Annotated in this window: 60 protein-coding genes and 1 rRNA gene (1 of these 61 only partly in view); 42 read left to right on the top strand and 19 right to left on the bottom strand. The window is 42.6% G+C overall.

The window, feature by feature from the left end; translation table 11 throughout:
* On the bottom strand, positions 1-261 hold the 5' portion of the coding sequence (gene greB / locus AOG26_RS12870) for a transcription elongation factor GreB (protein WP_054562853.1). The gene continues 222 nt to the left of window position 1, outside the view; the window shows 261 of its 483 coding nt (coding positions 1-261); the start codon lies at positions 259-261; the stop codon falls past the left edge of the window.
* A gap of 166 nt (positions 262-427) precedes the next feature.
* On the opposite strand from greB, the gene ompR reads away from it, so the two are divergent.
* Both ompR and envZ read left to right on the top strand, forming a co-directional pair.
* Entirely contained in the window at positions 428-1,147 is a 720-nt protein-coding gene (ompR, locus tag AOG26_RS12865) for an osmolarity response regulator transcription factor OmpR (protein ID WP_054554428.1), read from the top strand.
* A 5-nt stretch (positions 1,148-1,152) separates the two neighbouring features.
* On the top strand, positions 1,153-2,448 hold the full coding sequence (gene envZ, locus AOG26_RS12860; RefSeq protein ID WP_054562852.1) for a two-component system sensor histidine kinase EnvZ: 1,296 nt from the start codon (positions 1,153-1,155) through the stop codon (positions 2,446-2,448).
* Between the two features lie 113 nt (positions 2,449-2,561).
* On the opposite strand, the gene AOG26_RS12855 is transcribed toward envZ, so the two are convergent.
* Both AOG26_RS12855 and AOG26_RS12850 read right to left on the bottom strand, forming a co-directional pair.
* Positions 2,562-3,143 carry a hypothetical protein gene (locus AOG26_RS12855; RefSeq protein WP_054562851.1) on the bottom strand — a complete coding sequence of 194 codons (582 nt, stop codon included), beginning with the start codon at positions 3,141-3,143 and terminating at the stop codon, positions 2,562-2,564.
* Positions 3,144-3,307: 164 nt separating this feature from the next.
* On the bottom strand, positions 3,308-5,350 hold the full coding sequence (locus AOG26_RS12850; RefSeq protein ID WP_054562850.1) for a glycoside hydrolase family 97 protein: 2,043 nt from the start codon (positions 5,348-5,350) through the stop codon (positions 3,308-3,310).
* 160 nt (positions 5,351-5,510) lie between these two features.
* Here AOG26_RS12850 and AOG26_RS12845 point away from each other — a divergent pair, with 160 nt between their 5' ends.
* The 3 genes from AOG26_RS12845 to AOG26_RS12835 all read left to right on the top strand — a co-directional run bounded on the left by AOG26_RS12845 (position 5,511) and on the right by AOG26_RS12835 (position 9,020).
* Positions 5,511-6,128, top strand: coding sequence for a methylamine utilization protein (locus AOG26_RS12845; RefSeq protein ID WP_054562849.1), 618 nt, complete (start codon positions 5,511-5,513; stop codon positions 6,126-6,128).
* The gene (locus AOG26_RS12840) at positions 6,115-7,344 is read left to right on the top strand and encodes a hypothetical protein (RefSeq protein WP_054562848.1); all 1,230 of its coding nucleotides are present in this window, start codon (positions 6,115-6,117) and stop codon (positions 7,342-7,344) included. Before AOG26_RS12845 ends, AOG26_RS12840 begins: the two co-directional genes overlap by 14 nt.
* Positions 7,345-7,418: 74 nt before the next feature.
* Positions 7,419-9,020 (top strand): methyl-accepting chemotaxis protein, encoded by a 1,602-nt coding sequence (locus AOG26_RS12835; RefSeq protein ID WP_054562847.1) that lies wholly within the window; start codon positions 7,419-7,421, stop codon positions 9,018-9,020.
* A gap of 57 nt (positions 9,021-9,077) precedes the next feature.
* On the opposite strand, the gene speE is transcribed toward AOG26_RS12835, so the two are convergent.
* Entirely contained in the window at positions 9,078-9,941 is an 864-nt protein-coding gene (speE, locus tag AOG26_RS12830; RefSeq protein ID WP_054562846.1) for a polyamine aminopropyltransferase, read from the bottom strand.
* Between the two features lie 198 nt (positions 9,942-10,139).
* Between speE and speA the strand changes: the two genes are divergently transcribed.
* From speA to AOG26_RS12810, 4 genes are read left to right on the top strand one after another with little or no spacing between them, the layout of a single operon-like run.
* Positions 10,140-12,020 carry a biosynthetic arginine decarboxylase gene (gene speA / locus AOG26_RS12825; protein WP_054563033.1) on the top strand — a complete coding sequence of 627 codons (1,881 nt, stop codon included), beginning with the start codon at positions 10,140-10,142 and terminating at the stop codon, positions 12,018-12,020.
* Between the two features lie 21 nt (positions 12,021-12,041).
* Positions 12,042-12,920 carry an acyltransferase gene (locus tag AOG26_RS12820; protein WP_054562845.1) on the top strand — a complete coding sequence of 293 codons (879 nt, stop codon included), beginning with the start codon at positions 12,042-12,044 and terminating at the stop codon, positions 12,918-12,920.
* 28 nt (positions 12,921-12,948) lie between these two features.
* Complete coding sequence (locus tag AOG26_RS12815; protein ID WP_054562844.1) at positions 12,949-13,872, top strand: acyltransferase; 924 nt, start codon at positions 12,949-12,951, stop codon at positions 13,870-13,872.
* On the top strand, positions 13,869-15,119 hold the full coding sequence (locus AOG26_RS12810) for a mechanosensitive ion channel family protein (RefSeq protein ID WP_054562843.1): 1,251 nt from the start codon (positions 13,869-13,871) through the stop codon (positions 15,117-15,119). Before AOG26_RS12815 ends, AOG26_RS12810 begins: the two co-directional genes overlap by 4 nt.
* A 6-nt stretch (positions 15,120-15,125) precedes the next feature.
* Here AOG26_RS12810 and chrA read toward each other — a convergent pair whose 3' ends face one another.
* Entirely contained in the window at positions 15,126-16,256 is a 1,131-nt protein-coding gene (gene chrA / locus AOG26_RS12805; protein ID WP_054562842.1) for a chromate efflux transporter, read from the bottom strand.
* A gap of 123 nt (positions 16,257-16,379) precedes the next feature.
* Here chrA and AOG26_RS12800 point away from each other — a divergent pair, with 123 nt between their 5' ends.
* Complete coding sequence (locus AOG26_RS12800; protein WP_082401673.1) at positions 16,380-17,159, top strand: substrate-binding periplasmic protein; 780 nt, start codon at positions 16,380-16,382, stop codon at positions 17,157-17,159.
* 80 nt (positions 17,160-17,239) lie between these two features.
* Positions 17,240-17,872, top strand: coding sequence for an OmpA family protein (locus AOG26_RS12795; protein ID WP_054562840.1), 633 nt, complete (start codon positions 17,240-17,242; stop codon positions 17,870-17,872).
* Between the two features lie 61 nt (positions 17,873-17,933).
* On the opposite strand, the gene AOG26_RS12790 is transcribed toward AOG26_RS12795, so the two are convergent.
* Positions 17,934-19,706 carry an ABC transporter transmembrane domain-containing protein gene (locus AOG26_RS12790; RefSeq protein ID WP_054562839.1) on the bottom strand — a complete coding sequence of 591 codons (1,773 nt, stop codon included), beginning with the start codon at positions 19,704-19,706 and terminating at the stop codon, positions 17,934-17,936.
* A 77-nt stretch (positions 19,707-19,783) separates the two neighbouring features.
* Between AOG26_RS12790 and AOG26_RS12785 the strand changes: the two genes are divergently transcribed.
* The 6 genes from AOG26_RS12785 (at position 19,784) to AOG26_RS12760 (ending at position 29,049) form a co-directional block, all read left to right on the top strand.
* Complete coding sequence (locus tag AOG26_RS12785; RefSeq protein WP_054562838.1) at positions 19,784-20,188, top strand: DUF3224 domain-containing protein; 405 nt, start codon at positions 19,784-19,786, stop codon at positions 20,186-20,188.
* A gap of 1 nt (position 20,189) precedes the next feature.
* A complete protein-coding gene (locus tag AOG26_RS12780; RefSeq protein ID WP_054554414.1) occupies positions 20,190-20,369 on the top strand; it encodes a DUF4177 domain-containing protein in 180 nt (59 codons plus the stop codon).
* The gene (locus AOG26_RS12775) at positions 20,369-20,986 is read left to right on the top strand and encodes a LysE family translocator (protein ID WP_054562837.1); all 618 of its coding nucleotides are present in this window, start codon (positions 20,369-20,371) and stop codon (positions 20,984-20,986) included. The genes AOG26_RS12780 and AOG26_RS12775 overlap by 1 nt, the downstream gene beginning before the upstream one ends.
* A gap of 187 nt (positions 20,987-21,173) precedes the next feature.
* Complete coding sequence (locus AOG26_RS12770; protein WP_054562836.1) at positions 21,174-24,068, top strand: TonB-dependent receptor; 2,895 nt, start codon at positions 21,174-21,176, stop codon at positions 24,066-24,068.
* A gap of 22 nt (positions 24,069-24,090) precedes the next feature.
* A complete protein-coding gene (locus AOG26_RS12765; RefSeq protein WP_054562835.1) occupies positions 24,091-28,407 on the top strand; it encodes an alpha-1,6-glucosidase domain-containing protein in 4,317 nt (1,438 codons plus the stop codon).
* 99 nt (positions 28,408-28,506) lie between these two features.
* Positions 28,507-29,049: a PH domain-containing protein gene (locus tag AOG26_RS12760; RefSeq protein WP_054562834.1), complete on the top strand. Its 543-nt coding sequence runs from the start codon at positions 28,507-28,509 to the stop codon at positions 29,047-29,049.
* Here AOG26_RS12760 and AOG26_RS12755 read toward each other — a convergent pair.
* Together AOG26_RS12755 and AOG26_RS12750 are read right to left on the bottom strand one after the other, a co-directional pair.
* Entirely contained in the window at positions 29,046-29,390 is a 345-nt protein-coding gene (locus AOG26_RS12755; protein WP_054562833.1) for a rhodanese-like domain-containing protein, read from the bottom strand. The genes AOG26_RS12760 and AOG26_RS12755 overlap by 4 nt on opposite strands.
* Before the next feature lies 1 nt (position 29,391).
* Positions 29,392-29,580, bottom strand: coding sequence for a YgaP family membrane protein (locus tag AOG26_RS12750; protein WP_054562832.1), 189 nt, complete (start codon positions 29,578-29,580; stop codon positions 29,392-29,394).
* 133 nt (positions 29,581-29,713) lie between these two features.
* Between AOG26_RS12750 and AOG26_RS12745 the strand changes: the two genes are divergently transcribed.
* Genes AOG26_RS12745 through AOG26_RS12735 form a run of 3 tightly spaced genes read left to right on the top strand, consistent with a single transcriptional unit; the run spans position 29,714 to position 34,361 of the window.
* The gene (locus tag AOG26_RS12745; protein ID WP_054562831.1) at positions 29,714-30,019 is read left to right on the top strand and encodes an ArsR/SmtB family transcription factor; all 306 of its coding nucleotides are present in this window, start codon (positions 29,714-29,716) and stop codon (positions 30,017-30,019) included.
* Positions 30,020-30,022: 3 nt separating this feature from the next.
* Positions 30,023-33,310, top strand: a complete 3,288-nt coding sequence (locus AOG26_RS12740) for an efflux RND transporter permease subunit (protein WP_054562830.1) — start codon at positions 30,023-30,025, stop codon at positions 33,308-33,310.
* Positions 33,300-34,361 carry an efflux RND transporter periplasmic adaptor subunit gene (locus AOG26_RS12735; RefSeq protein ID WP_054562829.1) on the top strand — a complete coding sequence of 354 codons (1,062 nt, stop codon included), beginning with the start codon at positions 33,300-33,302 and terminating at the stop codon, positions 34,359-34,361. Before AOG26_RS12740 ends, AOG26_RS12735 begins: the two co-directional genes overlap by 11 nt.
* Here the strand turns inward: AOG26_RS12735 and AOG26_RS12730 are convergent.
* The 3 genes from AOG26_RS12730 to AOG26_RS12720 are packed head-to-tail and all read right to left on the bottom strand — an operon-like array spanning position 34,354 to position 36,286.
* Entirely contained in the window at positions 34,354-35,031 is a 678-nt protein-coding gene (locus tag AOG26_RS12730) for a nitroreductase family protein (protein WP_054562828.1), read from the bottom strand. The two genes, AOG26_RS12735 and AOG26_RS12730, sit on opposite strands and share 8 nt — an antisense overlap.
* A 29-nt stretch (positions 35,032-35,060) precedes the next feature.
* On the bottom strand, positions 35,061-35,423 hold the full coding sequence (locus tag AOG26_RS12725; protein ID WP_235575493.1) for a DUF5329 domain-containing protein: 363 nt from the start codon (positions 35,421-35,423) through the stop codon (positions 35,061-35,063).
* A gap of 8 nt (positions 35,424-35,431) precedes the next feature.
* The gene (locus AOG26_RS12720; protein ID WP_054562826.1) at positions 35,432-36,286 is read right to left on the bottom strand and encodes an endonuclease/exonuclease/phosphatase family protein; all 855 of its coding nucleotides are present in this window, start codon (positions 36,284-36,286) and stop codon (positions 35,432-35,434) included.
* Positions 36,287-36,461: 175 nt separating this feature from the next.
* Between AOG26_RS12720 and AOG26_RS12715 the strand changes: the two genes are divergently transcribed.
* Both AOG26_RS12715 and AOG26_RS12710 read left to right on the top strand, forming a co-directional pair.
* Positions 36,462-36,776 carry a Bor family protein gene (locus AOG26_RS12715; protein ID WP_054554401.1) on the top strand — a complete coding sequence of 105 codons (315 nt, stop codon included), beginning with the start codon at positions 36,462-36,464 and terminating at the stop codon, positions 36,774-36,776.
* Positions 36,773-37,096, top strand: a complete 324-nt coding sequence (locus tag AOG26_RS12710) for a Bor/Iss family lipoprotein (RefSeq protein ID WP_054562825.1) — start codon at positions 36,773-36,775, stop codon at positions 37,094-37,096. The genes AOG26_RS12715 and AOG26_RS12710 overlap by 4 nt, the downstream gene beginning before the upstream one ends.
* On the opposite strand, the gene AOG26_RS12705 is transcribed toward AOG26_RS12710, so the two are convergent.
* Genes AOG26_RS12705 through AOG26_RS12690 form a run of 4 tightly spaced genes read right to left on the bottom strand, consistent with a single transcriptional unit; the run spans position 37,097 to position 40,960 of the window.
* Complete coding sequence (locus AOG26_RS12705; RefSeq protein ID WP_054562824.1) at positions 37,097-38,335, bottom strand: ABC transporter permease; 1,239 nt, start codon at positions 38,333-38,335, stop codon at positions 37,097-37,099. It abuts the gene before it with no gap.
* Positions 38,328-39,035, bottom strand: a complete 708-nt coding sequence (locus tag AOG26_RS12700) for an ABC transporter ATP-binding protein (protein WP_054562823.1) — start codon at positions 39,033-39,035, stop codon at positions 38,328-38,330. The genes AOG26_RS12705 and AOG26_RS12700 overlap by 8 nt, the downstream gene beginning before the upstream one ends.
* Positions 39,035-40,201: an efflux RND transporter periplasmic adaptor subunit gene (locus AOG26_RS12695; protein ID WP_054562822.1), complete on the bottom strand. Its 1,167-nt coding sequence runs from the start codon at positions 40,199-40,201 to the stop codon at positions 39,035-39,037. The genes AOG26_RS12700 and AOG26_RS12695 overlap by 1 nt, the downstream gene beginning before the upstream one ends.
* 48 nt (positions 40,202-40,249) lie before the next feature.
* Positions 40,250-40,960, bottom strand: a complete 711-nt coding sequence (locus tag AOG26_RS12690) for a YIP1 family protein (protein ID WP_054554396.1) — start codon at positions 40,958-40,960, stop codon at positions 40,250-40,252.
* A gap of 170 nt (positions 40,961-41,130) precedes the next feature.
* On the opposite strand from AOG26_RS12690, the gene AOG26_RS12685 reads away from it, so the two are divergent.
* The gene (locus AOG26_RS12685; protein WP_054563032.1) at positions 41,131-42,024 is read left to right on the top strand and encodes an aldo/keto reductase; all 894 of its coding nucleotides are present in this window, start codon (positions 41,131-41,133) and stop codon (positions 42,022-42,024) included.
* A 64-nt stretch (positions 42,025-42,088) separates the two neighbouring features.
* Here AOG26_RS12685 and AOG26_RS12680 read toward each other — a convergent pair whose 3' ends face one another.
* The 4 genes from AOG26_RS12680 to AOG26_RS12665 form a co-directional block, all read right to left on the bottom strand.
* On the bottom strand, positions 42,089-42,766 hold the full coding sequence (locus tag AOG26_RS12680) for a TorF family putative porin (RefSeq protein WP_054562821.1): 678 nt from the start codon (positions 42,764-42,766) through the stop codon (positions 42,089-42,091).
* 288 nt (positions 42,767-43,054) lie between these two features.
* On the bottom strand, positions 43,055-44,221 hold the full coding sequence (locus tag AOG26_RS12675; protein ID WP_054563031.1) for a hypothetical protein: 1,167 nt from the start codon (positions 44,219-44,221) through the stop codon (positions 43,055-43,057).
* A 151-nt stretch (positions 44,222-44,372) separates the two neighbouring features.
* Complete coding sequence (locus AOG26_RS12670; RefSeq protein ID WP_054562820.1) at positions 44,373-44,573, bottom strand: helix-turn-helix transcriptional regulator; 201 nt, start codon at positions 44,571-44,573, stop codon at positions 44,373-44,375.
* An 8-nt stretch (positions 44,574-44,581) separates the two neighbouring features.
* A complete protein-coding gene (locus tag AOG26_RS12665; protein ID WP_054562819.1) occupies positions 44,582-45,001 on the bottom strand; it encodes a hypothetical protein in 420 nt (139 codons plus the stop codon).
* A gap of 230 nt (positions 45,002-45,231) precedes the next feature.
* Between AOG26_RS12665 and AOG26_RS12660 the strand changes: the two genes are divergently transcribed.
* From AOG26_RS12660 to AOG26_RS12575, 19 genes are all read left to right on the top strand, one after another.
* Complete coding sequence (locus AOG26_RS12660; protein WP_054563030.1) at positions 45,232-47,175, top strand: AsmA family protein; 1,944 nt, start codon at positions 45,232-45,234, stop codon at positions 47,173-47,175.
* Between the two features lie 275 nt (positions 47,176-47,450).
* Entirely contained in the window at positions 47,451-47,819 is a 369-nt protein-coding gene (gene rplN / locus AOG26_RS12655; protein ID WP_010378257.1) for a 50S ribosomal protein L14, read from the top strand.
* Between the two features lie 10 nt (positions 47,820-47,829).
* A complete protein-coding gene (gene rplX, locus AOG26_RS12650; RefSeq protein WP_054554391.1) occupies positions 47,830-48,144 on the top strand; it encodes a 50S ribosomal protein L24 in 315 nt (104 codons plus the stop codon).
* Between the two features lie 16 nt (positions 48,145-48,160).
* The gene (rplE, locus tag AOG26_RS12645) at positions 48,161-48,700 is read left to right on the top strand and encodes a 50S ribosomal protein L5 (RefSeq protein ID WP_054554390.1); all 540 of its coding nucleotides are present in this window, start codon (positions 48,161-48,163) and stop codon (positions 48,698-48,700) included.
* A 10-nt stretch (positions 48,701-48,710) separates the two neighbouring features.
* On the top strand, positions 48,711-49,016 hold the full coding sequence (gene rpsN, locus AOG26_RS12640; RefSeq protein WP_054554389.1) for a 30S ribosomal protein S14: 306 nt from the start codon (positions 48,711-48,713) through the stop codon (positions 49,014-49,016).
* Positions 49,017-49,037: 21 nt separating this feature from the next.
* Positions 49,038-49,430, top strand: coding sequence for a 30S ribosomal protein S8 (rpsH, locus tag AOG26_RS12635; RefSeq protein WP_054554388.1), 393 nt, complete (start codon positions 49,038-49,040; stop codon positions 49,428-49,430).
* A 13-nt stretch (positions 49,431-49,443) separates the two neighbouring features.
* Complete coding sequence (gene rplF, locus AOG26_RS12630) at positions 49,444-49,977, top strand: 50S ribosomal protein L6 (RefSeq protein ID WP_054554387.1); 534 nt, start codon at positions 49,444-49,446, stop codon at positions 49,975-49,977.
* Positions 49,978-49,986: 9 nt separating this feature from the next.
* On the top strand, positions 49,987-50,337 hold the full coding sequence (rplR, locus tag AOG26_RS12625) for a 50S ribosomal protein L18 (RefSeq protein ID WP_036974021.1): 351 nt from the start codon (positions 49,987-49,989) through the stop codon (positions 50,335-50,337).
* Positions 50,338-50,346: 9 nt separating this feature from the next.
* Positions 50,347-50,853 (top strand): 30S ribosomal protein S5, encoded by a 507-nt coding sequence (gene rpsE, locus AOG26_RS12620; protein WP_036974018.1) that lies wholly within the window; start codon positions 50,347-50,349, stop codon positions 50,851-50,853.
* Positions 50,854-50,856: 3 nt separating this feature from the next.
* Positions 50,857-51,039 carry a 50S ribosomal protein L30 gene (gene rpmD / locus AOG26_RS12615; protein ID WP_016710201.1) on the top strand — a complete coding sequence of 61 codons (183 nt, stop codon included), beginning with the start codon at positions 50,857-50,859 and terminating at the stop codon, positions 51,037-51,039.
* Positions 51,040-51,043: 4 nt separating this feature from the next.
* Positions 51,044-51,478: a 50S ribosomal protein L15 gene (rplO, locus tag AOG26_RS12610; RefSeq protein WP_054554386.1), complete on the top strand. Its 435-nt coding sequence runs from the start codon at positions 51,044-51,046 to the stop codon at positions 51,476-51,478.
* A gap of 10 nt (positions 51,479-51,488) precedes the next feature.
* The gene (secY, locus tag AOG26_RS12605; protein WP_036974013.1) at positions 51,489-52,817 is read left to right on the top strand and encodes a preprotein translocase subunit SecY; all 1,329 of its coding nucleotides are present in this window, start codon (positions 51,489-51,491) and stop codon (positions 52,815-52,817) included.
* 22 nt (positions 52,818-52,839) lie between these two features.
* Positions 52,840-52,953 carry a 50S ribosomal protein L36 gene (gene rpmJ, locus AOG26_RS20555; RefSeq protein ID WP_002959476.1) on the top strand — a complete coding sequence of 38 codons (114 nt, stop codon included), beginning with the start codon at positions 52,840-52,842 and terminating at the stop codon, positions 52,951-52,953.
* Between the two features lie 128 nt (positions 52,954-53,081).
* Positions 53,082-53,438: a 30S ribosomal protein S13 gene (gene rpsM / locus AOG26_RS12600; RefSeq protein WP_054562818.1), complete on the top strand. Its 357-nt coding sequence runs from the start codon at positions 53,082-53,084 to the stop codon at positions 53,436-53,438.
* Positions 53,439-53,451: 13 nt separating this feature from the next.
* Positions 53,452-53,838: a 30S ribosomal protein S11 gene (rpsK, locus tag AOG26_RS12595; protein ID WP_036974009.1), complete on the top strand. Its 387-nt coding sequence runs from the start codon at positions 53,452-53,454 to the stop codon at positions 53,836-53,838.
* A 21-nt stretch (positions 53,839-53,859) separates the two neighbouring features.
* Complete coding sequence (rpsD, locus tag AOG26_RS12590; protein WP_036974007.1) at positions 53,860-54,480, top strand: 30S ribosomal protein S4; 621 nt, start codon at positions 53,860-53,862, stop codon at positions 54,478-54,480.
* Positions 54,481-54,504: 24 nt separating this feature from the next.
* Entirely contained in the window at positions 54,505-55,491 is a 987-nt protein-coding gene (locus tag AOG26_RS12585; protein ID WP_004589198.1) for a DNA-directed RNA polymerase subunit alpha, read from the top strand.
* Positions 55,492-55,530: 39 nt separating this feature from the next.
* Positions 55,531-55,932, top strand: coding sequence for a 50S ribosomal protein L17 (gene rplQ, locus AOG26_RS12580; RefSeq protein ID WP_004589197.1), 402 nt, complete (start codon positions 55,531-55,533; stop codon positions 55,930-55,932).
* Between the two features lie 762 nt (positions 55,933-56,694).
* Positions 56,695-56,868, top strand: a 16S ribosomal RNA gene (locus tag AOG26_RS12575); the annotation flags it as partial.

The raw sequence follows: 56,868 nt of genomic DNA, 5'->3' as shown, positions 1-56,868 counted from the left end.
AAACACTTTTCCCGCTTGCTGTGGGTTGTAGTCAACAATTTTAAGATCTGGCATGCGTTTACGAAGATAGCGTACACGGCGATCTATCTGTCGTAAAACACGCTTATTAAATTGATAATCTGCGTTTTCAGAACGGTCGCCTAAGCTTGCTGCCCAAGTAACAATTTTGGTAATTTCAGGGCGCTTTTCATGCCATAAGTAGTCATGTTCTTGTTGTAATTGCTGATACCCTTCTCGGGTTATTAAATTTGTCTTTGCCATTTTATTCAGCCTAAAAAGAAAACCAGCCGCAAGGTATAAAAGTCTTTTACCTTTGTCGAGTCGGATTTTGAAATGTTCAGTAACAATCTAAGCGCGTAATTCGTTTTTTATTCTTAACTTTTTCATTTATATTAATAAGTAACATATTACAAAAAGAATGAAAGTTATGGGACACGAAACGACAAAAGTATTGGTTGTTGATGACGATATGCGCTTACGTAGTTTGCTAGAGCGTTACCTTGTAGAACAAGGCTTTATTGTTCGCTCAGCAGCAAATTCAGAGCAGATGGATCGCTTATTAGAGCGCGAGAACTTCCACTTGATTGTATTAGATTTAATGTTACCAGGTGAAGATGGGTTATCAATTTGCCGTCGTTTACGTCAAAAAGAAAATGACATTCCAATTGTAATGCTTACAGCCAAAGGCGATGAGGTTGACCGTATAATCGGTTTAGAGCTTGGTGCTGATGATTACATTCCTAAACCATTCAACCCACGTGAACTGTTAGCGCGTATTAAAGCAATTTTACGTCGTCGTGCTAAAGAAGTGCCAGGTGCGCCGGCTGCCGAAGAAAACGAAATTAGCTTTGGTGACTTCACACTAAACCTTGCGACCCGCGAAATGAGCCATGGTGATAAAACAATGTCGTTAACCAGTGGTGAGTTTGCGGTATTAAAAGCGTTAGTGACTCATCCTCGTGAACCGCTTAGTCGCGATAAATTGATGAACTTAGCACGTGGCCGAGATTACAGTGCGCTTGAGCGCAGTATCGATGTTCAGGTTTCACGCTTACGCCGTATGATTGAAGTGGATGCCGCTAATCCTCGTTATATTCAAACAGTATGGGGCTTAGGCTACGTATTTGTGCCAGACGGTGAAAAATAACAGTAATGGGCATGTTTCCACGTAGTGCGTTTGGACAAACGGTATTTTTGGTTGCGGCCCTGCTGTTAATCAATCAAATTGTCTCTTATATCACGGTTAGTTTTTATGTTGTTAAGCCAACTATAGAACAAGTAAACCTGATCCTTTCGAAACAGGTGAAAACTGTGTTTATCGAATGGGAAGAAGGGGTTGAGGTAAGCAAAGAAGCCTCTGACAAGTTTTTTGAGATCACCGGCATCGAAGTGATGACCCAGCGTCAAGCGATGAGTGAGGGGTTGGCTGAAACTCGTGAGTATTCAATGCTATCGCGCAGTATGTCGAAAGAGCTCAATGGCTCTGCTCGGGTACGAATAAGCCAAACCGATCCACTTGTTTATTGGGTTGAAGCCCCGCAAGCACCGGGTTATTGGGTGCGCGTGCCGCTCACCGGCCTGCAAGAAAACAACCTGAAGTTCTTAACCTTTTATTTATCGAGTATTGGCTTTTTAAGTGTACTCGGTGGGTGGTTGTTTGCCCGCCATCTAAATAGACCTTTAAAGGCACTGCAACAAGCCGCTGTTAAAGTAGGGGTGGGTGACTTTTCTACCAAGCTAGAAGAGCAAGGCTCTACTGAAGTTATTGAAGTAACCCGTGCGTTTAACCAAATGTCGCGTGGAATTGCTGCCCTTGAGAATGACCGTCGGTTATTAATGGCAGGTGTTTCTCATGACTTGCGCACGCCGCTTACACGTATTCGCCTTGCCACCGAAATGATGTCGGACGATGAAGATTACCTGCGTGAAGGGATCATTCATGATATTGAAGACATGAATGCCATTATCGACCAATTCATTGAATATTTACGCCATCACAAACGTGAAGAACTTGAGCTAGAAGACTTAAACGCGATTGTTTCTGAAGTTGTCGAAGCTGAACAAAAACATCACCGCACTATTACCTTTAAAGAGAATCCGAGCTTAAGCGAAGTACCAGTGAGTATGGTAGCAATAAAGCGTGTTGTTACTAATATGATTGAAAACGCAATTCGCTATTCAGATGGTGATATAGAGGTTGAAACCCGCGTGAGCAGTAATAAAAAGTTTGCCATGGTCGTGGTTAACGATCACGGCCCGGGGATCCCAGAAAGCGAACTTGAAACTGTATTTGAACCGTTTAAACAAGGTGATGCCGCTCGCGGTAGCGAAGGCAGTGGCTTAGGCCTTGCGATAATTAAACGTATTGTCGATATGCACGGCGGCCGAGTACAACTACTTAATCGTCCAGAAGGTGGCCTAAGCGCGCAAATCTATTTGCCTTTTTAAAAGTATTTAGCTTTAAGCCTTAAGCTATAAGTTTCAAGCAGCCCGAGTGGGCTGCTTTTTTATGGGTGGAGATTTACAGAGCAGTTAGTTACTTATAATTTAAGTTGCCTCAGTTATGAGTTATCAATAAAACTAGTTTTAAAGTGCTTTCTTGCTTTGAAAGGTGCTGAAGCAATGATGAAATTTAAAGAAAGTAACAAGATAACTATTAAGATAGTTAGCCAGTTTAAAGCCATCTGAATGAGAGTTGGTGGTTTATAAAAGCCAAAATGCATGAAGTCGGCAATTAAAATTTTATTCTTATAAATTAAGCTGTTACAAAAATTGCCAAGTGCAAAAAAAGATACACTAACCAGAAATAGCATAGCAGTTATAGTTGCCACTTTGAGCTTTAAAATATTTACCTTTATATATTTCGTTAAAAAATATAGAAATACTAAAAACGCAATACTGCTTACAAAGAGCGTGGCACCTAGCCCTAGAGTTAGTAGATTTGAAACCACCCATACTGGCTTTACAGTTATTGGCAAATCATTCGGATTTATGTCGTCAGTCACTAAAAAGATGTAAATAGACATATAAGTCAAAATACTGATTACAGTGATCGGAATATGCCAAAGTAATTCACGCTTTTCTTTTTTTCGAGCTGTTTTATGTGCGGTATTTCTCTGTGCAAGTCTTTCTAAAGGGTCCATTCTTTACTTACCTGAGTAATCATTCAAAAAATTTACCTTTGAGAAAGGTGATTTGCAAGTAACCATAGCCAATACTCGTCCTCCTATTTCTCAAAACAATAAAAAAGCGCGACATCAAATGCCGCGCTCTTTTTTCTTGAAGCTTAAAACTTACAGCTTTTAGCTTAGATTGCTTTAAATCGAATCGCTGTGCCGCCGCTGGTGGCAAGCTTTAATGTTAGCTTATCATCAGCAGTAACAACGCGTTTTTCTACTTTTAAGTCGTAAGGGTTATTTACCCATTCGGCTTTGTCACCGTCACGGTAGATTTGCGCTTCAAACTTTTTACCTTTATCTAAGAAGTCTAACTTCACTTCTAAAGTGCGAGCTTTTTCGTCTGTAACAGCACCTAGATACCAGTCGTTACCTGAGTATTGATCACGCTTGCGTTCTTTACGTGCAAACACAACGTAATCGCCAACCTCACCTTGTAGTGCAATACTTTGTTGCCAATCAGTTGGTACATCCTGAATAAACTGGAATGCATCTGGCTTCGCTAAGTAGTTACGTGGTAAATCTGCCGCCATTTGAATTGGGCTGTACATTACAACGTATAGCGCTAATTGCTTCGCTAGGGTTGTTTGTGGGCGGTTGGTATCAGCACCTAAACCGTTAAAGCCCATATCAAAAATACCTGGCGTAAAATCCATTGGGCCTGCAAGCATACGGGTGAAAGCTAGCATAGGAATATGCTCTGGTGGGTTCGGTGGTGTACCCCATGCGTTAAACTCTTGACCACGGGCACCTTCACGAGCAATCCAGTTCGGGTATGTACGACGTAGGCCGGTATCTTTCACAGGCTCATGTGTGTTGATACTAATTTTATGCTTTGCAGCTAGTTTTACGTTGTGTAGGTATTCATTAACCATGAACTGACCATCGTGCCATTCTTTGCGTACAATGCCGTTTTCATCGATACGCTTGATGTTACCACCGTCGGCGACATAACCTGTTTTAACTTGGCTTACATTTGATTTTTCGTATAACGCAAATGCATCTTCCATTTGGTTACGGTAGTTGGTCACGTTGCCCGAAGTTTCGTGGTGACCAATTAATTGTACGCCTTTTTCTTTGCCGTAACGTGTCAGCTCTTCAATATCAAAGTCGTCGTAAGGTTGTGTGAAGCTAAATACGTCACCGTTAAAAAACCAGTCGCCATCCCAGCCAATATTCCAGCCTTCAACTAACACGCCATCGAAGCCATATTTAGCAGCGAAGTCCATGTAATACTTAGTGTTTGCAGTGGTTGCTCCATGAATCTTACCGCTACCCCAAGTATTTTCATTGATGTGCATACCCCACCAAATACCTACGTATTTACCGGGTTTTACCCAAGATACATCACCCAGTTTATTTGGTTCGTTTAAGTTTAAGATGATATCTGAGTTGATTAAATCAACGGCTTCATCACCAATTTGAATTGTACGCCAAGGAGTATTAAATGCGCCTTGTTTTTTGACCGCTACACCGTCTGACCAAGGTGTTAGATCGGCTTGGAAGGTACCATCACGACGTTGATTTAAAACCATGCCTGCATAATCAACAAGGACAGCTTCGTGAATACTGATATGCACACCCTCTTTATTTTTTATAGTAAATGGTGTGTGCACAAGTGCTGCTTTATGAAGTGGGGTGGTGTTATAAACATATTCATAACGGTTCCAACCACGAGCGGGGATCCACCAAGCTGTTGCATCTGATGAATCTGTAATAGCAAACTCTGTAAGCTCTTTAGTGATTTCTACATCATCATAGCCAGCTTGTTTTGGTAATTCGTATCGAAAGCCTACACCATCATTAAAAGCACGAAAACGTACCGTAAATGTGCCACCTTGTGGTTGTGGTTTTTTAAAGGTAACAGCGACTTCGTTATGGTTATCAACCACAGTTTGGCGTTCACCCCAAGGTTGCTCCCAGCTGCTTTTTACCGAATCAGTGGTTTGGCTGCTAATTTTATAACCTTCACTCATTGCTGGTTGTTGTTTAAAAACAAGGCCTAACGAAGAGTTAGCAATGACTTGTTTACCGGCAAAGCTGATTTCGTAGCTAGGTGTGTGTTGCTCATCTGAGATAGTTACTTTGATCTGCCCATCAGGTGAACTGACGGTTGTGGTTTGTGCTAGGCAAGTACCTGAAAAGGCTGCTAACATTAAGGCAGTTAATCGCATTGTTGTTCCTTGGCGGCTTATGGTTATGGATTGTTGTCATGTATTCACATATATCCTTAAAGCATAAAGTGACTTGCTGGTTAATACGAGAGATCTGCATACGTATTCAACAAAGTGAACGCGGCGATATCCAGCCCAGCACCTAAAAAGGTTTAGCAAAATGACAAGAATAACCCTCTTGCTACTACTATTGTTTAGTCAATGTTTATTGGCACAGCAAATACAGATAGTTGATAAGCAGAATCAACCTGTCAAAAATGCAGTGGTTTGGCTTAAAGGCTCAAAACAACTCACATCTCTTGATAGTCATTACACGATGAGCCAAAAAAAACGTGCCTTTGTGCCTCATGTGTTGGCAGTGCCACAAGGGGCTAATGTTGAGTTTCCTAACCTTGATTCAATCATGCACCACGTTTATTCATTTTCTAAAGCAAAGCAATTTGAGTTAAAGCTTTACCACGATAAACCAGAAAAACCGATTAACTTTGCACAATCGGGGGTTGTTGAGCTTGGCTGTAACATTCATGACTGGATGCTGGGTTACATTGTGGTTGTAGATGGGGGTATTTATGGGCAAACAGATGAGCAAGGTATGGTTGAGTTAAGCTTACCAGAAGGTAAGTTTACTTTGGCTGTTTGGCATGACCGCTTTAATGATATCAGCACACCAGAAACCATCGATATGACTAACAATGCAAAGTCATTGAGCTACCAGCTAAAACAAGCCTTATTACCAAAACTAGAATTAAGCAGTGACGAGTTTGATGATTATGAATAAATGGCAAGCTTTAGCACTGGCGAGTGTTTTTGGGTTGCCTGCAGTGGCATTTGCTGAGCATGATGGGCTGGTAACTGTTTCGGCTGTGCGTGGTGACCAACTAGCGAGCTATCAGCGCAAAGGAATTGGCTTATACCGTTATGACCAAGAGCATGATGGTGTTGTGATATCCCAAGCTATGCTGAGTAGTCGTTTTGAGTTAACGAGTGATTGGTCTGCGCATACAGTGCTTAACGCCCTTCCTGATCCTGAACTAACAGTCGGTTTTACTCAGGCTTACTTACAATATCAACCGCTCACTGCAAGTCGTTACAAATGGGCTGTTAAAGCGGGTGGCTTTTATCCAAAAATGTCACTTGAAAACCCACAAAGTGGTTGGATGTCACCTTATAACTATACTAATTCTGCGATTAATAGCTGGATTGGCGAAGAGTTGCGGGCCTTTGGTTTAGAGGCAAACATCAAGCGCCCAGGTAGAAAATTTAGAAGTAACCATAGCTTTGAAGGCTTTGCTGCGGTTTTTAAAGGTAACGATCCAGCTGGAACACTACTGTCATGGCGAGGGTTCGCTATGCATGACCGGCAAACCACGTTCAACGAACAAATCGACTTTGCTATTCCACATTCTTTTGAGTGGATGCAGTTAGAAAAGCAAGCTGAGTATGTTGAGCCTTTCGAAGAAGTCGATGGGCGCTTTGGTTATTACGTCGGTGCACATTGGGATTATCAAAAAAAATCGCAATTACGTGTTTATTATTATGACAACAATGGCGATCCAGGTGCGTTGAATACCCGTACTGGTCAGTATGCGTGGGATACACGTTTTTTAAGCGCGGCATGGTTATATAAGTTTAATAAGCAAACCCGCATTATTGTTCAGATCCTTGATGGTAAAACTGCGATGGGTACAAATCGTGGGGTAGACAATGATTTTTATAGTCATTTTGTTCTATTAAGTCACAAGTTGGACCAGCATCGTCTCACAATTAGGTATGATTATTTTAAGGTTAGCGATCATGATGATTGGCAATTTGATCCTAATCAAAGTCGTGGAGAAGCTTTAACCGCAAGTTGGCGTTATCAACTGTCGACCAAGTGGCAAGTAGGTGCTGAATATTCAGTGCTGAGCAGTGACGCTCAAAATAGACCCAGTATGGGATTTAATGAGCATAACTCGCAGCAGCAATTACAACTTTCAGCGAGCTGGCACTTTTAATTTCATACACTTTTTCAGTTTTTCTACTAACATTCTAATGAACGTGCTGATTAGAATTTGAATTAGGATAATGTATGAAGTTACAAAGCATTCGCGTCAAAAGTTCTTTGCCTATTGTGCTACTCGGCATTGCTATCGTCATTTTAATTGCTGGCTATACCTATCTAATTAACCTTCAAAAAGAAGCGATTGATGCACAGTCAGAACGCTTCTTAAATGCGGTCTCTGTGGTTGTTAATGCTGACCGAGACCTATACCAAGCTAAAGTGGCAGAGCTGCAACTCGTTACCCTAATGAAAGGGGATAAAGGCCAACTTACTGACCATCAAGAAAATGCCGAACAGGTTAAAGACCGTTTCAAGCAATATTTATCTTATATGTCGCCATATTCTGAGGTGACTGGTCAGTTTCGTAACTTTGATAGCGCATTTGACGCTTGGTATGCAGCATCAACAGCTCATATTAATAACCCAGCAAATGCTTCACAAAAACAAGCGTCTGAGCAAAGCTTTTCAGCACTACGTGATATTTTAGATAAAGCCGGAGAAGCGGCAGACAAAACCTCTCAAGCAGAGACAGAAAAGCTGATGGATAAAGTAATAGGCTTTAAAGTGATGCTTATGGTGATGATTGCTGTGGTTTTAGCTGTTGCTGGTTGGTTTAGTTATTTTGTGCCGCGCCAGCTTACAAAACAAATTAACTTTGTCACAGAGCGGATTAACGAGATAGCCTCTGGAGATGGTGATTTAACAGGTCGTATCAATGTTAAAACGCAAGATGAATTTGCCGAGTTAGCAACTGCATTTAATCGCTTTTTAGATAATCTGCAGCAGTTAATCAAAGATATTTTAGAGCAAGCGAAAGAGCTACATAATCTAGGCAACGATTTAGATAACTTTGCAAATCAAAACCATCAAGTTAACCAAAAGCTTAGCCAAGCATCTGAGTCTATAGTCAGTGCTGTACATGAAATGAGTGTAGCAAGTCGCGAAGTAGCTAATGTGGCGCAAAACTCATCTCACGAAGCCGATAATTCGCAGCAGCTAGCTAAACAAGGTTTAGCTGCGGTTGATAATTCAAGCCGTAAAATTATTGCGCTATCAGACAACATGGAGCATGCCAGCCAGCGTTCAACTGAGTTACAACAAAGCTCAGACAACATTGCTAAAGTGCTTGAAGTTATTCGTGCTATTGCTGAGCAAACTAATCTACTTGCACTGAATGCAGCAATTGAAGCGGCCCGCGCCGGAGAGCAAGGGCGAGGTTTTGCGGTAGTAGCTGATGAGGTTCGTACCCTTGCGACTCGCACGCAAGATAGCACTAATGATATTCAAACTATGGTCGAGCAGTTTGCTACAAGCGTAGAACAGTCGCTGCAAGCTATTAACAGTGGTAAGCAATATGCCGATGAAGCGGTTGAGTCATTCACACAAACCAATGATGTGCTTAACTCAATGCAAGAGTCATCAGTTAAGGTAAATGATATGGCGATGCAGACAGCGCAAGCGACTGAAGAGCAAACTGCTGTGGCAGATGAAATTAGCCAAAATTTATCAGACTTAAATGACCAAACCCAACAAGGGGGCGGCTTAGCAAGTTCAACACAAGAAGTGGCTAATCGTATGAACCAACTCACTGATGAGCTCAATCATTTAGTGAATCGATTTAAAGTCTAATTATAAACCAACAAAAAAGGGCTCAATGAGCCCTTTTTTACATCTAGCTAAAAACGCTTACTTTTTCTCAAAAGCACGTTTCATATAATTTGGTGTCGCTAATGCGCCGTGGTGAATACCTGCATTATAGTACTCTGTGCTTTGCGCCAGTGTATTTGCATCATCTTCACGAAACCCTGCGAATGCTTCTGACTTACGAGCAAGGGTTACTGACCATAAACCGCTTGGGTAAATTGGCTGTGGGAAAGGCAGCGTTTGTAGGTCAACAAAACCCACTTCTGTCATTGCATCACGCATTTCTACTAATAGTGGCATATGCATAAGTGGTGATTCACTTTGCTGAATTAAGATGCCACCCGGGCGAAGTGCAGTTAAACAGCTAGTATAGAAAGCGTGGTTGAATAAACCTTCGCCCGGACCAACTGGATCTGTACCATCAACAATTACTACATCGATTGATTCTGGCGCTGCTTCACGCATGTACTTGATGCCGTCGTCAAACATCACTGTTGCGCGAGGATCTTGGTTTGATTCACACAGCTCAGGGAAGTATTTAAGTGACATTTGTGTCACGACTTCGTCGATATCAATTTGCGTTACGCTCTCAACACCTGGGTGTTTTAAAACTTCGCGTAAAGTACCGCAGTCACCACCACCAATGATCACAACATTTTTTGGATTTGGGTGTGCAAGCAATGCCGGATGGCTGATCATCTCGTGATAAAAAAAGTTTTCACGGCTACTTACCATAGTACAACCGTCAATAATCATCAGATTACCGAAGTCAGTTGTTTCGTACATTTCTACTTTTTGAAATGGCGATTGCTGTTCATCAAGCTTTTTAGTAATGCGTAACGAAAAGGCACTACCATCACGGTCACTAATTTCAGTGAACCAGTTGTTTTGATCTAAATTAGCCATCTTGCTTATACACTTTTGGTTAATGGTAAAAAAGGGGGGCAATTTTGCCAGTGCTTGACCAATTGCTCAATCAAATTTTAATCAGTATAGCGAATATTTTTTATCACTTTGGCATATAGCGCAATTTTTGTTAGCGTGGTCAGCCCTAGCGTATTAAAATGTGCGTTTATATTTAATGAAATTACAGAAGATATTGCCATGACTTGGGGTTTAGACAAAGCACGCGATACATACAATGTTGCTCATTGGAGTGACGGTTACTTTGACATTAACGCACAAGGTGAGCTGGTGGCTTACCCTGATGGCGATCAAACAAAAGCTGCGGTGTCTTTATCTGAACTAACCGAGCAATTCAAAAAGCAAGGTCTTACTTTACCTGTACTAGTACGCTTTACCGACATTTTACAAAATCGTGTTGATACCCTAACGAGTGCTTTTACCAAAGCCTGTAATGCCCGTGAATATCAAGGTAGTTATACCTGTGTTTACCCAATCAAGGTTAATCAGCAGCGCTCTGTGGTTAGTAAACTACTTGCTCACCCAAGTGGTTTAGTCGGCCTTGAAGCCGGCTCAAAGCCCGAGCTTATGGCGATTTTAGGTGTAGCACAAGAGCCAATTACCATTGTTTGTAATGGCTACAAAGACAGTGAGTTTTTACGTTTAGCCTGTATCGGTCAAGGCATGGGCCATAAGGTTCATATTGTTGTAGAAAAACTGTCTGAACTAACCACCTTATTGGCTGAAATTGATGACTTAGGTATTGAGCCATCAATCGGTATTCGCATTCGCTTAAACTCGGTTGGTAAGGGCAAATGGCAGAATACCGGTGGCGAAAAAGGCAAGTTTGGTTTAACTGCAGGCCAAGTGCTTTCTGCTGTTGAGCTACTTAAGTCACGTAATAAACTCCATTTAATGCAATTGGTGCATTTCCATATAGGTTCTCAAATTGCCAATATCCGTGATATTCATCGAGCACTGCGTGAATGTGCCCGCCATTTTGCAGAGTTAACACAGTTAGGCGTGCCACTTAATACAGTTGATGTTGGTGGCGGTTTAGGTGTTGACTATGAAGGGTCTGGTTCACGTAGTTCGTGTTCGATGAACTACAGTGTTGAAGAGTATGCACGTAATGTAGTGAATGCATTTGCTGAAGTATGCCAACAACATGATCTTAACCACCCAGCCATTATTACTGAATCTGGCCGTGCGTTAACTGCGCACCACGCAGTATTAATTACAGATGTTATTGATGTTGAGCGTGCACCTAACCATGCGAATCCAACGGCGCCTGAGGCTGACAGCGTATTAGTGTTAGATGAAATGTGGCAGTGCTTACAGCGTTTAACGCCGCGAATGGCACTAGAAATTTATCATGATGCAATGCATCTATTTAGTGAAGCCCATGACCAATATGTGCATGGCCTACTCACTATGCTTGAATGGGCAAAGCTCGAGCAGCTGTATTTCACCATTTTACACCGTGTTCGAGCATCTCTCAGCGAGAATGCCCGTGCCCACCGTGAAGTGTTAGATGATTTAAACGAAAAGCTGGCCGATAAGCTATTTGTTAATTTCTCATTATTCCAATCACTGCCAGATGTTTGGGGTATTCAGCAGTTATTCCCAGTAATGCCAGTAGAAAACCTTCATCAGCCATTAACGCAACGCGCTATTATTCAAGACATTACCTGTGACTCTGATGGACAAATTCGTAACTATGTTGAAGGTACAGGTATTGAGAGCAGCTTACCTATTCCTGAGTACAAGCAAGGTCAGCAATACCACATTGCGATGTTCTTAGTGGGTGCGTATCAAGAAATTTTAGGTGATTTACATAACCTGTTCGGTGACACAGATTCAGTGCATGTTGAGCTTACTGAAGCGGGTTATCAGCTGACTAACGCAATTAAAGGTGACAGCGTTAAGGACGTATTAAAGTTTGTTGATTATGATAGCGACATTCTTGCTGAAAACTTTGCAAAACGGGTTAACTCACTGGCAATTGATGAGCAATCTAAGGCACAATATTTGTCAGAACTAAATGCAGGCCTTGCTGGCTATACGTATTTTGAAGATTAAGCATTAAAGGAATAAGTAGTAATGTCCATGATCCGTTGTGTGTTCAGTTTTATATTTTACACCCTCAATACACTTTTTTGGTTTGTGCCCATCTTTATTTGTGGCGTGATTAAACTGATCCCAATTAAGCCATTGCAAAAAGTAATGAGTTGGATTGCTAAGCAATGCGCTACTATGTGGGTGAGTTGCAACAGCATCAACCAAAACATATTTGCTTCATATAAGCTAAACGTGACAGGTCTTGAGCAACTAAAAGCGAAAGACTGGTACTTGGTGATCGCAAATCATCAAAGCTGGGTAGATATCGTTGTAATGCAACGCGTGTTTAATCGCCGCATACCGTTTTTAAACTTTTTCTTGAAAAAAGAACTGATCTACGTTCCTTTTTTAGGTCTTGCTTGGTGGGCATTGGATTTCCCATTTATGACTCGCACGAGTAAAGCTCAGTTAAAGAAAAACCCTAAATTGCGTGGTAAAGACTTAGAAACCACGCGCAAAGCCTGTGAAAAATTCAAAGAAATGCCAGTAAGTATCGTTAACTTTGTTGAAGGTACGCGTTTTACACCGCAAAAGCACTCGCGCCAAAATAGTCCTTTTGAGCACTTATTAAAGCCAAAAGCGGGTGGTGTTGCGTTTGTTATGCAAGCAATGGGTGAGCAAATTTCCAAAGTGGTCAATGTCACTATTCATTACCCTGGTGGTATTCCTAGCTTTGTAGATTTTGCCAGTGGTCGTGTAAAAGAAGTCGAAGTGCGAGTAGAAGTGATGGAAGTAAGCCCTAATTTAATCGGTGATTACACCGGTGATGCTGAGTTTAGAGTTAACTTTCAAGCTGAATTAAACCGCATTTGGAATGAAAAAAACCAGCAGCTAGCCGAGTTAGAAGCAAAAACACAGTAGTATTGCTAACGCAGTCGAGAGCACACTTATGTTAAAGAAATTTTTACCAAATTGGTTAACAGGCGTTCTAGTTAGCATTGTCTTGTTTGCTAATGTAATCATTTGGGGCACGCTTGTGCTGCTGTTTGGTGTGCTTAAATTAATACTGCCATTTAAAGTGGTTAGCGACATTCTTCATGCGGCCTATCGCGGTTGGTGTAAAGGTAACCGCTTGGCTTTGTGGTTAGGTTGCCCCACAATCGATATTGATATTAAAGGCAAAGTCAGTACAGATGGTTGGTACTTACTTATCTCTAATCACATGAGTTGGTTAGACATTGTTGTTCTAAGTGCGATTGATGTTTTACCCGCGCCAAAGTTCTTTTTAAAAGATGAGCTGAAGTATGTGCCATTCATTGGCACCGGCGCGTGGGCCATGGGTATGCCTTTCATGAAACGTGTTAGCAAAGCACAGCTGGCAAAAAACCCTAAGCTGAAAGGTCTCGATGTTGAGCGCACTAAGCGCAGTTGCCGCGACTTCCGTAATCACCCGACAACCATTATCAACTTTGTTGAAGGTACGCGCTTTACATGCCAAAAACACAAAAAACAAAATAGTCCGTTTACTTATCTTTTAAAACCTAAAGCGGGCGGTATTGCATTTGCCCTTGAGGTGTTAGGCGAACAGTTTGATGCATTATTAAATACCTCGATTATTTACCAAGGCGAGGGCGATCATATTTGCCGTAACCTGATGCGTGGCCGCCTTAATGTGATCAAAGTTGAAATGCACGTACAAGCAATTAGCGCAGAGATGATTGGTGATTATCAGCATGACCGTGCATTTAGAACGGCTTTTCAACAACATATTAATGAGTTATGGTTGCAAAAAGACGCTCAGCTACTAACTTATCATCAAGCCCAACAAGCTGAGTACATTGCCAACATCAATAAAGAGGTTGAAACCCCATGAAGCAAACTCACCTGCAAGAGCTGGTGATGCCTTGGTTTGAATCAATGCCAGATGCGGCGCTGTTAAGTGCATTAACTGCTACAGCGATTGGCGTTGGCTCATTACTATTAATTTATATGTTTACCCGTCGACTGCTGCTGCCGGGTATTCAAAAGGTTGTTACACGCCTGTCTCCAGAGCGCATAGGTGCGCTTACTCCAATGCTCAATAAACTGAATCGGCGTTTTGCGGGGATATTGTGCTGCGTACTGTATTTGGCAACCTTTGATTATGTGTATCCAGTTCATGATGTCGCTGCGTTGGTTTTGAAAACCGTAGGCCAAGTGGCATTGATCATTTATGGTGGCTTCATTTTAAGTAGTGTGGTGAGCATTGCTGGTGGCATTTATAACCAACTTGATTTTGCCCGCGATATTCCGATTCAGGGCTTGATACAGGTTGTTAAACTTATCACATTTATGGTTTGCGCCATTCTCATTGTGAGTATTTTGCTCGAAAAGTCACCAACTTATATTCTCTCTGGCTTTGGTGCGATAGCGGCGGTGACCTTACTCGTATTTAAAGACACCATTTTGGGCTTTGTCGCCAGTATTCAAATTGCAGCTAACCGATTAGTGACTTATGGCGATTGGATCCAAGTGGATAGCTATGGCGCGGATGGCGAGGTTATCGACCTTGGTTTAAATACGGTAAAAGTACGTAACTGGGATAACACCATTACAACCATTCCGACTTATATGCTGGTTGCTGGGTCATTTAAAAACTGGCGTGGCATGCAAGAGTCGGGTGGTCGTCGTATCAAGCGTTCTTTAAACATTGATATGAATAGTATTCGTTTGGTTGATGATGCGTTTCGAGAGCAAATTGATGCTGCTATTCCACTTAACGACTATATTCGTGTTTCAAGCTTGCCCGATCCGGTGACAAACCTTGGCTTGTTCCGTCGTTATGCTGAAGGTTACTTAAAGCAACATGAGAAAATTAATCGTGATTTGACCTTAATGGTGCGTGAGCTACAGCCGATGAATCACGGCTTACCTATTGAGTTTTACTGCTTTAGTGAAGATAAGCGTTGGATTTCATACGAGCACTTGCAAGCAGAGATCATGGATCACCTGCTTGCTGTGTTGCCAATCTTTGGACTTAGACCATATCAAAGTGTTACTGGGCAGTTAAATACAAGCGAAGCTCAAACAGGGCTAAAACCAAGTATCAAGGTTGCTAACCCTGTGCGCGAAAAAACTTAAAACTGACTAACTAGCTAGCACGCTCAGTGCAATAAAGCCTAACAATAGCCACCAAATAGGTGGCTTTGCCATTCTTAGCCACGTAAATGCTGCAATGACTAAAGCTACTTGCCACAAATTTTGCACTGCCGATTGCCAAATAGGTGAATAAAGGGCGGCAGCTAAAAAACCCACAACAGCCGCATTTAGCGCTGCAATACTGCCCGCAAAGCGAGGCTTATCAGCCAGTTGTAGCCAGCTTTTCATAAAGGCTAGCATCAATAAAAAGCCCGGTAAGAAAATCATGATGGTCGCGACAATGGCACCTAAAAGTGGTGTATTCGGCGACACTTGTGCGCCTAAGTATGTAGCTATTGTGAACATCGGTCCAGGTATGGCCTGAGCACTGGCATAAGCAGATAAAAACTGCTCGGTTTCAAGGCTCGGCACGCCAGCTTGTAAAATGGGTAACACAACGTGGCCGCCACCAAAGACCATAGCGCCAGTTTGGTAAAATGGGGCAAACAAAGAAAACCCTTCGCCTAAAGGTAAAAAGCTGATCAGTAACAAGACTGTAAATAAAAAAAGCGGTAACCAAGCAATTTTCACAGGTTTATGTTCTTGGTTCTCTGGCAGTTTAAGCTGAGGATAAAACCAACCTATGGCTGCAGCTGCAATCAGCACGAGAATCTGGCTTGATAGCTGTGAGAACACAATCAGTGCAATCGTGCTCAATACCGCGATTAGCTTATGTAAGTGGTTTTTGCAAAAGCTCATTGCCATACTGTAGGTCGCATCCGCAACAATCACCACAGCAAAGAGCTTAAGCCCGGCAATCACTGCAAAGTAAATATCACCAAATTGATGAGCACTAAGAGCCAAAAAAAACATAATCAAAAATGAGGGCAGGGTAAAACCAATAAAAGCACATAGGCCGCCTAATATGCCCCCTTTTTCAACCCCCATAGCAAAGCTAACTTGGCTTGAACCAGGGCCTGGTAATGCTTGGCTTAGGCTTATCAATTGCGCATAGCGCTCAGCAGTGAGCCATTTTAAGTTATCAACAAAGTGGCGCTTAAAATAACCAAGGTGTGCCGCAGGACCGCCAAAGCTCATACAGCCTAATAAAAAGAATTGTTTAAAGATGAAAAATAACATTACTGTTGCCGTTACAGGATGATTGTTTCTATTATGACAAAATTGTATGACATTTTTGTGGTTTTTATGACACAAGGCCGTCTACAATATAGAGAACGAGTGAACGTAGTTATGAGTATCACTATGAAACGCTATATTACCAGTTTATTGTTATTACTTTGCAGCAGCTTTGCACTTGCAACCTCTTTTGAGAAAGTTGTGGTGGCTGTTGATCATGCGCCTCCTTATGGCATGGTCTCTGAAGATGGTAGAGTCAGTGGCGCAATAGTGGATATTATGCGTGAAATGCAGCGTACCTTGCCTATCAAGCTTGAGTATGTCGCTTGCCCGTTTTCTCGTTGTTTAAAAATGCTCGAGCAAAATGAGCTAGATGTAATGGGCGGGCTTATTCGCACAGAAGCGCGTGAGCAAAAAATGCAGTTTCTTACTCCACCATACATGATGCTGTCATCTTCTTTTGTGTTTTATGCCAGAGCCGATAGCGAGCTTAAAATAAACAATTATCAAGACCTAGTCGGTAAGCGTATTGCGGTAATGCGAGGCGCTGCGCACTTTCCTCGTTTTGATAGCGATAAAACACTCACCAAAGTCGAAGCGTTAAGCGAACATAATGCTTTTGATATGTTATTAAAGGGCCGCGTTGAGTTGGTAATTGCTGTTGAAACCACAGCTGATCATGCCTCAGTGTTTTTGCAGCGACCTTCGCAAGATATCGTAAAAATGCCTTATCGCTATAAAGATGTTATTTATGGTCACATTGCCCTTAGTAAGCAGTTTGCAAGCTCGGGTTTAGCCGAAAAAATTCAAGAACGCCTCAATACGTTAGTCCTCAATGGCCGTTTAACAGAATTGGTCAAAAGTTATAACTTACCTCCGGTTACTGCTGTAGCAATCGATAAGTAACCCATTCTTCATAGTTTGTTCATAGACGCTCATTCATAATTGTTAACAATTCAATTTGAATAATTGCCATGGAGAGATACATGACTTTTACAAAATCAGTTTTAACAGTGGGCGTATTAGCCGTTCTATTAACAGGTTGTGAGACTACGAATACAGGTAAAGGCGCTGCGATTGGTGCTGCTACAGGTGCAGTACTAGGTAAAGCAACTGGTGACCATGACGATAAACGTATTTTCATTGGTGCGGCTATTGGTGCATTAGCAGGTGCAGCCGTTGGCGATTATATGGATAAGCAAGAAGAAGCATTTCGCGATGAGCTAGCAGGTTCAGGTGTTGAAGTGGTTCGTGAAGGCGACAATATTCGTCTAGTGATGCCATCAAATATTACCTTTGCAACTGATCAATCTTATATTTCTTCTGGCTTTCATAGCACCCTAGACGCAATTGCTAAAGTAATGAATAAATACGAAAAAACCTACTTAAGCGTTGAAGGTCATACCGACAGCACAGGTAAAGATAGCTACAATATGACGTTATCTCAACAACGTGCGCAAAGCGTAAAAGATTACTTAGTTAATCATCAGATTATGTCTGCACGTATCAGCACGCGAGGCTATGGTGAAACACGTCCTGTGGCGAGCAATGACTCAGCAAATGGCCGAGCTTTAAACCGCCGCGTAGAAATTCAGATCGTACCGAATACACAAGGTTAGATTTTATATCTAGATTTGTGGTCAGGTTTGATATGCCCTTTCAAACCTGACATTTCCCTTCTTAATCTCGATTAAACTGTAATTCGCACAATTGTTTATACAATGGGTTAGTCTCAAATAATTGCTGATGCGTACCCGTTGCAATAATTTCTCCTTTATCCATCACGACAATCACATCGGCGTGTTTAACTGTGGCTAAACGATGGGCAATAATCAGTGTTGTTCTGTCTTTCATTAAATGCTCAAGGGCAGCTTGTACATGAAACTCACTTTGTGCGTCGAGTGCACTGGTTGCTTCATCAAGCAATAAAATGGCAGGGTCTTTTAATATTGCGCGCGCTAGTACTATACGTTGTTTTTGCCCACCTGAGAGCCTAACACCTTGCTCCCCTAAAAAGCTGTGGTAACCATCTGGTAGTTGCTTAATAAACTCATCGGCATGGGCATATTTAGCCGCAGCATATACTTGCTCGTCGCTGGCGCTTGGGTTGCCATAACGTATGTTATGCATTACGTCTGAGCTAAATAAAATTGGGTTTTGTGCCACCATCCCCATTTGCTGGCGTAAGCAATCAAGAGAAAGTGCTTTTATGTTTATTCCTGCCAGCGAAATACTCCCAGAACTTGGGTCATAAAAGCGCTGTAGTAATTCAAACAACGTTGTTTTACCAGCGCCTGATGGGCCAACGATTGCAACAGTTTGCCCCTGTTTTACTTGTAAATTCAGCGCATTTAAAGCGGCTTTATCTGGCCTTGAAGGGTAATGAAAAGACACATCATTAAACTGGATAGCAGGGTGATTAAGCTTGTTTTCCTCAAGTTGTGCATCATGATTTGTATCTGGACTTTTTATCATGCTTTCAACGGCGAGTAGCTCTAATAATCGTGCAGCTGCACCTGCTGCTCTTTGCAACTCACCGTACACTTCGGCAACGGTTGCTACAGACATCGCCACCATAATCGCATAAAACACGAAAGCACCTAGCTCACCACCAGTCATGGTGCCAGCTAATACGTCGCTGCCACCGACCCACAGCATCACGCTAATGGCACTAAAGGTCAGAAATATTACCGCTGCAATCAAAAACGAGCGCTGTTTGATACGGCTCTTCGCTACTTGAAACGCCTTGTTGGTTTCTTCGCTAAATGCGGCTTTTTCACGCTCTTCGTGACTATAACTTTGCACGACTTTAATATTTTGTATGATCTCACCAGCATAGGTGCTGATATCGGCAATGGCATCTTGGCTTGAGCTTGCCAGCTTTCTCACTTTTCGGCCAAAAATCATCATCGGCAGTAGTACCACGGGTACGCAGGCAACAACCACAAGAGTTAGCTTTAGGTTGGTGATAAGTAGCATAGCCAAGCCACCAATCAGCATTAAGCTACTGCGTAATGCCATCGAAAAAGAGGAGCCAATGATAGATTGCAACAAGGTGGTATCGGTGGTTAGTCGCGACATCAGTTCGCCGCTGCGGTTTTCTTCAAAGTAGCTTGGGTGTAATGTAACGATGCAATCAAACACGGCTTTACGGATATCGTTACTGACTCGCTCACCAATCCACGACATTAAATAAAAGCGACAAAAAGTACCTACAGCCAATAAGCTTATTAAACCAATCAATACCATCACCGCTTGTTGAAGCTGAGCTTGTGAGCCTGCAATAAAGCCATGGTCGATAACAAATTTAACGCCTTGTCCGAGTGACAAGTTAACACCGGCCGTAAGCAGCAAGGCGCCAAGGGCTGCAAACACCATCCATTTATAGGGTTTTATAAAAGCTAAAATCGGTAACAGGCTACTAAATGCGGCCTTTTCTTTATTGTTAGACATGCTAGATTCTTGTTGGTGAATAGGGTATAGATATGGTTATCAATGCTCTAAAAATCAACAGTTATTAAGGGATTAGTATGGAATCTACAACGATCAGTGGTCAATTCACCGTAAAGTTAAACCCAATTGGCGGCTATGCCACAGGGCAAGATGGCGTAAATTTGGGACGCATGTCGATTGATAAACAGTTTTCAGGTCCGTTAGAGGCAACAAGCCAAGGCGAAATGCTCAGTGCCATGACTGCAACTCAGGGCAGTGCAGGTTATGTAGCGATTGAACAGGTCGTAGGTAGCTTAGAGGGTAAGCAAGGCAGTTTTGTACTACAACATTTTGGCACTATGGATAAAGGGGCTGACCGATTGATTTTAGAAGTGGTGCCTGACTCTGGCGCAGGAGAGCTTGAAGGTCTCTGTGGTAAAATGGCAATTCGAATTGAATCGGGTATTCATCATTATGACTTTGAATACCAACTGATGGACTAACATGCAAAAAGTAGTTGAGTTTAAAAAGAAGCGCTTTTTCGGCGGTATCGATATTGATGCATTAAATCAACGGGTGTTCGAATTAGGTCAAGCTGGCTGGCAAGTGAAAACAATCACCACTGCCACTGGGGTTTATGGTCAGATAACATCCGTTTTATTACTAATTGAGAATAACGAATAATGACACTAACTGAGTGGTTGAGTTTAGTTTTAATTTGCGTGATGGGGGCAATGTCGCCGGGGCCGAGTTTAGCTGTGGTTTTAAAACACAGCTTACATGGCGGTATGAAGAACGGCATGTTAGCGGCGTTGAGCCACGGTATTGGGGTTGGCTTTTATGCATGTGCCTCGTTACTAGGTTTAGGTGCGCTGATGACTCAGTTACCAACGCTTTATCAAGTGCTGGTCTATGGTGGTGCAGCCTATCTCGCATATTTGGGTATTCGTATTCTGTTAGCTAAATCCAGCTCGCAAACACTGAATGTTGAGCAGACTAAGCCTAGCCCTCGCAGCGCGCTGCAAGATGGCTTTGCTATTGCCTTTTTAAACCCAAAACTTGCGGTATTCTTTTTAGCACTGTTTTCGCAATTTATTGACCCTGAGAACCTGACTTTGCAAGTTGGTTTAATCATGTGTTTAACGGTATTTGTGCTTGATACAGGCTGGTATCTACTTGTTGCACTGTTAACCGAAATATCAAAAAAGCGTTTTGGTTTCACCAAGACAAATCCATGGCTCGAAAAATTGCTAGGGGTGATCTTTATTGCCTTAGCTGTTCGTGTTGTTATTACCCTATAAATCCCTCTATATTGCGATTACATCACTAATAAAAAAGGGTTGTGATCGCTGCTCTCCCCAGCAACCTCCTATTGCATACGTATTCATCACACAATATTTACCTTTTGGTTACACTTTATTGGTTGTTTTTTGACAACAACAATAACCACAAATACAACACCTCCAACGACAACAGGGTGGAAATCCAATGGGGAAATTCAAGCTAAGTGCGCTTATGCTGGCTTTAGTGGCAGCAAATAGTGCAATAGCGGCGACGGAAGAAGAACGCACATCAGCAAAGGAAATCGATCCTGAGCTAGAAGTAATCGAAGTGCGCGGCTTTAGTCGCAGCTTAATTCAATCATTAAATCAAAAACGCTTTAGCGACACTGTCTCTGAGCAACTATCAGCTGATGACTTAGGGGCATTACCTGATGTGTCTATGGCTGATGCATTAACACGTCTACCGGGGATCTCGGCGGTACGTACCGGTGGCCAAGCTGCCGAAATCAACATACGCGGTTTATCTGGTGGATTTGTTTTTTCGACATTAAATGGTCGAGAGCAAGTATCTACTAGTGGTAGTCGCAGTATTGAGTTTGACCAATACCCGTCAGAGTTAATCAGTTCCGCGGCGGTCTACAAGTCGCCTAAGGCCTCACTTATTGAAGGGGGCGTAGCAGGTACGGTAGAGCTACAAACAGCCAGCCCATTGGATAATGACCAGCAACACAAATTTACTGCGAATGTGCGTGGTATGTATAACGACCGTGCTTCAGAGGTATTTGATGCCACGGAGTATGGCGACCGTATTAGCTTTTCTTACCAAGGCAAGTTTCTTGACGATACGCTAGGTGTCGCAGTGGGTTACGCGCGCTTATTCCAACCAAGTGTGGCGACTCAGTTTATCGGTTTAGCATATAACGGTAATAAAGATGTTGATGGGCTAGCAAATGATACCGATGGCCCTGCAGATAACCCTGCTAATGAATACATCAGTGAAGGGTTTGAGCTTCAGCACTTAGGTGGTGAAGAAACCCGTAATGGTTATTTAACCTCAATTGAATGGGTGCCAACCGATAACTTTAAACTAAAAGGTGATGCGTTTTTATCACGTTTTGATAGCGAATCATTTGCCCGTGGTTTTCGGGTTAAGTTTGGTGGTCCGTCTGCGGTGTATGCTAACCCTGTGCTTGACGGTAATGCGGTGATTGGTGGTGCAATTAACCGCACATCAAATAGCTTTACCCGTGTTGAAATCGTTAATGATGATAACCAAGACTTTGATGAAGTAGACAGCTATGGCATTAATGCCGATTGGCAAGTTACTGAGCGTTTAAACGTCAATGCTGACGTGTCGCTATCACGTGCGAAAAGTAATTTCCGCAATGGTTTACTGTGGGCATTGGTAGCAGAAGATGCCACCGTTGAGAACCCTGTGTTCGATACCAATGTATCGCTTAACTATCAATTGAACGGCTTAAACTTGCCTGATGTAGGTTTTAACCAAGCCGACGCATTTAGCGATATTGACCGAGTTATGGTCAGTAAATACGGTATTTACCCGTATGAAAATGAAGATGAAGTAAAAGCATTTCGACTCGATTTTAAGTATGAGTTAGAGAATAACTGGTTTAGCTCAATTGAATTTGGCGCTCGTTATTCAGACCGTGAGTACAGCAATAATCGCTCTGTATTTGAATACGGTAACGATGGTGCATTCTCCTCGACTCAACCACCGCTTCGTCTTACTGATGACATGACTACAGTAGTCGATTGGCAAGGTGAGTTTAGTTATTTCCCATCATATTTAGCGATCGATTTAGATAAAGCACTCAACGCATGGTTTCCTGATGGAACTCCGCAGCCAGTACAGACCTGGGGTAACGCCGATGGTGTTGTGGATTTAGATGGTGATGGTGAGCCAAATGCGCAAGGCTATACCACTAACTACTCATGGACCATGTTACAAAGTGGCTCAGTGTATGAAGAAGTAGTGTCAGCCTATCTTATGCTTAACATTGATACTGAAATTGGCACTCTACCCGTTACAGGTAATATTGGTATTCGCCGAGTAGATACCGATCAGTCAGCGACGGTACTCGAAAACGTCGGTGGCGATCCGCAGCTAGGAGCGCAATATATTGTTGATGACAATGGCATTGTTAACGACCTTTATGCGCCAAGCGTGTTAGGCATTAAATACACAGACTACCTGCCTTCATTAAATCTGAACTTTAAAGTGAGTGACGCGACACAAATTCGTTTTGCTGCGGCAAAAGTGATGGCGCGCGCTCCGATTAACCGTTTAGCGGGTGATGCCAGTGCATCGGTTAACAATGACGGCGAAATTAACGGTTCAAGTACTAATAACCCATTCTTAAAACCTTTCTATGCTGATCAATACGATATCTCGTACGAGCAATACTTTGAAGACACCGATGGTGCACTGGTTGTTGCTGCGTTTTATAAGAATATCGACTCATTCATAGATACGGTAGCCATAGAGAACTTTGACTTTAAAGGTAATGGTTTTAACGTACCAGAATACATTGTTGACCCTGTCAGCGGTGAGCAAATCGAAACCACGAATGGGGTGTACACAACTGCGGTTAACAATGCCAAAGGCGGTTATATTCGTGGTATTGAGCTTGCCTATACGCAAGTTTTCTCTTTCTTACCCTCGCCGTTTGAAGGTTTAGGTATTAACGCCAGTTACTCGTATACCGAGAGTGAGGTGCAATCTATTACCGATTTAGGTGGTGATTCTGTGTCGCAAGACTTGCCTGGCCTTTCAAACAATGTCTTTAACGGCACACTTTTTTACAGCTATGAAAACTTTGAAACACGTTTGAATGTGCGTTATCGCGATGATTTCGTTTCAGAGCAAGTTGCTGTCAATGAGCAAGTGGTGAATTTTGATGCAGAAACGGTTGTCGATTTCCAAACGTCGTATCAGTTCACAGATTCATTCGGCATGTTATTACAAGTGAATAACTTAACCGATGAACCAACACAAAGCTACTTTGGAACAACCAGTAAAACAGGCACCACGCAATTTTTTGGTCGTCAGTTTTATCTAGGTTTTACCTATAACCATTGATCAGTAAGTTGGAGATAATAATATGAAAATAATAGCTAATTTTAGCCGCTTACTGATTGCATGTAGCATGGTATTGCTAACTGCATGTGGTGGTGGCGCTAGTAACGATATAGATTCTGGGCAAGTTTTATTGACCTGTAGTGTCCCGCAAGTTCCCAATGAAGCGGGGACTGAGTGTGTTGATCCACCACCGATTAGTTGTCCGGCACCAACGGTACCCGATGAGAATAATGAAAGCTGCGTGGTAGGCGCTGATCCCACTTTGCCTGATCCTGTGGTTTTCCCTGCAGATGACGAAGCCATCTTATTCTATAACCGCACCAGTGATGATGCCTACGAAGGTTATCGATTACACTCATGGAATAACGATGACTGTGATGCGTACGCAGCGCCGTTTGATGCCACTGATTGGGCCAATGGGCATGAATACGATGGTATTGATCCTAACTATGGCGCGTACTGGATTGTAAAACTAAAAGAAGGTTACAACGAGTGTGCTAACTTCATCGTGCATATTGGTACCGAAGGGTCTGGCAAAGCGTTTGGTGATGTTGATTTAAAAATGCCATTGATGCAGGACGATGAAAAGTTCCAACGAATGAACTTTACTATTCATGGTGAACCATCAGTATTTGAATATCCAATAGTTAGCTTAGGTGAGCGCCCGGTGAGTATTTCTGGTGCTTCAGCGCATTGGATTGATTTGTCTACTGTGATTTACCAGCCAAGTAATGAGCTGACAAGCATTATTAAATTACACTCATCAAACAGTGCTGATTTAGCTGTCGATGAAGATACCGGTGAGTTAAATGGTCAAGTGGTTGAGCTTACATCGACATCTTTAAGCGATGAACAAATCGCTAAAGTGCCGCACCTTGCTGGATGGAATGCATACCAAGGTAACTGGGATGCAGCCGCTGCAAAAGAGCTTATTAAACAACAACTGGTTGTGGCAGGCTATGATGCTGATGGCAAGCTAACAGAAGCCACTTATGTGCAAGCCGCTAAAGCCCTCGATGACTTATACACTAGTGGCGAAAGTGATGCTAATGAAGCACAACTAGGTGTGCATTACGCCAATAATGGCATTGATGTGTCGGTATGGGCGCCGACTGCAAGCAATATGAAATTAGCGCTGTATGATGCTGATAAAACAGAGCTTGAACAACTTGCTATGACCTTTGATAGCACAACGGGTATTTGGTCTAGCAATGTCGATATAAGTCACGATCGCCATTACTACCGCTTTATATTTGATGTTTATCATCCTGCGACTAAGCAAATTGAAAGCTTATGGAGCACAGATCCTTATTCATTAAACGTTTCAACCAATGGTCTATATAGCCAACTGATCAACCTTGATGATGAAGATACTAAACCAACTGGCTGGGATGAGCGTATGGTGCCAACGGTTGATTACCCTGAGCAAGCGGTCATTTACGAAGGTCATGTGCGTGATTTTAGTGTACGGGATGAAACCGTCAGTGAAGCAAACCGTGGTAAGTATCTTGCGTTTACTGAGCTTGATAGCGCACCAATGCAACACCTCAAAAAGCTGGCAGATAATGGCTTAACTCATTTCCATTTACTACCACTGACAGATATTGGCACCATTGATGAAGATGCCAGTCAGCGTGTTGATATTACTGCAACCTTAGGTGATTTATGTAGCCGCATTGACGATGATGCCGATGCATGTAAAACCGAAGATAAGAGTGCATTGATAGTTGATTTAATGGCGTCATATCTACCAGGCTCTGATGATGCTCAAGCACTTGCTAATGCAATGCGTGGTGTTGATAGCTTTAACTGGGGTTATGATCCGCATCATTTTATTGCACCTGAAGGCTCTTACGCTTCATCGCCTGAAGGTATTGCACGAGTCAAAGAGACGCGTGCGATGATCCAGTCTTTACAAGAAATAGGTTTACGTGTCGTGCTTGATGTTGTTTACAACCATACGACCTCATCAGGTGTTTGGGATAAATCAGTGTTCGATAAACTCGTTCCGGGTTATTACCACAGATACAACGAAACCTCTGGTGATATCGAGCGTTCAACCTGCTGTGAAAATACCGCTACTGAACATGTCATGATGGATAAGTTCGTTACTGACTCTATGATGATATTAGCCCGCGACTTTGGTTACGATAGCTTCCGCTTTGATGTGATGGGGCATATGCCAAAAGCCTCAATTATGGCAGCGCTTAATGCAGTGCAAGCAGTTGATCCTGATACCTACTTCTACGGTGAAGGATGGAACTTTGATGAAGTCGCAGATAACCGTTTATTTGTGCAAGCTAAACAAATGGATATGGCTGGCACAGAAGTAGGTACCTTTAATGACCGTATTCGTGAAGCAATTCGTGGTGGTGCATTCTTTAGCAATAATGCCACAGATGGCAATTTATCTGAGCAAGATACGTTGCGTTTATCACTGGCAGGTAACTTACAAAACTACATTCTTAAAGACTTCAAAGGTAATTCAGCAAAAGGCAGCAGCTTTAGTTGGGGTGGTCAGCCAGCAGCTTATGCCCTTGACCCAGCTGATAGCATTAACTATGTCTCTAAGCATGATAACGAAACACTATGGGATCAGCTGCAATATAAGCATGGTACTAACTTAAGTATTGAAGAGCGTGTGCGTGTTCACAATATGGCTTTAGCTATGCCGCTGATGAGCCAAGGTATTCCATTTATGCAAATGGGTGCTGATATGCTGCGTTCTAAATCAATGGATCGTAACAGCTATGATTCTGGTGATTGGTTCAACTTTGTTGATTTCAGTATGGATACCAATAACTGGAATGTAGGCCTACCTCCTGCGCAAGATAACCAAGCGAAGTGGGGCGAAATTGCACCTATTTCAGCAAATCCTAACGCACAAGCGATGGCAAGCGATATTGAGTACGCAAGTAATGTATTTACTGAATTCTTAGCAATTCGTAGTGCCAGCCCACTATTTAGTTTAACCACAGAGCAAGACATTTTAGACCGCGTTGGCTTCCACAATATTGGTAAGCGTCAACAGCAAGGCTTAGTCGTGATGAGTATCGATGATGGTATTGGTTTGACTGACCTAGATAGCCAATACGATGCCATTGTCGTGGTGATGAACGGTACGGAGCAAAGCTTATCGCATACAGTATCAACGGCTGCGGGTTTTGAGCTTCACCCTGTTTTAAAAGCGAGTGTTGACTCAAGTATGTCAGCAGCAAGTTTTATGGCTGGTGAAGGCGAAGGTACCTTTAATGTTCCGCCTTATACTGTAGCTGTGTTTGTGAAACCACAAGGTGATGCACAAGGTGAAGGCTTAAGTGCCGATGCGACTGTGGGTGCGCCAGATATTGTGCCATTTGGTAGCACAACAGTTTATGTTCGTGGCTCGTTAAATGACTGGGGTACGGCAAATAGCTTTGAATATGTGGGTAATGGCGAGTACAAAATTGCGATTCCTCTAACAGCAGGTAGCTATGAATTTAAAGTGGCTTCTGAAGATTGGTCTACTGTTGATTTTGGTGCGCTTTCTGCCGATGTTGCTGAGGTGATCGAAGGTGAAGATGAGCCATTGACACGCAGTGGTGCCAATATGACCTTTACGGCGGCAATGGATGCTGTTTATGTGTTCTCATTCGATGCCACAGACACCGATAACCCAGTGCTTAACGTCTACAACGAAGAGCCATTTGTTGGCACGCCAATTTATGTGCGCGGTGACTTCAATAGTTGGGATACCAGTGATGAATTAATGTACCAAGGCAAAGGTGTTTATACTTTCACTAAACAATTAACTACAGGTAGTTATAGCTTTAAGTTTGCTTCAAGTGATTGGAATACCGTCGATTATGGCTCAGGTGAAAGTAGCGCAGCAGTAACTGTAGGTACAGAAAAATTACTCGCAGTAAAAGGTTCAAACATGACCATTGATATTGCCAGCGATGGTCAATATCAGTTTGTGTTTGATGCTAGTAACCTTGAAGAGCCACTCATGACCGTATTTAATGCAGAAATGTTTGGTGACACTCAAGTCTATTTGCGAGGCAGCATGAATAATTGGGATCCAGTGGATCCGTTAATTTATACTGGCGATGCTTTATATAGTACGACACTGGCACTTGAAGTGGGAGAATATGGATTCAAAGTCGCTTCAAGTGACTGGAACACCATAAATTATGGCGGTAGTGGTGATTCACCCATCGCTATTATTGGTGAAGCGACCTTATTAGAAGCCGTTGGGGGTGATATCACCTTGAGTATTGCAGCTGCTGGCGATTATCGTTTTACAGTGCAAGGACCTGATCTGAGTAAACTAACAGTGACGGTTGAAGCAGTGGAATAGCTTTCCCTGCAGTACCCTTAAGCCGGGCTTTTGCTCGGCTTTTTTTGTATTTAATGAAAAGTTTGTATATTGTCATAACTCTCTATCAAGGAGCCTATGATGACAGAAACCAGTTTAACGAGTGCTAGCTTTGATCCAAAAGTAAAACAATATTGGTTATTACTGGGTATTTTTACCTGTGTGATTAGTATGGTAGGGATCCCTTTCATTCCCATAGTTGCGTTAATAATCTGGCTGGTGGCAGGGCGTATTTTAGCGGCGATGTCAGCCACGTTGTTAACGCGTAAGTTAGTGGTAAAACGCGGTGTCTTCTTTAAAGAAGAAAAATCGATCCCACTTGAAAAAATAACCGATGTGGCACTTAGCCAAGGTCCTTTAATGCGTCAATTTGGCCTTTATCGACTGAGTTTTGAAACGGCAGGTCAATCAGGACAAGGTGCATTGGTATCATTGCTCGGAGTGGTTGATGCTGAGAAGTTTCGCGAAGCAATCTTGAAACAAAAAGATGAAATGACTCAAAGCAGCAGTGCTAAGGTTGAACATCAACCTGAAGATACTCAGTTAGAACTGCTGCGCTCACTTACTTATAGCGTAAAAAACATTGAACAAATGTTAGTTACGCTATTAGATGAAAAGCGTTAAAAAACCTGACAGATTTGCTCTGCATTACAGGTGATTACAGTGACATTTTCGTAGCCAACACGAGTCAGTGCTTCGGCACTTAGTGTGGCGCGGGCACTACTTGCACAGTGTAAGTAAATGGGTCTTGCAGGATCTTTTTCAATTTCCATTAATTTCATTTCAAGTACACCACGCGGGATATTAATTGCACCTGTTGCTGCTTTAGTTGCGTGCTCAGCAGGTTCTCGTACGTCTATTAATAAACCGTGGTTTTCGCTTAATTCTTGTTTTGCTTGGTCAGCGCTAATGCGGCGCTGGTTTGGGGCAATAATTTTCATTAAGTCAGGAATTGGGGTCAGCATACTAATCCTCCATGCCAAGTTTGCGTAAAATGGTGATCATTGGGCACCACTTAGTGAATGCCGATTGAATTAAGTTTAGAGCAATAAATACCGTAAACCAAATCCACAGCGGACTGTGAAACTGTTGTAGCAACAATGAAATACAGATCATTACACCAGCAATTAGGCGAAGCGCGTCATTTAGTTTCATAATAAGACCTCGATAACAGAGTGATGTATTTAATATATTAGATAACTCTACATTAGTAAATTCTAATATTAGACTTTTCTAATATATCAATCTATACTTTAGCGGTATTTTAAGAATATAGAGTAGTGTGATTATGAACATCGATTTTGCGGCTATGGCCGACAATGTGGAACAAGCAGAGCAAATGCTAAAGATATTGGCGAATAAAAATCGTTTGATGATCTTATGTTCGCTCCAAGATGGTGAAATGAGCGTGAGCGAATTAAACGAAGCTGTGCCGTTGGCGCAGTCTGCATTATCGCAACACTTAGCGGCGCTGAGAAAAGCTCAGATAGTTGCGACTCGACGCGAAAGCCAAACTATTTATTACCGCGTGGTGGATGAAAATGTGGTATCAATCTTAGCGACCCTACATGGCTTATTTTGCAAAGGTAATTAAGCAATGAATGCTATCGATAATGCAGTAAAAAACAGCTTGAGCGGTCGCCTCCCTGTCATTATTTTTATTATGTCGGTGCTGCTTGGTTTAATGGCATTAAAGCAAACACCCCGTGAAGAAGAGCCGCAAATTGTGGTTCCGATGCTTGATATATATGTGGCAGCGCCAAACGTTGAAGCGCCAGAAGTAGCAAGGCTGGTAACTGAACCATTGGAAAAGTTATTGGCGCAGTTAACGGGCGTCGAGCATATTTACTCGACTACACAAAGTAATGCTACTGTTGTTACTCTTCGCTTTGAAGTCGGTCACGATCGTGAGCAAGCCATCCTCGACACTTACGCTAAACTCTATAGCTATCAACACACGATGGCGTCAGTGATCAGCTCATGGCAAATACGTCCGGTTGAAGTGAACGATGTACCCATTGTGATGCTGGGCTTATTTAGTAAAGATCCAAAACTTTACGATGATTATCAACTTACCCGCTTTGCTAACGAAATCGCTAACAGTTTACAGCGCATCGAAAATACCAGCGAAGTGAAAGTGATTGCAGGTAGAACTCGTCAATTAACGATTAACCTTGATGCAAGTGCTCTTGCTGCACATCAAACAACCCTAACCGATGTGTATTATGCGCTTAGCGTATCTAACCAATTAGTGAATGTGGGCAGTGTTGTTGAGGGTAAGCAGCAAATTGCCTTACAAGTGGGTGATGTTTTACGCTCTCAATCTGCGATTGAACGTCTTGTTGTCAACGTGGTAAACGGTAAGAGTGTTTATCTAAGCGATGTGGCCCAGGTGAGTGATGGTCCAAGCGAAGCACAAAGTTATCAATGGTTGGCTCATTCAGATAACCAACAACAATTTCCTTTAGTGACCATTAGTGTCGCTAAGCAAGCAGGTACCAATGCGGTAGCTGTAGCCAACGAAGTGCACAGCATGATGGACAGTTTATCGGCTAATCTACTACCAGATGAAGTGGGCTACACCGTACTGCGTGACTATGGCCAAACAGCGAACGAAAAAGTAAATAACCTTACCTCGAGCTTAGTGTTTGCGGTATTTACCGTGGTTATTTTTGTTGGCGTATTTTTAGGTTGGCGACCAGCGATTGTTGTGGGGCTAGCGGTACCTATTTGCTACGGCATCACCCTGACACTTGATTTTGCCTTTGGCTATACGATTAACCGAGTCACGCTGTTTGCATTAATACTTTCTTTAGGTCTATTGGTTGATGATCCCATTACTGGGATAGACAACATAAGTCGCTTTTTAACAAAAAAAGGCGATAAAAAACAACGCATAGTTGATGCCATGAGCGAAATTCGTGTGGCGCTGTTTATGTCTACATTGACCATTATGGTGGCATTTATCCCACTTGCATTTATCACCGGCATGATGGGGCCGTATATGGCACCGATGGCATTTAATGTACCGGTTAGTGTGATGGTTTCGACTATAGTGGCATTTTTTGTCACGCCATGGTTGGCCATGAAATTACTAAAAGCGCCAGTCGATGACAGCATGCAACTAGAAGCTAATCCCCATAGCTTATACGAGCGCATGTTATCGCCATTACTTGAGTCTAAAGGCCGCGCCAAACTCGTTTTATGGACCACATTAGCTTTGTTTATCGCCAGTGCCATGTTACCCGTAATGCGTGCAGTGCCTCTAAAGCTATTACCGTTTGATAATAAAAACGAGTTGCAAGTTTTAATTGATATGCCAGAAGGCACGAGCCTTGAGCAAACCGCCGCTTTCACTCGACAAGTACAAACCATCACTTGGCAATTAAATGAAGTAAGCGAGGCGGCAGCCTACGTTGGTCAGCCATCAAGCATGGACTTTAATGGTATGGTGCGTGGCTATTATCGACGTGAAGCTGCTAATTTAGCTGAGCTCAGAGTATTACTGCTCGATAAAACTGAGCGTGATCATCAATCTCATGGCGTGGTCATGCGCTTGCGAGCGGCATTAACGCCACTGGCAACCGATGGCATTGTTATTAAAGTGGTTGAAGTGCCACCGGGTCCGCCGGTTTTAAGTACCTTAGTGGCTGAAGTTTACAGTGAGCCATTTGTTGATACAGACACTCACTATCAAGCAGCCCTTGCTGTTGCTGCAAGATTAAAGCAAGAGCAGCATGTGGTTGAGGTTGATACCAGTATTGCTGCCAATGCGCCGTTACAACGTTTTGTTACTGATAAAAGTAAAGCGTCATTGTCGGCGGTGTCTACGCAAGATATTGCCCAGACCTTAGCCATTGCCTCGCATGGGCAAAATGTTGGGGTGTTATATGTTAGCGGCGAAACAGATCCTGTCGATATAAAACTGCAACTACCATATCAAGACCGTAACCAATTTGCTCAATTGCTGGCATTACAAGTTCGTGGTGATAGGGAGCTTGCAAAAACCAGTGACGAATTTGGGCTGCAAAGTGCACCGCGGCCGCTGGTGGCGCTATCTGAGTTAGGTGAATTTCAGCATCAAGAGGTTGCCAAGCCAATTATGCGTAAAGATCAGCGTAATGTTGTATATGTTATGGCTGAGCTAAATGGTCGTACACCCGCTGAAATTATTGCTGACGTTAATGCCGACTTAGGCATCAGCGCTGACGAATTTAGCCAAACAGATTGGCAAAGTAGGCACTTTTTCAATAATGGTGGTGGCCAAGCTTGGCAATTACCAGCTGGCACTGACGTGACCTTTAGTGGTGAAGGTGAATGGCGAATTACCATCGATGTATTCAGAGATATGGGGATTGCCTTTGCGTTTGCGCTAACAGCAATTTTTATCATCCTACGCATTCAAACAAACTCTGCCAGTTTGTCACTGATCATCATGTCGGCTATTCCATTAACCGTAATAGGGATCATGCCGGGTTTTTGGCTTTTAAATCAATTTGGAGAGCGCAGCATTGCTGGTGCTCCAGAGCCGGTGCTATTCACCGCAACAGCCATGATAGGCATGATTGCACTTGCCGGTATTGTGGTTCGTAACTCACTTATTTTAGTTGAGTTTATTAATCAAGCTCGCGGCCAAGGTATGGCAATTAAACAGGCTTTAATCGCCGCAGGCACCGTGCGTATGCGCCCTGTATTACTGACTGCGGGAACCACCTTATTAGGTAACTTGGTGATCACCCTAGATCCGGTATTTAGCGGTCTAGCGATCGCAATTATTTTTGGTATTGTGGCATCAACATTGTTCTCATTATTTGTTGTGCCGCTGGTTTATTATTTAGTGTTTGCAAAGGATGCAGCCAAAGAGGAACAAGCTCATGCAGGGTAAATCAAAACTTATTGGTTCAATCATCGCGTTATCTGTGATCATTGTGGCGGTACTTTACATGGCAGGCAGTTTTTCTGATAAGCAAGCTGCAGGCATGAAAAACCCATCGGCAAATGATTACACTGGCCAGTTAGTGACAGTGACACTGGCAAATATTGCTCGTGATGAAGTTGTACCGGGCACCGTGATTGCAAAACAAAATACGCAAATCTCTTCTCGTGTAATGGCACAAGTTGAGCGTTTAAATGTACGCGCTGGCGATACTGTAAAACAAGGTGACGTGCTAATTACCTTGCAGCAAGATGACTTTAAAGCTGGGCTTGCTCAAAGCGAAGCACAAATAAATGCAATTAATGCCTCGCTGACTCAAGCGGAGAAACAACTAAAGCGTATTAACGACTTATACAAGCAAGGCTTGGTATCTGTTAGCGAATACGACGATGCAAAAGCAAGGTTCGATAACTTAACTGCGAACCTAGCGATTGCTAAGCAGCAGCAAACACAAGCGCAAGTTGCACTGAGTTTTACGCAAATTAAAGCGCCGATTTCAGGTGTTGTGGTTGAGCGTTTTGCAGAGCCTGGCGATACCGCAACGCCTGGCACGCCATTACTCGCACTGTATAACCCACAACAATTGCAATTAGCATTTAATGTCAGAGAACAACAAGCAATTAAGTTGAATGTTGGGCAAACTCTAACGGTTAAATTACCTGCTTTATCTACGTCAATGCCTGCCACAGTGACAGAAATTGTACCCGTTGCTGATAGTGCTGCGCGTAGTATGGAAATCCGTTTAGAAACAGATGCGCAAACTGGATTAATGCCTGGGCTTTATGCACAATTACAATTACCGCTCGCCACTGAAAAAGGGGTGTTGATTGAGTCAAGCTGGGTGCACCAATATGGCCAATTGAGTATGGTCTATTTACTTGAAAATAATCAGATAGTGCGTCGCTATGTGCGCCTTGGTGAAATGCTCGATGGTAAGCAGCACATCGTTTCAGGTTTAAACCCGGGTGATGTGCTGGCTGTTGATTTTAAAACTAAATAAAGGTCGCTATTTCGTCCAGCGACTTTTTCACTAAGGCATGCTCAGGGATGGTTGCATCTGTGCCTGGGTAGCCTGCAATTAGCAGCATGTAAGGGCGCTCATTATCTTTATCACGGCCACAAATTTCGGTTAAAAAGCTCATTGGCTTTGGTGTATGCGTGAGGGTGGCAAGACCAGCTCTGTGTAGTGCTTGAATTAAAAAGCCGGTTGCTAGGCCAACAGATTCATGAACATAGTAATTGGTATTTTTGTCATCGGCAGAAATACCGCCTTTCTTTTGACTAAACACGGCAATTAGCCAAGGTGCATGCTCAAGGTAGGGCTTACTGGCATCGGTGCCAAGTGGTTTTAAGGCATCTAACCATTCTTCACCCGCGCGACCTTCATAAAATGAGCGCTCTAGTTTTTCAGCGGCTTCACGAATTTGTTTTTTCACATTGCTGCTGTGTATTGCTACAAAGTGCCAAGGTTGATGATTGGCACCACTTGGTGCAGTGCCAGCCGCTCTAATACAGGTTTCGATTATTTCTTTTGGCACTGGGCGGTCGCTAAAGCTGCGAATACTGTGGCGACGCTGACTCACGGCTAAAAACTCTTCGGCGCGTTTAAGCATCTCGTCATGAGGGTACTCAATAAAGTCATTGAGTGGCTGATTTTTGTGTTCTTGCATGGCTTTTCGCTTCTTGTGTGTTGATGATTTTAATTATGAATATGTTGGTTTCGGCGGTACTCTTTTAATTCATTGCTCAACCAATCTTTTGCATTGAGTAACGACCCATTGCTGAGTCTTACTTTATAGGGCTTACCGCTCCATGAGCTTTTACTCGCCAGATTCTCGATAAACTTTTCGGCAGTTTTTGCATAGCGGGTTGCTTTTCGATACTTCATAGCAAGGTGTTCGGCAGCATCTTGGCTTGAGTGCTCTGTACCATTGCGAATAAATACGGCATCGCTCTTAGCGACAAAATCAATGAGGTGATTTATCTCTTGTTCTGGGGTGGCTGCATCACTGAATTGGCTAATGCTCAATAATATTAACGCGATAAACCAATATCTTCTCATACATAATCTCATAGCGTTTGATGCTCTATCGTCAAGGTTGCAATTATTGGGTTATGATCTGAGCTTGCAAACTCAGGTACAACGGTAGTTTCTATTTTGACACCACGCACCCATACTTGGTCAAGTGCTAATCCAAATGCTTTGGTGCGCTTATCATCTAAATAAATAGCTTCGTGCAAACCTAGCTGGGTCAATGTTTGCTGTAATAAGGCTTGGCGCTCATCACTCCAGGTATTGAGATCACCGGCAAATACGATTGGGCCCTTATGCGTTCGCATAATAGCGGCGGCATCGTTGAGCTGTTGCTTAAAGTCACTAACGCCAATCGTAAAGTTAATGGCATGTAGGTTAATACTGAGTAATAACTGTTGTTCAGGCAGCGCATACTCCACAATATTGGTGGCTTTTGGGCTACGTAGCCAAGGCTCTTTATGGGTGAGTGTACAATGTACAGTAGCTGGCCAGCGGCTGAGTGTCATAACCCCTGATTGCACGCTACCGCTCTTATACCCTTTAGCAAAGCGCCAGTAAGGTTTTAGCTTTGTAAGTGCAGGTTCTTCGATAGCTTCTTGTAGTAACACAATATCAGCATCGGCATTTAGGTTTTGTAAATCTGTGAGTAAGCCATCTATTTGTGCTTTGTAGATATTCCAACTCAATAACTTGAACTGATAGGGCAAAATATAATGTTCAGCGTAAGTTTGCATGCGGCTTTGCGCTAATTGCTGTTGGCAATTAGCAAGGTTCACAGCGGTTTTGGTTATACCTTGTTGCTCATCAGAGCTAGGATCGCTTGAAAAGCTATACCAAGACAGCACACTCAAGCACACAAGTAATAAAAATATACGCAGATATGCCGTCATAATGACCTTTAGTTACTTTCCTTGAGAGTTAGTCGTCGATAGCCTCAGTTTAGTTCAAAGGCTAAATGTTAGAAACTGTAGTATTTCCTACAATTTTTATACGCTTTCTTACCCAAAATGTGTACTCATATTCTTATACTTACTGAGCTTAACAACTCAGACAAAGGAACTACTTATGAAACAAATGGCCTGTATGCTGCTTGCCTTATCGGTGACAGCGTGTTCATCAGTCACCATAGTGCCAGAAAAAACAACCAATAAATTAGCCACTAAAGCTGATTACCAAGATAGCCGCCCATTCTTTTTGTGGGGCCTTGTTGGTGAAGAGCGCGTTGATGTAAAGGCTATTTGCCAAGATAAAAAAGTTGCCCAAATGCAATCGCAACAAACATTCGCTGATGGCGCATTAGGACTTGTTACACTCGGAATTTATGCTCCTCACACAGTAAAAGTATGGTGTGAGCAACAAGCACAGGAGCAACAACTATGAAAAGCCTACTAGTAACAACTGTGTTAGTAGCAACCTTAAGTGGTTGCACAAATATCTACTTTGATAATGGCAGTGCTGCACAAGCCAATAAAGCGCCTGCAACAGAGCAATGGCATCATAACTTTGCCGCAGCGCTTTACGAAGGTTCAAAGCCTGTCGACTTATCTGAGGAGTGTCCTGATTCCGAATGGCAAACCGTTCACACTTATAAGTCGTTCACCAATGGCTTAGCTGAAGTTGCAGTAAACCAAGTTGGGCCTATTTGGTACCCGAAAACAGTTGAAATAAGCTGCGCTCAAGTACCTTATAAGCCAGACTAGTTATTCATAACGCAGCGCATCAATTGGGTTTAAGCGTGCCGCTTTAATAGCGGGCGCTAAGCCAAACACAATACCAATCAATGAAGTAAAGCCAAATGACAGCATAATCGCCCAACCCGGTATGTAGGCATCTGGCATGCTCGGCACTGATAACGAAATCAGTGCCGCAGCACCATAACCAATCGCTAAACCAATTAAACCACCAAACAGTGATAGCACCACCGCTTCAACTAAAAATTGCAGCATAATAAAGCCAGGTGTTGCCCCTAATGCTTTCAAGGTGCCGATCACACGCGTACGTTCTGTTACCGAAACCAGCATGATATTCATCACTCCAATACCACCAACTACCAGGCTGATACCCACTATCCCCGCGGTAATTGCGGTAGCACTTCCGGTAAATTTATCGATATTAGCACGGGCTTTTTCGGCGGTTTCAAATTCAAAGTCGTCATCTTCACCGTCTTTCAGTTTATGTAATTGACGTAAGATACGGCGAATTTTACCCAATACTTGCGCTTCGTTAGCATCGTCTTTCAACCGAAACATCATTTGTACATTGGTATCAACACTGCCGCCTTCTAGCGCACTCATGGTACTTATTGGAATATTAATGTAATCGTCTTGGTCAAAACCTAATAAACTACCTTGTTTTTCAGCAACGCCAATAATGCGAAACCACTCACCACCGAGTTTGATATATTCACCTACAGGGTTTTCAGGCAGGTTAAGCTTTTCGATAATTGAAGGGCCAATAAACGCCACTCGACGGCGTTTTTCATCATCTTCTGCGCGAATAAACCGCCCGAGTTCTGGGTAGGTGCGATAAGCTTTTTGGTAGTCTTGCTCGGTGCCCATTACCCGTGAAGCATGACTTTTATTGCCATACTCTGCTGCACCAGAAAAGCGCCAAGTAAACATTAGCGCAGTAAAGGTTTCGGCTTCTTTCACTCGGGCTTTTAGAGTTAAAAAGTCGCTGTAGGTTAACTTTGCTTGTTGACCTACCATTTCTTTTTCTACGCTAGTGTAAGGTTTTATATTGGTGACATCGGGAGACATATCAGCAAGCTGATCATTAATTTGCTTGGTAAACCCTTGCATCACTGCCACCACGGTCACAACCGCTGCAACACCAATAATAATGCCTAAGCAGGTAAGGGCACTGCGCATCGCATTGGCTTTAATTGCCATCAGTGCGGCTTTTGTACCTTCCATTACAGCGATAGCAGATTTAAACATGTTGTCTTGTTCCTTCGCCTTTACGGGTATCACTAACAACCTTGCCATCAACTAAGCGAATAACACGTTGGCAGTGATCAGCAATATCTTGTTCATGAGTAACCAAAATGATGGTGTGCCCTTCGTTATGAAGTTCATCAAACAGCGCCATGATTTCAGTGGTGGTTTTACTATCTAAGTTACCGGTAGGCTCATCACCAAGTAGAATGTGGGGCTTAGTAACCAGTGCGCGAGCTATAGCGACACGTTGACGTTGGCCACCAGAAAGCTGGCTCGAAAGGTGATTTACCTTATCGCCAAGACCAACCCGTTGTAATGATTCGAGCGCTTGTTGCTTTCGCTCTTTGGCAGAAATAAATCGATACACTAAGGGCTGCATAACATTTTCAAGGGCGGATGCTCGTGGTAATAAGTTAAAGCTTTGAAAAATAAAGCCAACACTTTCATTACGCTGATGAGCAAGCTCCGTTTCGGTCATGCGCTTTACTAGCTTATCTTTTAAATAGTAGTCACCACTGGTGGGAGTATCTAAGCAGCCAAGCAAGTTCATCAGGGTTGATTTACCTGAACCCGAAGGGCCAATAATGGCAACATACTCATTTTGTGCAATTTCAATATTAATATCATCAAGGGCTTTGAAAACTTGTTCGCCCATTTTGTATTGTTTATTGATATTACTGAGTTTGATCACCGCAGACATTAGTTAGCACCTTTTTCAGGGCTGTTTTTAACGGCTACAGTATCACCCTCTTTTAGTGAGCTAAGTGGTCTAGCTGGGCCGATAACAATACGATCTCCTTTTGCAACACCGCTGGTTAGTGCTTGTTCGATATCTGAAGAAATACCTACCGTAACAGCTGTTTTAGTTACTGTATTATCTGCATTAAGCTTCCAGACAAAGTAGCTATCATCCTCTTTTTGAATAGCTTCAATAGGCAGTTTTAAGCCATTTTCGGCAATGCTTGTGGCGATTTCTGCGCGGCAGCTCATTCCGGCATAAAGCTGGCGGTCAGTGGCATCAAGCAGTACTTTGACTTTAAATGATAAGCCCTGAGAACCGGCTTGATTTTTTGCTGATGTGCCAATGTTTATTACTTTGCCAGTGAAAGGTTGATTTGGGTAAGCGGCGGCATAGATATCTGCATGTTGGTCTAATTTGATACCGGCAATATCGGTCTCATCCACTCGAAGCTCGGCTAATATTGCGCTTGGATCAGCTACTAGCATCAAGTCTGAGCCAATAATGTTAGTTGTTCCCGCAATAACAGTTTCACCTTCTTTAATATTTACCGAAGCAAGTAGGCCACTCATTGGAGCGCGAAACACGCTTTTATTTAAACGGTCTTCAGCAATCAATAACGATGCTTGGGCTTGGTTGTAAGCTTCACGTCTTGCTTCAATATCTATTTTTGCTAAATCGCGGGCATTTTGTAGGTTTTCATACACTTCTTGGCCTGCAAGGCCCACTTCATAAAGCTCTTTCTGGCGGCTTAGTTGACGCTCGATATTTTTTAATCGGGTTTCGCTATGCTTTATATCGATTTCGGTCGCGCGAAGCACGGCCTTGTTGCGTGCAACTTCAGATTCAAACGCGGTCGTATCTAGGCGCATTAAAATATCGCCCTCAGTGACACTTTCGCCTTCTTCAACAAACACTTTCGCTACACGGCCTGTCACTTCTGAGCGCAGTTGCACTTGGGTATTAAACACGAGGTTGCCAGAGGCTAAAATTGAATCGGCAATATTGCCTTGTTCAACTTCTGCAATATGCATTTCTGGTGCATCTTTATTGCCTGTGACTTGTTTTGAAATCAGTAAAGCGACAAATGCTGTAACAGCGAGGCCAATAATAATGGCTTTTTTCATGTTACTTCCTTGGTAGTTAAGAGCGGCATATCGCCGCTCAAAGCAGAATTAAACGAGAGCGATTACAGTCCAAATACCGTAAATAACAATACTTGGTAGAGCTGCAAACAGTAGCGCTTTATTGAAAGTGAAATTAGTCCAGCTCTTTAAACCGATAGCTGCGATGAAAATACCCCAAATAGAAAAGATATTGAGACTTTCAAGTAAGGTGTAGAATGGGTGGCCAATTTCTAAACCAATTAAAAGTTGGTTAATCGAAGCATAGTTAAATAACGTCTGTGAGATTTGGTCGGTACTCGCAGTTAATACTAAGATGAGTAAACCAAGACTTGAGATAATCATTGGCATCATGGTCCACACACCAAAGCCATACCACGCACCATAACCGTAGTTAGCTTCTGGATCTTGCTTAGATACAAATAGGTAGTAGCCTGCCATTAGAGCATTAATAACAGCCAAACCAATGATGCCACCAAACATAGCAAACCATACTTGCATATCTATGGTTTGCTCCATGCTTTGGCGAATCATTTTTTGTTCTGCAATGGTGGCATCAACACTGGCAGCAGCCACTTGTTGATCGATTAAAAACTGCGGGTCAGCTTTATTGTAAAAAGCAAACATGCTGGCAGCGAGGATGCCGGCAAGTAAAATAAAGGCAACAAAAGACCAACCTTTTGCTTCCTTTAAACCATTAAAGGCTTTGCTCGGGCTGATAAAAATATCAACCAATGCGGTCATGACATTTGATGATTTCATTTTTTATTCCTTGTTTTATAACATTTGTTTTTAGGTACTAAAATATCCTGTTTAGTAACAAATTAGCAATTTGTTTTGTAACTGTATGTTAACAGCTGTGATTAGTAAATCTGTGATATGGTTAAAGGATTAATTTGAGTCGAATTTATTAGGAATAGTAGGTCGTTATGGTGAATAGCAATGGTCGTTGTATTGATGAGTTGGTATTAGGATTCTGGCGCTTGTTAGATTGGCAGATAACGCCACAGCAATGCTTAAGTTTTTTAGAAAATGCAATTGAGATGGGTGTGTCACATACCGATCATGCTGACATCTATGGTGAATACGGTTGTGAAGCCGAATTTGGTAAAGCACTTAAACTAAAACCAAGTATTCGTGATGAAATCAAAATAATCACTAAATGCGGTATTAAGCCTGCGTTTGCCAGCCTAGGATTACAAGGCAAAGCAAACCATTATGATTCAAGTGCCGCGCATATAATTGCCTCAGCACAGCAGTCACTTAAAAACTTTAACACTGATCGTTTAGATGTATTACTTATCCATCGCCCTGATTACTTAATGAACGCCGATGAAATGGCACAAGCATTTAATACCTTAAAAGCAAATGGTGACGTGATTGATTTTGGTGTATCTAATTTTACCCCATCGCAACTTAGCTTGTTGCAGTCGCGTTTAGATTTTGAGCTTGTGACTAATCAAATTGAGTTTTCACCTTACGAAATGAAAGCCCTTGATGATGGTAGCTTAGACCAATGCCAATTGCTCGATATCAAACCTATGCTTTGGTCACCATTAGCTGGGGGTCGTATATTCTCAAGTGATGATGAAAAAGCGGTGCGTTTACGTGCAGTGTTGGAGCAAGTTGGTGCTGAAATTGGCGCCACAGCCATTGATCAAGTTGTTTATGCTTGGCTGTTAATGCACCCAAGTGCACCGTCTGTGGTACTTGGTACGGGTAATATTGAGCGTGTTAAATCAGCTGTTGAAGCTAAGCAGCTTACTATGAACCGTGAACAATGGTATCGCATTTGGCAAGGCTCAACCGGGCATAGTGTGCCTTAATATATAGCCCAAAACGAGAAAAGGGCCTTAACGGCCCTTCGTGTTGCAGCAAGTAACACATTCTTTATAAAGTGAAGTCAACCGCGTAAGCGACATACACTTTTAGATCTGAACCATCAATGTCGTTGTCTGAAAGACCGAAAGTAAAGCCGTCTTTCGACACTGAAACACCGTAGTCGATGATGTCATCATCACCAATGAAATCCCCTGAGTAATGACCTAAGTGTAGGGCCATTTCTGCACCGGTACTGCCAACAGGGAAACTGTAGTCAGCATTTAAATATAGAGAGTCACCAAAATCTGTACCGTCACCGCTTGCTGCTGATGTTGCTAGGACTGCTGCACCAAAGGTGAAGCTACCCATGCTAATGCTACCGTAGATTTCTGAGAAGTCTGCATCTGTGTAAGACGCTGCATCTGGGTATGCATAATAAATGTAGCCAACATCGTAGCTAAAGGTTTCATTGATTTCACCGCCAAAACCAGCATAAAGGTCTAGCTCGTAAGTCATGTCGTCAGCCCAGCTAGCATTCGATACCCAAGTACCCGCATAAAAGCCAGATTCACTTGCGTAGTCGATACCACCTTGGATTGCAGCATCACCACCGCCTTGCTCTTGACCACGCCATAAGTAGTTTGAAGTTGCCGCAGCGTTTGCTGTAACTTCTGCATAGCTATATGTTGAGCTCAAAGTTAATAGCGCAAGGGCGCTTGCTGCGACCGTTTTTTTTAGTTTTAGCATGTTTCTGTATCCTGTTGTTATGTTGATTTTGTCCCATTTTCAGATTGCAGTCTGGTTATTATTTGAGGACATTTTCTATGTGTTGTCTGGATACGATATTGCACTGGTTGTGCCAAGTTAATTCCGAGCGGGATATTTTATGCTTAAAGGCTTTAAAAACAGGCTTTTAAACTTGTTTAATTGTGAAAAGGATGGTTATTTGAATTGTTCATGCGCACATGTGTGGTGCAAAAAATAACCCGGTTGCACAATTGCGAAGCAACCGGGTTTTGCTTATTTGAGAGTAACTTAGCCGAAAATTGCACGCATTAGAGTAATGGTTTCTTCAACACTGCGGCCTTTTTCAACTTCACTGATGATTGAATCGCGCTTAGCTTTGATATGTTCAGGGATATCATCACTTGCTAATGCTCGGTCCACCAGTATCTCTGCTGATTCTTTGCCACGGCGTACGGTCTTTTTACCTGCTGAGCTTGTGGTACTCTTAGGTTTGTTTAACAACTTAATATAGTTAGAGTTATCAGCGGTACTTTTATCTGCATAATAAAAGAAGCTAGGCAATAGGGCTTTGATTTCAACCAGAGATTGTTCAAGCTCATTTGCTGCACTGGCCATTTTGAACCAAGGCATGCTATGTATTGCTTCGACAACATCTTGCCAGTAGCGCTCAAAATCACGGTTATTAAGCTTAGTAATGCCTAATGCCGCACAAAGGGCATCAAGTTTACTATTTACGATTGGTGTAAACACGTCAGGTCGGCGCATCGCAAGCAAGCGAGTAGCAGGAGCAAGCGTTGGCTTTTCATCGCTGCCATTAAATGCCATGAAGTAAGCAACCATAAAATGCTGATAATGTTCTTGCGTTACTTCACCCTCAAGTGGAATGTGTACAAGCGCCTCATCGAATGCACCTGGCAAATCACTCAACATTTGGTGGAAACCTTTTGCGTTCTTAGTAGAAGCAAACCATTCAACGTCGAAGTTATAGCTGCTTGGATCAAGCGAGGCACTGTGTTTACCTGAAAACGCTAAACGGTCTTCTGGGATCATCTCTTTTAGGGATTGCGATTTAATTGCGGCAATGTAATTAGCTAAGCGTAGTTGCTCATCAAGGGCTACAAGCTCTTTATGCTGCTCGATGAAGCCTGCAATAACAGGCCATGGCGCAACCCTTAATGTTTTTAACTGCAAAAAACTGATTGCAGAAATTAATAAGTCATGAAGTTTTTTAAGAGTGGGTAATTGCTTATCTTCTAACAGATCGTAGTTAATGCGATCACGGCTTGCACTTAATAGCTCATAGCACCAACCTAAAAAGTCTTCAGGGTGGTTTTCTACTTTAACTGCCATAAGGTTTAAGCTGATATCAGAGGCTTGCTTGAGGATATTTTGATAAATTTGACTTTCTTGCTCGCCAAGCGCCATTTTTGACGGTGAAATAAGCAGTTTCTTCATGCTTAATCGATACTCCAGTTTTGACCAAATTGGGTTGTTTAATTTTAGTACACAGGGTGCAAAAACAACAGGGTCGTGCATCATACCGAAGTAATGGAATGATGCAATCTTACTGATAATTTATAAGTAAGATTGCGGCTGATGTGGTTTATTAATCATTGTCATCGAGTGTAAATAATTGCTCAACACTGAGTTCAAAGTGAGTAGCAATTTTTAACGCGATAATCACCGAGGGTATAAAGCGGCCGGTTTCAACTGTGCTGATGGTTTTACGTGATACTGCAATGGCATCAGCAAGTTCTTGCTGCGATAACCCCTTATCTTTACGAAATTTAGCGATATTATTTTGCACTTTTATACCTAGTCTCTACTTTGCCAAAGAATTGATACGCCATATATCAAACACATCAAAGCAAGGTAAAATGTGGCCATCATGCTATGAGATACATTTAAAGCAAGTTCATCAGACAATAAAAAAATAGCCCCCATGCTAGAAAGCAATCCAAGCACTACATGTTTATAAGCGATGGTATCAATCGTATTTAAAAATTCATCCTTATACGTAAGGCGATAACCAAGTTTCCATGTAAATCCCCCTCTAATTACAAACATAAAGAAAGATCCTAAAAATGCGGTACCGCCAATAAACAGTAACGGTGCTGATGTTTGCTTGAGCATTGGGTAAACACTAATAATTAATAACGTGACTCCCATGAATATTGAAAACCATGCGTTATGACTCATAAACTTTTCTTCTGTTTTGATATCTTGCTTAGACATAATCGTTTCCTTTTATTTTAAACTCAAATGTAACCTACAGGTATCAATGTAACCCTAAGGTATCATGCGGTCAAGATTTTTTTGTAACCTATAGGTATCAAATGGTTTCAGCGCTGATTCATATTCTTGTACCTAAGCTTGTTCACAAACCTTTTTATGTGTTGGGCAATGCAATTGCGCCTAACTCCCGCTATGATAAGAACATTGTTTGCCCATTTTTAAGGATGATTATGAAAACCTTACTGAAAATCGTTGGTGTCATCTTCGTATTACTGATTGCATTGGTAGTCGCAGCACCATTCCTAATACCTACAGACGCGATATTTAATAAAGTATCGGAGCAAGTAGAACAAACCACAGGTCGTAGTCTGACTATTAATGGCGATAAAAAGCTGTCGGTATTTCCATCATTAAAACTCGAATTGAATGATGTGCACTTTGCCAATATGCAAACAGGCTCACAAAAAGATATGGCAAGCATGCAGCAACTTGCTATCCGTATCCCGTGGATGTCGTTATTTGGCGGTGAGTTTAAACTTGATAAATTCGTTATTAACGAACCAACAATTTTGTTAGAAACCGATAAAAATGGTAAAGCAAACTGGCAATTATTTGATGCGGTTGCTGAGCAACCACAGACAGAGCAGCAAAAGAGTTCTGGCGCTGTTAACTTACCAGATAACTTTGACATCGAACTTGGTGAAGTAGCAATCTACGGTGGTACTTTCACTTATCTAGATGGTAAAACCGGGGCAAAGCAACAGATAAGCGATTTAGAATTAGCAATCCTATTACCTTCTCTTCGTAAGACCTTAGAGTTAAAAGGCGGTATTACCTATATGGGTGAGCGCTTTGATTTAGATGTCACGCTAGATACACCTATTAAAGCGATTGAAGGCGAAACCTTTAATGTAAGCACTGAGGTTGATTCACGCTTAGTCGATTTGAATTTTAAAGGTGCAATTGCAGAAATGGGTAATGACGTGCAAGGGCTTCTTTCTGTCAGTGGTGACTCAGTGAAAAATATTGCGAGTTGGCAAGGTGTTGAACTTAATGCAAAAGAAAATGCGTTTAATGCATTTAATGTAAAAGGGTCAATGCATCTAAAAGGGCAGCAGTTTAAGCTTACAGAGCTACTTGCCACCCTAGATGAGCTGCAAATTAAAGGTAAAAGCGATATTAAGCTTGGTGATCGTTTAGCTGTGAATGCCGATATTGATTTAGGTATGCTTGATCTAAACCCTTACCTACCAGAGGGCGTAGCTAAAGAAGAGCAAGCAGAGCCTGCAGCAGATGCGCCAGCACAACCAATTGTTTGGGATGATACTGCAATTGATATGAGCGGCTTAAATGCACTTGATGCAAATGTAGTCGTGCGTTCAAGTGGCTTAAAAGCCAATGATATTACCCTTGGTGAAAACCAGTTAACGGTGAACCTAAAAAATGCCGTGGCTAAAATCAGTCTAGACAAGTTTGTTGCTTATGAGGGCAATGGTAAAGGTGTGATAACCGTTAACGCCAAGCAAACACCTTATAAAATTAGTACTAACTTTTCTTTAGATAAAATTGATGCGCAGCCATTACTGACTGATGCGGCTGGTTTCGATAAGTTAATGGGTAAAGGTTCTCTAAACTGGGATCTAACGACCACAGGCCAAAGCCAAAAGAGCTTTATAAATGCTTTAAATGGTAAGTTAGGCTTTGAGTTTGCCGATGGTGCGGTAAAAGGGGCCAACATTGCAGAGATGGTTCGTAAAGCAAAAGAGCTTATCAAAGGTAACTTAAGCGCAGTATCAGAAGGTTTAGATACAGGCTTTGATAACTCACAGCAAACAGACTTCTCGGCATTGCAGGGCAGTTTTGTATTCACTAACGGTGTTGGTGAAAATAAAGATCTGTCGCTACTTAGCCCGCTTATTCGTATTACTGGCTCAGGTAAAGTTGATTTACCTATGACGAATGTAGACTATCGCTTGGTAACGGGGATTGTTGATTCAATCGAAGGACAAGGCACGACCGATGATAGTACAGGCTTTAAAATTCCACTGCGTATCAAAGGCCCATTCCATGATGTTGGTTATAGCTTAGATGTCAGTGATGCGGCGAAAGAAGAAGTCAAAGAAAAAGCTAAAGATAAAATCAAAGACAAATTAAAAGGTCTATTTGGTAATTAATAAAAATTTAATTAAAGTCAAAAACAGGGCGCATTTGCGCCCTGTTTGTTTTATAATCAATAACAAACCAGCAAGCTGCTGTAATTCCTCAATGCAGGCATTGCGATTAATTCCAAATTAATTAAAAAATAACCTACCACTTCCTTGCCATTGCTGCTACAATTGCCCGCCCTTAAGAGACAACTTGCTTGTTTTTTGAGTGGAATTTAACCGAAATGTCTTGATTTTAAACAAAATTAAGGCGTGTTGTAATTTCTACACCGGAGGTCATTAACATGATCCAAATGCAAACTCAGCTGGACGTTGCTGATAACAGCGGCGCTCGCAAAGTGCAGTGTATTAAAGTCCTTGGCGGTTCGCACCGTCGCTATGCAGCGGTTGGCGATATCATCAAAGTTTCTGTAAAAGAAGCTATTCCTCGCGGTAAAGTGAAGAAAGGTGATGTTAAAAACGCGGTAGTTGTGCGTACTAAAAAAGGCGTTCGTCGTCCGGACGGTTCTTTGATCCGTTTCGATAGCAATGCGGCTGTTATCTTAAACGATAACTTACAGCCAATTGGTACTCGTATCTTCGGCCCTGTGACTCGTGAACTTCGTACTGAAAAGTTCATGAAAATCGTTTCACTAGCACCAGAAGTACTATAAGGAGTCTATCATGGCAGCAAAAATCCGTCGTGATGACGAAGTAATCGTACTAGCAGGCAAAGACAAAGGTAAGCGCGGTAAAGTGCTTTCAGTTGTTGCTGAATCTGGTCGAGTATTTGTCGAAGGCATCAACTTAATCAAGAAGCACCAAAAGCCTGTTCCTCAGTTGAACCAAGCTGGCGGTATTGTTGAGAAAGAAGCGTCTATCGACGTATCAAACGTTGCGATCTACAACTCGGAAACGGGTAAAGCAGATCGTGTAGGTTTCAAGATTGAAGATGGTAAGAAATTACGTATCTTTAAATCTACTGGTAAAACTATCTAATAGTTGGAGTAGAATGATGGCGAAACTGCATGAAGTATATAAAGACAAAGTAGTTGCTGAGCTTCAAGAGAAGTTTGGTTTCAGCTCTGTCATGCAAGTCCCTCAGATCGAAAAGATCACATTAAACATGGGTGTGGGCGAAGCTCTAGCTGACAAGAAGATCCTAGATAACGCTGTTGCGGATCTAGAAGCAATCTCTGGTCAGAAACCTCTAATCACTAAAGCACGCAAATCAGTTGCAGGCTTCAAAGTGCGTGAAGGTTACCCAATTGGTTGTAAAGTAACCCTACGTGGCGAGCGTATGTGGGACTTTTTTGAGCGTTTGGTTTCAATCGCTATCCCACGTATCCGTGACTTCCGTGGTGTAAGTGCTAAGTCTTTTGATGGACGTGGTAACTACAGCATGGGCGTACGTGAGCAAATCATCTTCCCAGAAATCGATTATGATAAAGTAGACCGTGTTCGCGGTATGGATATCACAATCACTACTTCTGCGAAAACAGATGATGAAGGCCGTGCGTTGTTAGAAGCGTTTAACTTCCCATTCAAGAAATAAGGGTAGGGTTATGGCAAAGAATTCTATGAAAGCGCGCGAAGCAAAGCGTGCGAAATTAGTTGCTCAGTTCGCTGAAAAGCGTGCGGCACTAAAAGCTATCATCAGTGATGTTAATACATCTGACGATGATCGTTGGGACGCGGTATTAAAGCTACAAGCTTTACCACGTGATTCTAGCTCTTCACGTCAACGTAATCGTTGTAACGTTACGGGCCGCCCACATGGTTACCTTCGCAAATTCGGCATGAGCCGTATTAAAGTTCGCGAAGCAGCTATGCGCGGTGAAATTCCTGGCCTTAAAAAGGCTAGCTGGTAATAGTATCACGGGAGTAAGACTATGAGCTTGCAAGATCCTATTGCGGATTTGTTTACACGTATCCGTAACGGTCAGTCAGCGAAGAAAGTATCAGTAACGATGCCAACTTCAAAACTGAAAGTAGCAGTAGCTAAAGTATTAAAAGATGAAGGTTATATCGCAGATTACGCTGTAAGCGGTGAAGCGAAGCCTGAGCTTTCTATCGATTTAAAATATTTCGAAGGCAAAGCTGTTATTGAAAACATCCAGCGTGTTAGCCGCCCTGGTCTACGTATCTATAAGAAACGTGACGAATTACCTAAGGTAATGGGTGGTCTTGGTATCGCTATCGTATCAACTTCTAAAGGCCTAATGACAGACCGCGCAGCACGTAGTGCCGGCGTTGGTGGTGAGATCATTGGCTTTGTAGCTTAATCGGAGGGGAACTATGTCTCGCATAGCAAAGGCACCAATCAATGTTCCTGCCGGTGTAGAAGTTACATTAAAAGGCCAGGACATCACAGTTAAAGGCAAAAACGGTGAATTAACTCGTACTATCAACGACGCTGTTGAAGTACAAGTTAACGACAACGTTATTACAACTTTACCTCGTGAAGGCGTAGCTAATGCATGGGCACAAGCAGGTACTGCTCGCGCTCTAATCAACAACATGGTTGTTGGTACGCATGAAGGTTACGAGAAGAAACTTCAGTTAGTAGGTGTTGGTTACCGTGCAGCAGCTAAGGGCAAAGTATTAGACTTAACTCTTGGTTTCTCACACCCAGTGAATTTCGAAGTACCAGAAGGTATTACGATTGAAACACCAAGCCAAACAGAAGTTCTAGTTAAGGGCGTAGACAAGCAGTTAGTTGGTCAAACAGCTGCTAACATCCGTGCATACCGTAAACCTGAGCCTTATAAAGGTAAAGGTGTTCGTTACGCGGACGAGAATGTACGCCGTAAAGAGGCTAAGAAGAAGTAAGGTAAGACGATGGATAAAAAAACAGCTCGTCTACGTCGTGCTAAACGCACTCGTAGAAATTATATTGAACAAGGCACAACGCGTCTTGTTATCCACCGCACGCCACGTCACATTTACGCTCAAGTAGTTACTGCTGAGGGTACTGTACTGGCTGCTGCTTCTACTGTTGAAAAAGCAATTAGCGAAACAGTTAAAGGCACAGGTAACGTTGCAGCTGCTCAAGCAGTTGGTAAAGCGGTTGCTGAACGTGCAGCTGACAAAGGCATCGAAAAGATTGCTTTTGATCGCAGTGGCTTTAAATATCACGGCCGTGTGAAGGCGCTTGCTGATGCAGCGCGTGAAGCCGGTCTGCAATTCTAGGAGTAGACAATGGCTAACGTAGAAGCAAAGCAACAACAGCCTGATTTGGCTGAAAAGCTAATCGCGGTAAACCGTGTGTCTAAAGTGGTTAAAGGTGGTCGTATCTTTAGCTTCACTGCACTAACAGTAGTTGGTGACGGCGCAGGTAAAGTAGGTTTTGGTTATGGTAAAGCACGTGAAGTTCCAGCTGCTATTCAAAAAGCAATGGAAAAAGCACGTCGCAACATGATCAGTGTAGACCTTAACGGTAACACGCTACAGCACCCAATCAAGGGTCGCCACGCGGGTTCTAAAGTATACATGCAGCCTGCTTCTGAAGGTACAGGTATCATCGCCGGTGGTGCGATGCGTGCAGTACTAGAAGTAACTGGTGTACAGAACGTATTGTCAAAAGCATACGGTTCAACTAACCCGATCAACATCGTTCGTGCAACGATTGCTGCTCTAGAGAACATGAACTCTCCAGAGTCAATCGCTGCTAAACGTGGTCTTAGCGTTGACGAAATCACGGGGTAAACCATGGCTAATAAAACTGTAAAAGTAACACAAGTAAAGAGCTCTATCGGTCGTTTACCGAAGCATAAAGCTACATTACGCGGTCTTGGTCTACGTCGTATCAATCACACTGTTGAGTTAGAAGACACAGCATGTGTGCGTGGTATGATTAACCAAGTTTCTTACATGGTAAAGGTTGAGGGTTAATTCGATGCATTTGAATACACTTTCACCTGCTGCTGGTGCAAAAACTGAAAAGAAACGTCTAGGTCGTGGTATTGGTTCTGGTCTTGGTAAGACTGGTGGCCGTGGTCATAAAGGCCAAAAATCACGTTCTGGCGGTAAAGTTCGCGTTGGTTTCGAAGGCGGTCAAATGCCTATGCAACGTCGTCTACCTAAATTTGGTTTCACTTCACGTAAATCATTAGTATCTACTGAAGTTAACCTTTTTGAAATCGCTAAAGTTGAAGGCGATGTAGTAGACGTAAACGCGTTACAAGCAGCTGGTCTAGTTAAAAAGAACATCCAGTTCGTTAAAGTAGTTAAATCTGGCGAAGTTTCACGCGCAGTTACCGTTAAAGGTCTTAAAGTGACTAAAGGTGCTCGCGAAGCTATCGAAGCTGCCGGAGGCAAGGTAGAAGACTAAGGAAGTACTAATGGCTAAACCAGGTCAAGATATGAAAAGTGCACAAAGTGGGCTTTCGGAATTGAAGCGTCGATTACTATTTGTATTAGGTGCTATCATTATTTACCGTCTAGGTTCATTCGTGCCGATCCCTGGGATTGACGCCGCTGTACTTGCCGATTTCTTCGAGCAACAAAAGGGCACCATTGTTGAAATGTTTAACATGTTCAGCGGTGGTGCGCTTGAGCGAGCTTCAGTGTTAGCACTGGGTATTATGCCGTATATCTCGGCTTCGATTATTACGCAACTATTAACGCATATGTATCCGCCGTTTATAGAGCTTAAGAAAGAAGGTGAGCAAGGGCGTAAGAAAATTAGCCAGTACACACGCTACGGCACGCTTGTGCTTGCTACAATCCAATCAATCGGTATTGCTACCAGCTTACCGGGCATGATGGACGGGTTAGTTGTTAACCCAGGCATCGGTTTCTACTTCACTGCTGTAGTGAGTTTAGTAACTGGTACTATGTTCCTAATGTGGTTGGGCGAACAAATTACAGAACGTGGTATCGGTAACGGTATCTCAGTTCTGATTTTTGTTGGTATCGTAGCTAACCTGCCGTCTGCTATTGGTTCGACAGCCGAAATGGCGCGCCAAGGTGATCTGAATGTACTTGTACTGTTATTGATTGCTGTAATCGTATTCGCTGTTACTTACCTAGTTGTATTCTTTGAACGTGGTCAACGTCGTATCGTCGTTAACTATGCAAAGCGTCAACAAGGTCGTCAGGTATTTGCTGCTCAAAGCACGCACTTACCACTGAAAGTAAACATGGCGGGTGTTATTCCACCAATCTTTGCTAGCAGTATAATTCTGTTCCCTGGTACAATTGCAAGCTGGTTCGGCCAGGGTGAAGGTCCGGTCGCTGATGTGCTACAAGCAATCGCTACAACGTTGACTCCAGGTCAACCTTTATATGCGATGGTTTTAGCTGCGGCTATTATCTTCTTCTGCTTTTTCTACACCGCGTTGGTATTTAACCCGCGTGAAACAGCAGATAACCTGAAAAAATCTGGCGCATTTATCCCAGGTATTCGTCCAGGTGAGCAGACATCTAAATACATTGATAAAGTGATGACACGCCTGACATTGGCAGGTGCTTTGTATATAACCTTTATCTGTCTGGTGCCCGAATTCATGACTATGGCATGGCAAACGCCATTCTATTTCGGCGGTACATCAATTTTGATTATCGTTGTTGTAATCATGGACTTTATGGCACAAGTACAGACGCATCTGATGTCACATCAGTATGATTCTGTGCTGAAAAAAGCAAACCTTAAAGGCTACGGTCGATAAGGTCATTTTACGGAGTTGAGCAATGAAAGTACGTGCTTCCGTTAAGAAAATATGCCGTAACTGTAAAGTTATTAAACGTGCTGGTGTAGTACGCGTAATTTGCAGTGAGCCTAAGCACAAGCAAAGGCAAGGCTAATTAAACAGTCGTGCAGGCTGAGTTATTTACTCGGCCTGTGTTTTTAGTTGTGATTTGGTCTTCGTTTGAGTATCCTTACGGGCTTTTCAAACAGATGATTACCAAATTCAAATATAGGAGATGTGTTAGTGGCCCGTATCGCTGGCATTAACGTCCCTGATCATAAACATGCAGTTATCGGTTTAACTGCTATTTATGGCATAGGTAAGACTCGCTCTAAGGAAATCTTAGCAGCGACTGGTATCGCCGAGACCACAAAAATCGGTGAACTTTCAGACGAAACACTTGACGTATTGCGTGAAGCAGTTGGCAAGTACACTGTAGAAGGTGACCTTCGTCGTGAAGTTACATTAAATATCAAGCGCCTTATGGACCTTGGTTGTTTCCGTGGCCTACGTCACCGTCGTTCGTTACCACTACGTGGTCAACGTACTAAGACTAACGCGCGTACTCGTAAGGGTCCTCGCAAGCCTATCAAGAAATAAGGTGGGGTAGATTATGGCTAAAGCACCAATTCGTCGTAAGAAGGTTAAAAAGCAAGTTGCTGATGGTATGGCTCACGTTCATGCTTCTTTCAACAACACTATTGTAACAATTACCGACCGTCAAGGTAATGCACTATCTTGGGCAACAGCAGGTGGTTCAGGTTTCCGTGGTTCACGTAAATCTACTCCATTCGCGGCTCAGGTTGCTGCAGAGCGTGCAGGTACTGCTGCTCAAGAATACGGTTTAAAAAATCTAGAAGTTTTCATCAAAGGTCCAGGTCCAGGTCGTGAATCTGCTGTACGTGCTTTGAATGCTGCTGGTTACCGTATCACCAACATCACTGACGTGACGCCAATCCCTCATAATGGTTGTCGTCCACCGAAGAAACGTCGCGTTTAACAATAGGTTAGGAGAAATAACATGGCAAGATATTTGGGCCCTAAGCTCAAGCTGAGTCGTCGTGAAGGTACTGACCTGTTCCTTAAGAGCGGCGTAAGAGCTATCGACTCTAAGTGTAAACTTGAGACTGCACCTGGTCAGCACGGCGCTCGTAAAGGTCGCTTATCTGATTACGGTTTACAGCTACGTGAAAAGCAAAAAGTACGTCGTATCTACGGTGTATTAGAAAAGCAATTCCGTAACTACTACAAAGAAGCTGCTCGCCTTAAAGGTAATACAGGTGAAAACTTGTTACAGCTTTTAGAGCAACGTTTAGACAATGTTGTATATCGCATGGGTTTTGCTAGCACACGCGCTGAAGCACGTCAGTTAGTAAGCCACAAAGCGATTTTAGTTAATGGTCGTGTTGTGAACATTCCTTCATACGTAATTACTCCAGAAGATACTGTTGTAATTCGTGAGAAGTCAAAAACACAAGCACGTATCATCGCTGCTCTAGAGTTGGCTGAGCAACGTGAAAAGCCGACTTGGGTTGAAGTTGACGGTAAGAAAATGGAAGGTAGCTTCAAGCGCCTACCTGAGCGTTCAGATCTGTCTGCGGACATTAACGAACAACTAATCGTCGAACTTTACTCTAAGTAAAGTTAAGAGTTAAGAGAGGATAAAATGCAGGGTTCTGTTACCGAATTCCTAAAACCAAGGTTAGTCGATATCGACGCTATCAACCCAACGCGTTCTAAAGTAGTTTTAGAACCATTAGAGCGTGGCTTCGGTCACACTTTGGGTAATGCCTTACGCCGTATACTGTTATCATCTATGCCTGGATGTGCAGTAACTGAAGTAGAAATCGACGGTGTATTGCATGAGTACAGCGCGAAAGAGGGCGTACAAGAAGACATCATTGAAATTCTGTTAAACCTTAAAGGTCTAGCAGTAACTTTAGAAGGCAAAGATGAAGTTTTTCTGACCCTGACTAAATCTGGTGTAGGCCCTGTGACTGCGGCTGATATTCAGCACGATGGTGATGTAACTATCGCCAACCCAGATCACGTTATCTGTCACCTTACGACAGATAGCAGCGAGATCAGCATGCGTATTCGTGTTGAGCGCGGTCGCGGTTATGTGCCGGCATCTAGTCGTTTATCCTCTGATGACGATGAGCGTCCAATTGGTCGTCTGCTGCTTGATGCATCATTCAGCCCAGTTGAACGTATTGCGTACTCGGTTGAATCAGCCCGTGTTGAGCAACGTACAGACTTAGACAAGTTAATCATTGATATGGAAACAAACGGCACTTTAGATCCTGAAGAAGCGATCCGCCGTGCGTCTACTATCTTAGCTGAGCAATTAGATGCATTCGTAGATTTACGTGATGTAACTGAGCCAGAAGAGAAAGAAGAGAAGCCAGAATTCGATCCTATTCTGCTTCGTCCAGTTGATGATCTTGAGCTAACAGTACGTTCAGCAAACTGTTTGAAAGCCGAGCAAATTCAATATATCGGTGATTTAGTTCAGCGCACTGAAGTTGAGCTTCTTAAAACGCCTAACTTAGGTAAGAAGTCTCTAACTGAAATTAAAGACGTGCTAGCTTCACGTGGTCTTTCTCTAGGTATGCGCCTAGAAAATTGGCCGCCTGCAAGCCTAGCTGAATAATCTAAATCACTATATTAGTTTAGTTAGAAGGATAGGGTCATGCGCCATCGTAAGAGTGGTCGTCAATTAAACCGTAACAGCAGCCATCGCAAAGCGATGTTCAGCAACATGGCTGGTTCTTTGGTGAAACATGAAATCATCAAAACAACTTTGCCTAAAGCTAAAGAGTTGCGCCGTGTAATTGAACCTTTAATCACACTGGCTAAGACTGACAGTGTAGCAAACCGCCGTTTAGCGTTTGCTCGCACGCGTGATAATGAAGTAGTTGGTAAATTATTCAGCGAAATCGGTCCACGTAATACAGACCGTCCTGGTGGTTACACTCGTATTCTTAAGTGTGGCTTCCGTGCTGGTGATAATGCACCAATGGCTTATATTGAACTAGTTGGTCGCCCAGCGACAAACGAAGAAGTTCAAGAAGACGCGCAGTCTGCAGAGTAAGTCGTAAAGACACCAAAAAGCCGAGCTTATGCTCGGCTTTTTACTTTCTAAAATTCACTACTAATAAAACAGCTCTATTAACCCCAAACAGTACCATACAATCTTGAAGCACCTAGCACCTAGCACCTAGCACCTAGCACCTAGCACCTAGCAATTAAGATCACATATAAAGATCAATTCGCGTTCCTTAATAGTTAAATCACCTTCTATAAAACTTAATAACAAGCATATTTATAAAATACACTGCCTAAATAGCCATAATGTGAGTGGTTTAGTGTTATTTTCACCCGTTTCGTTCGTATTTTGCGCGAACAGTCATTTTTTTCATAAAAACTTAAAAAAACAGTTGATCTCAATTTGGATCTCCCTATAATGCGCATCCACCGACACGGCGGACTGCTTACAAAAAAGCAAAACGACGAGTTGGTTGAGTCAAGTAAGACTGAGTTTTGAAAAAATAAACTTTTCTCAAAATTAAGTGTTGACAAAAATAACGGCTTGCGTAGAATGCACAGCCCTTGAGACGCAAAAGTATCTCAAACGTTCTTTAACAATATAAAGCAATCATCTGTGTGGGCACTCGTACAGGTTGAGTTCTAACAGCGAAACTTAGTTTACTAAGTAACGCAAACAAATTTAGAGTCTCAATTGAACTGAGTGACCAACGGAAACAAGTTTACTTGTTTCAGCACAGTCAATTCGATTCGAAAGAATCAAAATTCAGAATTCATTGAGCACGAAACTTCGGTTTCAAAAAACTTTTAATTGAAGAGTTTGATCATGGCTCAGATTGAACGCTGGCGGCAGGCCTAACACATGCAAGTCGAGCGGTAACAGAGAGTAGCTTGCTACTCTGCTGACGAGCGGCGGACGGGTGAGTAATGCTTGGGAATATGCCTTATGGTGGGGGACAACAGTTGGAAACGACTGCTAATA

Origin of the sequence: Pseudoalteromonas sp. UCD-33C, assembly GCF_001306895.1 — a bacterium.
Taxonomy (GTDB): Bacteria; Pseudomonadota; Gammaproteobacteria; order Enterobacterales; family Alteromonadaceae; genus Pseudoalteromonas.
This window is presented reverse-complemented; position numbering and strand designations above follow the sequence as displayed.

Bases quoted from the DNA above. Each gene is read 5' to 3' on its own strand.
- AOG26_RS12775 (WP_054562837.1), top strand. From the start codon at position 20,369: ATGACACTAACTGAGTGGTTGAGTTTAGTTTTAATTTGCGTGATGGGG.
- AOG26_RS12835 (WP_054562847.1), top strand. From the start codon at position 7,419: ATGAAGTTACAAAGCATTCGCGTCAAAAGTTCTTTGCCTATTGTGCTA.
- AOG26_RS12690 (WP_054554396.1), bottom strand. From the start codon at position 40,960: ATGAAATCATCAAATGTCATGACCGCATTGGTTGATATTTTTATCAGC.
- AOG26_RS12675 (WP_054563031.1), bottom strand. From the start codon at position 44,221: ATGAAGAAACTGCTTATTTCACCGTCAAAAATGGCGCTTGGCGAGCAA.
- AOG26_RS12760 (WP_054562834.1), top strand. From the start codon at position 28,507: ATGACAGAAACCAGTTTAACGAGTGCTAGCTTTGATCCAAAAGTAAAA.
- rplQ (WP_004589197.1), top strand. From the start codon at position 55,531: ATGCGCCATCGTAAGAGTGGTCGTCAATTAAACCGTAACAGCAGCCAT.
- ompR (WP_054554428.1), top strand. From the start codon at position 428: ATGGGACACGAAACGACAAAAGTATTGGTTGTTGATGACGATATGCGC.
- AOG26_RS12695 (WP_054562822.1), bottom strand. From the start codon at position 40,201: ATGAAAAAAGCCATTATTATTGGCCTCGCTGTTACAGCATTTGTCGCT.
- rplN (WP_010378257.1), top strand. From the start codon at position 47,451: ATGATCCAAATGCAAACTCAGCTGGACGTTGCTGATAACAGCGGCGCT.
- AOG26_RS12710 (WP_054562825.1), top strand. From the start codon at position 36,773: ATGAAAAGCCTACTAGTAACAACTGTGTTAGTAGCAACCTTAAGTGGT.
- AOG26_RS12795 (WP_054562840.1), top strand. From the start codon at position 17,240: ATGACTTTTACAAAATCAGTTTTAACAGTGGGCGTATTAGCCGTTCTA.
- AOG26_RS12730 (WP_054562828.1), bottom strand. From the start codon at position 35,031: ATGCAAGAACACAAAAATCAGCCACTCAATGACTTTATTGAGTACCCT.
- rpsD (WP_036974007.1), top strand. From the start codon at position 53,860: ATGGCAAGATATTTGGGCCCTAAGCTCAAGCTGAGTCGTCGTGAAGGT.
- AOG26_RS12780 (WP_054554414.1), top strand. From the start codon at position 20,190: ATGCAAAAAGTAGTTGAGTTTAAAAAGAAGCGCTTTTTCGGCGGTATC.
- AOG26_RS12820 (WP_054562845.1), top strand. From the start codon at position 12,042: ATGTCCATGATCCGTTGTGTGTTCAGTTTTATATTTTACACCCTCAAT.
- AOG26_RS12845 (WP_054562849.1), top strand. From the start codon at position 5,511: ATGACAAGAATAACCCTCTTGCTACTACTATTGTTTAGTCAATGTTTA.
- AOG26_RS12700 (WP_054562823.1), bottom strand. From the start codon at position 39,035: ATGTCTGCGGTGATCAAACTCAGTAATATCAATAAACAATACAAAATG.
- AOG26_RS12840 (WP_054562848.1), top strand. From the start codon at position 6,115: ATGATTATGAATAAATGGCAAGCTTTAGCACTGGCGAGTGTTTTTGGG.
- rpmD (WP_016710201.1), top strand. From the start codon at position 50,857: ATGGCTAATAAAACTGTAAAAGTAACACAAGTAAAGAGCTCTATCGGT.
- rplE (WP_054554390.1), top strand. From the start codon at position 48,161: ATGGCGAAACTGCATGAAGTATATAAAGACAAAGTAGTTGCTGAGCTT.
- AOG26_RS12770 (WP_054562836.1), top strand. From the start codon at position 21,174: ATGGGGAAATTCAAGCTAAGTGCGCTTATGCTGGCTTTAGTGGCAGCA.
- AOG26_RS12680 (WP_054562821.1), bottom strand. From the start codon at position 42,766: ATGCTAAAACTAAAAAAAACGGTCGCAGCAAGCGCCCTTGCGCTATTA.
- AOG26_RS12725 (WP_235575493.1), bottom strand. From the start codon at position 35,423: ATGAGAAGATATTGGTTTATCGCGTTAATATTATTGAGCATTAGCCAA.
- AOG26_RS12585 (WP_004589198.1), top strand. From the start codon at position 54,505: ATGCAGGGTTCTGTTACCGAATTCCTAAAACCAAGGTTAGTCGATATC.
- AOG26_RS12740 (WP_054562830.1), top strand. From the start codon at position 30,023: ATGAATGCTATCGATAATGCAGTAAAAAACAGCTTGAGCGGTCGCCTC.
- AOG26_RS12660 (WP_054563030.1), top strand. From the start codon at position 45,232: ATGAAAACCTTACTGAAAATCGTTGGTGTCATCTTCGTATTACTGATT.
- rplO (WP_054554386.1), top strand. From the start codon at position 51,044: ATGCATTTGAATACACTTTCACCTGCTGCTGGTGCAAAAACTGAAAAG.
- AOG26_RS12815 (WP_054562844.1), top strand. From the start codon at position 12,949: ATGTTAAAGAAATTTTTACCAAATTGGTTAACAGGCGTTCTAGTTAGC.
- AOG26_RS12755 (WP_054562833.1), bottom strand. From the start codon at position 29,390: ATGCTGACCCCAATTCCTGACTTAATGAAAATTATTGCCCCAAACCAG.
- AOG26_RS12735 (WP_054562829.1), top strand. From the start codon at position 33,300: ATGCAGGGTAAATCAAAACTTATTGGTTCAATCATCGCGTTATCTGTG.
- rpmJ (WP_002959476.1), top strand. From the start codon at position 52,840: ATGAAAGTACGTGCTTCCGTTAAGAAAATATGCCGTAACTGTAAAGTT.
- rpsH (WP_054554388.1), top strand. From the start codon at position 49,038: ATGAGCTTGCAAGATCCTATTGCGGATTTGTTTACACGTATCCGTAAC.
- AOG26_RS12665 (WP_054562819.1), bottom strand. From the start codon at position 45,001: ATGTCTAAGCAAGATATCAAAACAGAAGAAAAGTTTATGAGTCATAAC.
- AOG26_RS12785 (WP_054562838.1), top strand. From the start codon at position 19,784: ATGGAATCTACAACGATCAGTGGTCAATTCACCGTAAAGTTAAACCCA.
- rplR (WP_036974021.1), top strand. From the start codon at position 49,987: ATGGATAAAAAAACAGCTCGTCTACGTCGTGCTAAACGCACTCGTAGA.
- chrA (WP_054562842.1), bottom strand. From the start codon at position 16,256: ATGTTATTTTTCATCTTTAAACAATTCTTTTTATTAGGCTGTATGAGC.
- AOG26_RS12745 (WP_054562831.1), top strand. From the start codon at position 29,714: ATGAACATCGATTTTGCGGCTATGGCCGACAATGTGGAACAAGCAGAG.
- speA (WP_054563033.1), top strand. From the start codon at position 10,140: ATGACTTGGGGTTTAGACAAAGCACGCGATACATACAATGTTGCTCAT.
- AOG26_RS12810 (WP_054562843.1), top strand. From the start codon at position 13,869: ATGAAGCAAACTCACCTGCAAGAGCTGGTGATGCCTTGGTTTGAATCA.
- AOG26_RS12720 (WP_054562826.1), bottom strand. From the start codon at position 36,286: ATGACGGCATATCTGCGTATATTTTTATTACTTGTGTGCTTGAGTGTG.
- rpsN (WP_054554389.1), top strand. From the start codon at position 48,711: ATGGCAAAGAATTCTATGAAAGCGCGCGAAGCAAAGCGTGCGAAATTA.
- AOG26_RS12715 (WP_054554401.1), top strand. From the start codon at position 36,462: ATGAAACAAATGGCCTGTATGCTGCTTGCCTTATCGGTGACAGCGTGT.
- secY (WP_036974013.1), top strand. From the start codon at position 51,489: ATGGCTAAACCAGGTCAAGATATGAAAAGTGCACAAAGTGGGCTTTCG.
- envZ (WP_054562852.1), top strand. From the start codon at position 1,153: ATGGGCATGTTTCCACGTAGTGCGTTTGGACAAACGGTATTTTTGGTT.
- AOG26_RS12705 (WP_054562824.1), bottom strand. From the start codon at position 38,335: ATGTTTAAATCTGCTATCGCTGTAATGGAAGGTACAAAAGCCGCACTG.
- rpsK (WP_036974009.1), top strand. From the start codon at position 53,452: ATGGCTAAAGCACCAATTCGTCGTAAGAAGGTTAAAAAGCAAGTTGCT.
- speE (WP_054562846.1), bottom strand. From the start codon at position 9,941: ATGGCTAATTTAGATCAAAACAACTGGTTCACTGAAATTAGTGACCGT.
- AOG26_RS12790 (WP_054562839.1), bottom strand. From the start codon at position 19,706: ATGTCTAACAATAAAGAAAAGGCCGCATTTAGTAGCCTGTTACCGATT.
- AOG26_RS12765 (WP_054562835.1), top strand. From the start codon at position 24,091: ATGAAAATAATAGCTAATTTTAGCCGCTTACTGATTGCATGTAGCATG.
- rplF (WP_054554387.1), top strand. From the start codon at position 49,444: ATGTCTCGCATAGCAAAGGCACCAATCAATGTTCCTGCCGGTGTAGAA.
- rpsE (WP_036974018.1), top strand. From the start codon at position 50,347: ATGGCTAACGTAGAAGCAAAGCAACAACAGCCTGATTTGGCTGAAAAG.
- AOG26_RS12800 (WP_082401673.1), top strand. From the start codon at position 16,380: ATGAAACGCTATATTACCAGTTTATTGTTATTACTTTGCAGCAGCTTT.
- AOG26_RS12750 (WP_054562832.1), bottom strand. From the start codon at position 29,580: ATGAAACTAAATGACGCGCTTCGCCTAATTGCTGGTGTAATGATCTGT.
- AOG26_RS12855 (WP_054562851.1), bottom strand. From the start codon at position 3,143: ATGGACCCTTTAGAAAGACTTGCACAGAGAAATACCGCACATAAAACA.
- rplX (WP_054554391.1), top strand. From the start codon at position 47,830: ATGGCAGCAAAAATCCGTCGTGATGACGAAGTAATCGTACTAGCAGGC.
- AOG26_RS12850 (WP_054562850.1), bottom strand. From the start codon at position 5,350: ATGCGATTAACTGCCTTAATGTTAGCAGCCTTTTCAGGTACTTGCCTA.